The organism is Poseidonocella pacifica (assembly GCF_900111875.1).
GTDB classification, from domain to species: Bacteria; Pseudomonadota; Alphaproteobacteria; order Rhodobacterales; family Rhodobacteraceae; genus Poseidonocella; species Poseidonocella pacifica.
On the sequence record NZ_FOJU01000003.1, the window covers coordinates 455,772 to 512,681 of the forward strand.

Below are 56,910 nucleotides of genomic sequence, written 5' to 3' on the forward strand. Positions count from 1 at the left end.
ATTCACCCGCGCGTGGCGTTCCAGATAGGCGGAACTGACGAGTTCCCGTTCCCGCAGGTAGGTCAGCACCGGATCCTCTTCCCCCGGCCGAACCCGCAAGGCCACCCCTTCACAGGCCGCGCCCTCCGCCTCGTCCAGGGCGAGAACAAGGCCCGGGTTTTCCGGCGTTCCGCGATGATGGATCGACCGCATGCAGAAAGAGCGCGAATAGCCCGGCAGCGTCGCAAGCCGTCGTTCTGCGGGCTCGAATCCCGGGTTCCACAGGAGCGAGCCGTATCCAAAGACCCACATGGTCATGTCTGCTGGTCCTTCTTCACGGCCCCCTGTAAACACCAAGCGAAGCATGGAGGAAAGGGGCCGTCGATGCGTGCGCTTCTTATCATCGTTCTGGTCGCGGGATTGGGCTGGTGCGGCTACTGGTTCATCGGGGCATCTGCGCACAAACGGACGGTCGCAAATTGGTTCGAACTTCGGCAGGCCGAAGGATGGGACGCCGGGTATGAGCGCGTAGCCGTGCGCGGGTTCCCCAATCGGTTCGACACGACCCTGACCGAGCCGCGCCTTGCCGCGCCCCAAAGCGGTTGGGGCTATGAAGCGCCGTTCCTCCAGATGTTTTCCCTGTCGTACAAACCCCACCACCTGATTGCCGTGTGGCCTGTCGAGTGGCAGATCACCTCGCCGCAGGGTCCGTGGACCATTTCGCACGACGACGCCCGGGCGAGCATCGTCTTTGCCCCGCGCATGGGCTTTCCGCTGGAGCGCGCGACTTTCGTGGCAAGCGACATTCAGATCGATGGGCCCGATGCTCTCGATGTGGCCGAAATCCGGCTCGCGGTCGAGCGCCTGCCCGTGCGCGATGCTGGCTATCACCTCGGCCTCGCCGCATCTGATCTGCGCCCCGCAGAAGGGTTGCGCAAAACGCTCGATCCCGGCGCTGACCTTCCTGCCGTGATCGAGGCGATAGCCTTGGATGCCGAAATCGACTTTGACCGGGCTTGGGACAACGCCTCGTATGGGCTCGACCAGCCACAACCGACACGGATCAATCTCGACCGCGCCGAAGCCCGCTGGGGCGATCTGCGTCTGCGCGCGAGCGGGGCGTTGGATATCGGTGCCGATGGGCGCGCGGATGGAGAAATCACGCTGGATGCGCAGAACTGGCGCCTCCTGCTCGACCTGATACGCGGCGCGGAGCTTTTGTCCGGGGACTTGGTCGATCAGGCGGAAGGGGTTCTTGGCCTGCTTGCGCGGTTGTCCGGCGATGAGGACCGGCTGAAAATCCCGCTGACATTCACAGAGGGGCAGATGCGTGCAGGCCCCCTGCCCCTCGGCCCAGCTCCGCTTTTCCGTCTGCGTTAGCGGCAGTAAGGACCGCTTCGATACAGCGCGGTATCGAAGTGGAAATGATCCCCATGGTGACCGTCCGAGCCGGGGCCAAGGACCGTTCCAAATGGCCCGCAGGCGGATTTGTGCATTGCTCGCAACGCCGGGCCATTCCGCCCTGACCACCCGTCAAGCACGCTGATTTCGCGGCCATCCCGAAGAATAAACCCACCGATGTCGATGGCACGGCCGCGCCCATGCTCACTGATCTTGCCACCGGGTTTGTTGTTGCGCGTCCTGCAGGCGTAATGCGCATAGACACGAAGCCCGGCAAGCCCGCCGCCGGTCGAGCCGATGGTCGGCTCCGCGCCGCGCACGATCCATGTCTTGAGCGCCTTGGCGGTGCGGCAATCCATCACCGCCTCCGTGCTGAGCGAAACGCCCCGTACGCTGCGCACGCGAACCGCCTGATCGATCCCGCATCCGGCGATCCGTCCGGCCATCGGGCCAAGGGCGACCCCTTGGATCTCGGCGTCACCGCAGACCGACCCGCGTTTCGCCGCCTCACGTCGCGCCATGAACTTTTGCATGAGTTCGCGGGGTCGCAGTTGGGGCCAGAGCGAGACCCCAAGCGCAGTAGGCGCCGCCGGTCGCATTTCGGGTTTGACAGGTTCTGCATAGGCCAGCGCGGGCAACAGAACTGCCAGCGCCAGCGCGCGTATCATACCTGTGCTTTCCCGCGCCCAAAGTTCGGCGCATCAACATCTTGTCCGGCCTCGATGATACCCCGCCGGATCGCACGGGTGCGGCTGAAGTAGTCGTGCAGATGGTCGCCATCGCCCGTCCGGATCGCTCTTTGAAGGGCAAAGAGTTCCTCAGTGAAGCGGCCCAGAATTTCCAGCGTAGCTTCCTTGTTGGACAAAAAGACATCGCGCCACATGGTCGGGTCGGAGGCGGCAATGCGCGTGAAATCCCGGAAACCCGCGGCAGAGTACTTGATGACTTCGCTGTCGGTGACCCGGCCCAGATCGTCGGCCACGCCCACCATCGTATAGGCGATCAGGTGCGGCGTGTGCGATGTGACCGCAAGCACCAGATCATGATGCTCGGGATCCATCTCATCAACATTGGCCCCCATGCCTTCCCATAGCTTTCGCAGGTTGGCGACAGCTTCGATGTCGGTTCCCTCCGCCGGAACCAGAAGGCACCAGCGATTGTCGAACAACTCTGCAAAACCCGAACGCGGGCCGGAGTGCTCTGTTCCAGCGAGCGGATGCGCGGGGACGAAATGTACACCGTCCGGCAGATGCGGCGCGACGGCGTCGATCACTGCGCGCTTGACTGATCCGACATCCGTCACCGTGGCCCCGGGCTTGAGATGCGGTGCGATTTCGGCGGCCACCGAACCCATGGCGCCCACAGGCACGCAGAGCACCACGAGATCGGCCCCCTCAACAGCGCCTGCGACCGTGTCACAAACCCTGTCGCACAGGCCGATTTCCCGAGCGGTGGCCCGTGTTTCCGGCGTACGCGCGAAACCGGTCACCTCTTCCGCGAGACCGCCCCGTTTGATCGCCCAGAACATGGAGGACGCGATCAAACCCAAACCGATCAGCGCAACCCGTTGGTAGACCACGCTCATCCCTGCTCCCCCATGAAGTCCCGCAAAACGGCGGCCACGCGCCGGCATGCCGCTTCGTCGCCGATGGTGATCCGCAACGCCTGAGGAAGGCCGTAGCCCGCCACATTTCGCACGATCAGCCCGTGTGATTTGAGCGTAGCATCAGCCGCCTGTGCCTTCTCGGCATCGGCAAAGCGGGCCAGAATGAAATTCGCGTGGCTCTCGTCCGAGGGGATCCCCATGCCTTCAAGCTCAGCGGCCAGCCAATTGCGCAAGCGGCTGTTCTCGTTGCGGCACCAAACCGCGTATTGCCGATCCCGGATGGCCGCTTCGGCAGTGGCGAGTTGCGTCTCCGACAGGTTGAATGGCCCGCGAATGCGGTTGAGAACATCAATCACCGTCCTCGGCCCGTAGCCCCACCCGATACGAAGCCCACCGAGCCCGTAGAGCTTGGAGAAGGTGCGCGTCATCACCACGTTTTCGCGGGAATCGACCAGAGCCGCCCCCCCGTCGTGGCCATCGACGAATTCGACATAGGCCCCGTCGAGCACCAGCAGAACATGATCCGGAAGCCCCTCCGCCAGACGCGCGACCTCAGAGTCGGAGATCAATGTTCCGGTCGGATTATTGGGGTTGGCGATGAAAACAAGCCGGGTCCGCTCCGTCACCGCGTTCAGGATCGCATCGACATCCGTTTTCCGTTCGGCCTCCCGCACCTCGACGGGCGTACCACCCGCCGCCAGCGTGGATATCCGATACATCGCGAACCCGTGTTCGGTATGGATTACCTCATCCCCTGCCCCGACATAGGCCTGACACAGAAAGGCGATGATCTCATCGCTGCCGACGCCGCAGATGATCCGCTCCGCATCAAGCCCGTGCACTTCGGCGATCGAGAGCCGCAGGCCGGAGTGATCCGTAGGTGGATAGCGGTGGAGCGCGGAGGCGGAGGCGCGAAATGCGGCCTGCGCGTCGGGGCTGGGCCCGAAGGGGTTTTCGTTGGAGGACAGCTTTACCACATCCTCCACACCGTCAACTTTTGACGCGCCCCCTTGATAGAGGTCGATCTCCATGATGCCGGGCTGCGGTGCGATGCCTGCCATAAGGATCCTCCTTGCTTGGTTGGCGTTCTAACCATGCCGAAGGGAGGACGCCAGCAGCAAAAAGGCCGCGGCGGTTTCCCGTCGCGGCCCTGGCTTGAACTGTGGTCAGGCTCAGTTCTGAGCGTAGAATTCGATGACGAGGTTCGGTTCCATGTGCACCGGATAGGGCACATCGGACAGGCCGGGCGTCCGGGTGAAGGTCGCGACCATCTTGGAGTGATCGACTTCGATGTAGTCCGGCACGTCCCGCTCGGGAAGCTGTACGGCCTCCAGAAGAGCGGTCATCTGCTTGGATTTCTCGCGGACCTCGATGACGTCCCCTTCCTTTACGCGGTAGGAGGGGATGTTCACGCGGCGGCCGTTCACGAGCACATGGCCGTGGTTCACGAACTGGCGCGCGGCAAACACGGTTGCGACGAACTTGGCGCGATAGACGACCGCGTCGAGGCGGCGCTCCAGCAGACCGATAAGCAGCTCACCGGTATCGCCGCGCTGACGCTCGGCATCGGCAAAGATGCGGCGGAATTGCTTTTCGGTGATGTCGCCGTAGTAACCTTTCAGCTTCTGCTTGGCGCGAAGCTGCAGGCCGAAATCGGAAACCTTGCCCTTGCGGCGCTGGCCGTGCTGGCCGGGGCCGTATTCGCGGCGGTTAACCGGGGATTTCGGACGGCCCCAGATGTTCTCGCCCATGCGGCGGTCAATTTTGTACTTGGCAGACGTGCGTTTGGTCACGGCTGATCTCCTTCGAAGTGGCCGCCCGGAGGCGGCAGTGAAGGGCGTTGTCCTCTGGTTTACCCGGCAATTGCCAAGCACCTGACAGGGTTCCCCTTGCGGGGGCCACCAACACCAATGAAGCCGCGCTTATACGCCGCCAAGGCGGGGAGTCAAACGGAAATCCGAACCCGGCCTATTGGGGCGAACAAACGCGGAAACAAGCGGAGCAACGGGGGCTCTTGTGCCCCCGCCGATATTACTTCTTGCGCTTTTTGGGCGGCATCAGATCGGTGATCGTACCCTCGAACATCTCGGCGGCGAAATTAACCGTCTCCGACAGCGTTGGGTGGGGGTGGATCGTATGACCCAGATCAACCGCGTCCGCGCCCATTTCAATGGCCAAGGCCACCTCGGAGATGAGTTCCCCCGCGTTGGTCCCTACGATGGCCCCGCCAATCACGCGATCATCCTCCGGATCAAAGAGGAGCTTGGTCATCCCCTCGCTTCGACCGTTGGACAGCGCGCGCCCGGATGCGGCCCAGGGGAAGACGCCTTTCTCATAGGCGATACCCTTGGCCTTGGCCTCCGTCTCCGTGAGGCCGGCCCAAGCCACTTCGGGATCGGTATAGGCAACCGATGGGATCACTCGCGCATCAAAGGCCCGCTTTTCGCCCGACGCGACCTCTGCTGCGACCTTGCCCTCGTGCACGGCCTTGTGCGCCAGCATCGGCTGACCCACGACATCGCCGATCGCGAAGATATGGCTGACACCGGTGCGCTGTTGATGGTCCACGGCGATGAAACCGCGATCATCCACGGCGACCCCAGCCTTTTCCGCATCGATCAGCTTGCCGTTCGGACGCCGCCCGACGGCCACAAGCACCTTGTCGAAGGAAACCGTCGACGTCTCGCCCTTGTCATTTTCGAAGGTGACTTTCAGAGCGCTCTTTTCGGCCTTTACCTCGGTCACCTTGGTCTTGAGCAAGATGTCCGCATAGCGCGCCTTGATCCGGGCCATGAGTGGCTTGACGATATCCTTGTCAGCGCCGGGAATGATCTGGTCCATCAGTTCGACGACCGTCACATCACTGCCGAGCGCGTCATAAACCGTTGCCATTTCCAGCCCGATGATGCCGCCGCCAAGCACGAGCATCTTCTTGGGCACGTCCTTGAGTTCGAGCGCGCCGGTGGAATCGATGACCCGTTCATCATCATGGGGCACGAAGGGCAGTTTCACCGGTTCTGACCCGGCCGCGATGATGCACTGGTCAAAGGAAACGGTGGTCATGCCATCGTCACCCTGTACCTCGATCATGTTCGGACCGGTAAACCGTCCATAGCCCTGCACGATCTTGACCTTGCGCGCTTTGGACAGCCCGTCGAGCCCTCCAGTCAGTTGCTTGACCACGCCGTTCTTGAAATCGCGCAGACCATCGAGGTCGATCTTGGGCTTGCCAAAACTGACCCCGTGCGCGGCCATCTCTTCGGCTTCAGTGATGACCTTGGCGACATGCAGCATCGCCTTGGAGGGAATACAGCCCACGTTGAGGCACACCCCGCCGAGCGTCGGATAGCGCTCGATCATGACGACCTGCTTGCCGAGATCCGCCGCCCGAAACGCTGCGGAATACCCGCCCGGACCGGACCCCAGAACCACGACTTCGGCATGAACATCGCCCTTGCCGGATGCCGTGCCCGTGGCCTCAGTGGCTTTGGGCGCAGGTTTGGCGTCCTCTTTTGGGGAGGTCTCTTTTGGGGCTTCCTCTTTTGGCGAGTCGCCAGTTTCGGCCCCGTCGAACACCATGATCACCGTCCCTTGGGAGACCTTGTCGCCTTCGGAAACCTTGATCTCCTTGACGGTGCCCGCAGTAGGGCTCGGCACCTCCATCGTCGCTTTATCGCTTTCAATCTCGATCAGCGGGTCTTCTTCCGCGACCGTATCTCCGACACTCACCAAAACAGTGACAACCGGTACATCGGTGAAATCACCAATATCGGGAACCTTGATATCCATTTTTGTCTGGCTCCCTTACAGCATCAGCCGGCGAACATCGCCGAGCAGGTGTTTCAGCGTGGCACAGAAGCGGGCCGCAAGCGCGCCGTCGATCGCGCGGTGGTCATAGGACAGCGACATCGGCAGCATGTTGCGCGGCACGAACTCCTCCCCATTCCAGACCGGCGCCATCTTGGAGCGCGTAAGGCCCAGGATCGCCACCTCCGGCGCGTTCACGATGGGCGTAAAGGAGGTGCCCCCTATCCCGCCGAGCGAGGAGATGGTGAAGCTCGCACCCTGCATGTCAGCGGATTTGAGCGCCCCGTCGCGGGCAGCCTTGGAGAGATCGCCCAGTTCCTTGGAAATCTCGACGATCCCCTTGCGGTCGGCATCCTTGATAACCGGCACCACGAGGCCGTTCGGCGTGTCGGCGGCGAAGCCGATGTTGTAATAGCTCTTCTTGATGAGCTTGTCGCCGTCGGGATGGATCGACGAATTGACCTCCCAGTGCTGTTTGAGCGCCGAGACGCTGGCCTTGACGATGAAGGACAACAGCGTGACGCGGTAACCCTCCTCCTTGGCCATCGTATCAAGTTCCTTGCGGTACTTGTCGAGTTCGGTGATGTCGGCCTCTTCGTTGTGGGTCACATGCGGAATGTTGAGCCACGAACGATGCAGGGCGGGGCCAGAGATCTTCTTGATCCGGCTCATCGCCACATCCTCGACCGCCCCGAACTTGGAGAAGTCGACGGCGGGAATGGGCGGGATGCCCGTGCCGCCTTGTGGTGCCGCCGTACCGCCAGCAGGGGCCTGCGATTTGAGCGACTTCATCACGTCTTCTCGCAGGATACGCCCCTTGCGGCCCGACCCGTTGATCAGGTTGAGATCCACCTCGACCTGCCGCGCGAAGGCACGCACCGAAGGTGAGGCATGGACCCGGCCAAAACCGGCATCCGTCACCGGCGCGGGGGCGGCTTCCTTGGGGGCTTCCTGCTTGGGAGCGTCAGCCTTCGGCGCGTCTTTGGCCGGGGCCTCCTCCTTTTTCTCGGACGACCCTTCGGCGGCTTCGATCATCATGATGACGCTGCCTTGGGATACCTTGTCGCCTTCGCTCACCAGTATTTCGGTGATTTTGCCGGAGGCGGCGGAGGGCACTTCCATCGTCGCCTTGTCGCTCTCGAGCTCGATCAGCGGATCTTCCTCAGCGATGGTATCCCCAACGCTGACCAGAATGCTAACTACGGGGACATCGTTGAAATCGCCGATATCGGGCACTTTTACTTCGGTTGCCATGTCTCTCTGTCTCCTCTGGTCCGCTTACACGAGACGCGGATTGGGCTTGTCGCCATCGATGTCGTATTTCACGAGCGCCGCCTTGAGATCCTTGTCGGATACGGCCCCCTCGCGGTGAAGGTCCACCATCGCCGCCGCGGCGATATGGTTGGCGTCCACCTCAAAGAACCGGCGCAGGTTCACGCGGCTGTCGGAGCGGCCATAGCCGTCGGTGCCAAGCACCGTGTAGCGCCCCGGCACGCAGGAACGTACCTGTTCGGCGAAGTTCTTCATGTAGTCGGTCGCCGCGATGAACGGCCCCTTGGCCCCTTGCAACGTCTGATACAGATAAGAGGTGCGCGGTTCCGCCAAAGGATTAAGGCGGTTCCAGCGCGCGGTATCCTGACAGTCGCGGGCAAGTTCGTTGAAGGATGTGGCCGACCAGATGTCCGCCGTCACGCCGAAGTCTTCCTTCAGCATTTCGGCTGCCTTGATCGCCTGTACGAGGATCGTTCCCGACCCCATCAGGTTCACGTGCTTCTTGCCCGGGCGGGAGGTTTTCCGCATCCGGTAGAGCCCGCGGATGATCCCTTCTTCGGCACCCATCGGCATCTCTGGATGCTGATAGTTCTCGTTCATCAGGGTCAGGTAGAAATACACATCTTCCTGATCCTGATACATCCGCTTGAGGCCGTGCTGCACGATCACGGCGACCTCATAGGAGAAGGTCGGATCGTAGCTGATACAGTTGGGGATCGTGCTCGCGAGGATATGCGAATGGCCGTCCTCATGCTGTAGACCTTCGCCGTTCAGCGTAGTGCGCCCGGCGGTCCCGCCAAGCATGAAGCCCCGTGCGCGGCTGTCGCCTGCGGCCCATGCCAGATCGCCGATCCGCTGGAAGCCAAACATCGAGTAATAGATGAAGAACGGGATCATCGGCACGCCGTGCGTCGAGTAGGATGTCGCTGCGGCGATCCAGTCGGCCATGGCCCCGGCTTCGTTGATGCCTTCCTGAAGCACTTGGCCGCTTTCCGACTCCTTGTAGTACATCATCTGATCCTTGTCCTCGGGCGTGTATTTCTGCCCAAGGGGATTGTAGATGCCGACGGAGCGGAAAAGCCCCTCCATACCAAAGGTCCGGCTTTCGTCCGGAACGATCGGTACGACGTGTTTGCCGACTGCCTTGTCGCGCAGCAGCGTCGTCAGGATACGGACAAAAGCCATGGTGGTGGAAATCTCGCGATCCCCGGTGCTTTCCAGTTGCCCCTTGAACTTTTCGAGCGCGGGGATCTCAAGCTTGGGCGCATCGCGCCAATGCCGCTTGGGGAATTCGCCCCCCAACTCCTTGCGACGTTCGGCAAGATACGCCTTTTGTGCATTGTTGAGCGTGACGAACGGCGCTTTGGGCAGGTCTTCGTCCGAAACGGGGATCTGGAACCGGTCGCGCATGGCACGCAGTTGATCCTCGTGCATTTTTTTCTGCTGGTGAGTCGTATTCTGGCCCTCGCCAGCGGTGCCCATGCCGTAGCCCTTCACCGTCTTGACGAGCAGGCAGGTCGGTTGCCCCTTCGATTCCGAGGCGCGCTTGAAGGCGGTATAGACCTTGCGTGTATCATGCCCCCCGCGGCGCAGGTTCCAGATTTCCTCGTCGGACCAATCTTCGACAAGCGCAGCCGTCTCGGGATAGCGCCCAAAGAAATGCTCACGGATGAAACCACCATCCTTGGATTTATAGGTCTGATAGTCGCCGTCGACTGTTTCATCCATGAGTTTGCGCAGCATGCCGGAGGTGTCTTTTTCCAGCAGGTCGTCCCAGCCACGGCCCCAGAGAAGCTTGATCACATCCCAGCCTGCGCCGCGGAACTCGCCCTCCAGTTCCTGCACGATCTTGCCATTGCCGCGAACCGGACCGTCGAGACGCTGCAGGTTGCAGTTGATCACGAAAATCAGATTGTCGAGCTTTTCACGCGCCGCGAGGGAAATCGCACCGAGGCTTTCCGGCTCGTCCATCTCACCATCGCCAAGGAAGACCCAGACTTTGCGATCGGCCGCATCGATGAGCCCGCGGTTGTGCAGGTACTTCATGAAGCGCGCCTGATAGATCGCCATGAGCGGGCCCAGCCCCATGGAAACCGTCGGAAACTGCCAGTAGTCGGGCATCAGCCATGGATGGGGATAGGACGAGAGCCCCCCACCATCAACTTCGGAGCGGAACTTTTCCAGCGTCTCTTGGCTGATGCGGCCCTCCATGAAGGAACGGGCATAGATGCCGGGCACGACATGGCCCTGAAAAAATACAAGATCGCCACCGTGGATTGCCGATTTTGAGCGCCAGAAATGGTTCAGGCCAACATCATAGAGCGCGGCAGAGGATGCGAAGGACGCGATGTGCCCGCCATATTCACTGCTTTCCTTGTTGCGCCGCACCACGGTCGCCATGGCGTTCCAGCGCGTGATGGCGCGGATTCGCCCTTCCATTTCATAGTCGCCGGGGAAATCGAATTCGTCATCCGGTGGGATGGTGTTGAGGTAGGGAGTGGTCGCCGAAAAGGGCAGTGTCGCTCCGTTCGCGCGGGCCTGTTGCACGGCCTTGTCGAGGAGGAAATGCGCGCGGTTCGCCCCGTCGCGCTGAATGACATCCTCGATCGCATCCTGCCATTCCTGGCTTTCGATCGGATCGATGTCCTCTGGCGTATCTGTCATGAGATCCTCTTCCCTTATCTCGCCGGCGGGCCCGGCTTTTGTTCATGGTTCAGCTTAAGGCGAACCGGCCTTGAAGCGAGTCCCGCAGATTTGGCGTGATTTTGCAAGTCCGCCCTCAGAACCCTCGCTCCCCTGCTCTTTCGGTAGCATGCCAGATTGTGGCACCGCTATCCCGACCTGTGCATATCATCGAGACCTTGGCTGCATGGCTTTTGCGCAAGGGCCTGATTGCTTGTGCAAAGTTCCGCGCAGACCTAGCGTTAAGCAATTTTCAGTCGCCCCCGATCCGAGTGGCCTGAACCCACCAGCCTGGATGCGCTTGGGAGAGTTGCTGTGCGGCCGCCCTTGCCGAAGCTGGTGAGGGAAAAAGACCGAAACAAGTGGCCCCCGATCCCGACATCCGGGCGAGCGCGCAGTGGCGCGTGGCGGCAAGCGCCGCCAGCGTGTCTCCGATGGCGGGGGCGATCTGCCGGGCCGGGGTTTCGAGATCGTTGCGTTGATCACCGAGCCAATCCAGCAGCGCACCGGCCCCGTCAAACTGGGGTAGCACGCCTTGCATAGGCGCGCCGAACTGCCCCTCAAGCGCGGCAAAGACCGGCCCCGTAGGCACCGAAACACCGGGGTTCACCAGCACCGCATCCAACGGAGGAAGCGGCAGAGGCGTGACCGTCTCCCCGATCCCCTGCATCCGGGCAGTGCGCGAAGGAAGGCAAACTGGAATGTCCGCTCCGAGGCGCGCGCAATCAGATGGTATCGTCCGCCCCCAGAGCTTCGACAGAGCGCGCAGCGTGGCTGCGGCGTCGGCGGACCCGCCACCGATGCCCGCAGCCGCCGGGAGGTGCTTTTCCAAGGTGATACGCGCGCCCTCATCCACGCCGAACAACGCCGCCGCCTTCAGAACAAGGTTGTCAGGGCCGGTTGGAACCCCTAGCGCGCGTGGCCCGCCAACCTCCAATGAAAGCTCGAGAGCAGGTTCGACGCGGACCCGGTCGCCCACGTCGGCAAAAGCCACGAGCGAATCCAGCAGATGATACCCGTCTTGCCGTCGTCCCGTAACGTGCAGGGTCAGGTTGATCTTGGCCGGGGCGAATGCGTCAATCGGCGCCATTTGCCATGTCGACCAGCGGCGGCGAGCCTTCGTCGGCCAGCACCTGATCCAGCCCGACATCCAGCTTTTTACGAATACGCGCGGCTTCTTCTTCCTCAGGATCGAAGGACAGCGCCCGCAGCCATTGGAACCGCGCTTCGAGTTTGCGGCCAACCGCCCAGTACACGTCGCCAAGGTGATCATTCACGATCGGATCGACAGGGGTGAGTTCCGCCGCCCGCTCCATATGCTCTACGGCCTCATCGAAGCGTCCAAGCTTATAGAGCACCCAGCCGAGGCTATCGACGATGTAACCGTTCTCGGGCCGCTTGGAGACGGCGGTCTCGATCATGTTCAACGCTTCGTCGAGCTTCAACTGCTTTTCCACAAGGGAATAGCCGAGGTAGTTCAGCACCTGCGGATGTTCGGGGTTGAGTTCCAGCGCCTCACGGAAGTCGGCCTCTGCCTCTTCCCACCTGTCGAGACGCTCATAGGCGATGCCCCGCGCATAGAGCACGAACCACCGGCGTGGGCTTTGCGCGTCGATCTCATCAAGGCCGCGGGTATAGGCTTCTGCCGCTCCGGCATAGTCTTCCGTCTGGCGCAGAATGTCGCCGAGGCTCACCTGCACGTCCGCCATATCTGGCCGCACCCGCGCAAGACGGTCCAGCACTTCCACAGCCGCTTCGATGCGTTCATCGCGGCGCAGCGCATCCGCCCGCCCAAGTTCAGCCGCGAAATGCGCCGGGTGATCGGCAGGCACTTTCTTATAGGCCTGTACCGCCAGATCCAGATTACCCATCTCATCAAGCAGCGCAGCAGAGAGGAGAATCGCATCCGTATGCTCAGGCCGCAGGTATTCGGCGGCGCGCGTATAGAGAAGCGTATAGGCCTCGTTGGCATCGCGTTGCAGCACGAGCGCTACGGAATAGAAAACCTCCGCCACCCCGTCGCGCGGCGAAGTCGCCACCGTGAATGGAAGCGTCTCCCCCGATTCCAGCTTCTCCGACATGGTTTGCAGGGCGATATCGAGATCGGCATCAAAGCTTTCACGCAAGAGCGACAGCGCCTGATCGTTCCGTTCAAGCTGGCTTAGAATCTCGATATGGGCGATCACGGCGCGGCGTGTGGATTTGAGCGCGGCCTCTTCGGGGCCGGAAAATAACTCGTCCGCGCCTTCGAAATCCCCGACGGAGGCCAGCGCCAGTGCCTTGTGATAAAGTCCAAACGCCCGCATCCCTGAACGGTCGGCTACCGCGTCGAAAGAGGCCAGTGCCTCAGAGACATCGCCCGCCCCCAGATGGGCCCACGCGGATACCAGCCCGTCAACGAGGGGGCCGACGCCCTCACCTTCCGCGCGCTCTTCCGCCAGCTGCTCCCAGTTTTCTTCAGCGGCATGTCCCACCACCTCGGCCAACTGGGCGATTTGCGTGCCGATCCCTGCGCCCTCCATCTTGCGGGCAATTTCCACGGCGCGTTCGACGTGACCCAATGACATGGACGCGATGAGCGCCCCTTGCATCAGCGAAGGATTGCCGGGATCGCGCTGCATGGCCTGTCCGAAATACCGCGCGGCATCGGCGTAATCGCCCTGCACCTCGGCGGATCGCGCCGCGAGATAGGCACCGGCAAGGCCGATAGGTTGCGCCGTCGCAGTCATACCAGACAGCGCCCCGGCGGTGACCAGGGCAAGAAGGGAAAGTTTTCGGATCGGCACGGAGCAACTCCTGTTGCGAACAATCAACTTCTGATAAGCTAGCCTGCACGCGAGACGAAAACAATGCAGCCGCCCGGCACATGGTTTCCAAAGCCGGAAGCTGCTCGTTACCGCGGCAAATCCGCCTGTGGGGGGCATCGGGTTATGTAAGTTCCGTGACAGGGGCCGCGCCCTCCACTATGTGAGGAGCAAATCACAGCATGACTCGGGAATCACAATGACCGAAACGCCTCGGATGCCCGCCCATCCGTTCGACGGGGACAAGCTGCATGAGGAATGCGGCGTCTTTGGTGTGGTGGGTGTCACCGATGCCGCGAACTTCGTGGCTCTCGGCTTGCACGCACTACAACACCGAGGGCAGGAAGCTGGCGGGATCGTCTCCCACGACCATGAACTCGGTTTCAATTCCGCACGCCGCTTCGGCTATGTGCGGGACAACTTTACCAAGCAATCCTTGATGGAAACCCTACCGGGCCCGATCTCGATCGGCCATGTGCGGTATTCCACCTCGGGCGCCAAGGGACAGACGGCGATCCGTGATGTCCAACCCTTCTTTGGTGAATTTTCCATGGGCGGTGCTGCCATCGCCCACAACGGCAACATCACCAATGCCGATGCCCTGCGCCGGGAGTTGATCGAACGCGGTTCGATCTTCCAGTCTTCGTCCGACAGCGAGTGCATCATCCACCTGATGGCCCGTTCGCTACAGCGCAATATCCCCGAGCGGATGGAAGATGCGCTGCGCCGGGTCGAGGGGGCCTTTTCCGTCGTCGCCATGACGCGCACCAAATTGATCGGTGTCCGTGATCCCTTGGGAGTTCGTCCGCTGGTCCTTGGCCGTGTTGGCGATGGCTGGGCGCTCTCCTCGGAGACTTGTGCCCTCGATATTATCGGCGCTGAGTTCACGCGCGAGGTCGAACCCGGCGAGATGGTCGTTATTACGGCCGAAGGTGGGGTCGAAAGCCATTTCCCCTTCCGCCCGCAAAAGTCGCGCTTCTGTATCTTTGAGCATGTCTATTTCTCCCGGCCCGACAGCATCATCGGCGGGCGTTCCGTCTATGAGACCCGCCGGCAGATCGGCGTGGAACTCGCTCGGGAGGCCCCGGTGGAGGCTGACCTCGTCTGCCCCGTCCCCGACAGCGGCACGCCCGCCGCCATAGGCTTCGCCCACGAAAGCGGCATTCCCTATGGCATGGGCATCATCCGGAACCAGTACATGGGCCGGACCTTCATCGAGCCGACCGAACAGATCCGAAATATGGGCGTGCGGCTCAAGCTCAACGTCAACCGGGCACTGATCGAAGGCAAGCGCGTGGTGCTCGTGGACGACAGCGTGGTCCGAGGCACCACATCGCGCAAGATCAAGGAGATGATTCTTGATGCCGGCGCGAAGGAGGTGCACTTCCGCATTGCCTCCCCGCCGACTTCATGGCCCTGTTTCTATGGGGTGGATACGCCCGAACGCGACAAGCTGCTTGCCGCCACGATGTCCGAAGAGGAAATGCGCGTTCACCTCGGCGTGGATTCGCTTCGCTTCGTGACGCTTGATGGGCTCTATCGGGCCGCGGGCGAGGTATCGGGACGCAATCCCGATGCACCGCAATACTGCGATGCGTGTTTCTCCGGGGAATACCCCGTTGCACCCGCCGACATGATCGAAAAAGGGTTCATGCTCAAAGCCGCTGAGTAGACGCGCGCGGGCCTATCGCTCCAGGGGGATGAGTTCGCTGACGAGATCCGGCAGGTCAGCAAAATCATCCAGCAGCGCTTCTGGCTCCAGATCCGTCACCTTCCGCCCTTCGGGGCCGAAGGTGACGAGAATGCAAGGGATCCCCGCGGCGCGTGCTGTCTCACGATCTGTGGTGGTGTCGCCAATGAGGCAGGCCTTGCCGCCCTCTCCACCAGCGCGCCGCACGGCTTCTACAAATGGGGCTGCATCGGGTTTTCGCACCGGAAGGGTATCGGCTCCGATAAGCGCGGCGAATTGTCCCCGCACCCCCAAGCGATCCAGCAAGGTCTCCGCCAATCCTTCGGGTTTGTTGGTACAGATCCCGACGCGATAGCCAAGCGCCGAAAGCGCCTCCACGGCCTCGATCGCGCCCGGATAGAGCCGCGTATGCACATCAATCGCCGCGCCATAGGCCGCGAGCAGTTCGGGATAGTATCGCTCCACCATCTGCGCATCGTACTGCCCCAGACGGGTCAGCCCCTCAGTCAGCATGGCGCGGCCACCGCGAAAGGCGACGGAGCGGTCCCTCTGCATGCAGAGCACTTCGCCATGCCCCATCTGCTGAAAGCAGGAATTGGCGGCCGCGATCAGATCCCCGCTTGTGTCGGCCAAGGTCCCGTCCAGATCGAAAATCACAGTGCCCATCGTCGCTCCTGTCACATATCGCAAACTTGTTTGATGGGCCGCTCCCTTGCGTGCACCCCGCCATCGGGTATTACCCGCGCCAGAGCAGACAAGCAAAGAGGCATGCGATGGCAACGGCGCTGATCCTTCTGGCCGCAGGCCAAGGCACGCGGATGAACTCCGACCGGCCGAAAGTATTGCATGAGGTCGCTCACGCGCCCCTGCTGGTGCATGCCATGCGCGCCGGCGCGGCGCTTGACCCCGAAGTTACGGTCATCGTGGCAGGCCATGGGGCGGACGACGTCGCCAAAGCGGCCCGCGACTGGGACGAGACCGCCGCCGTCGTGCTTCAGGAAGAACAACTCGGCACCGGGCATGCCGTGCTGCAAGCACGCGCGGAGCTTGCCGGTTTCGACGGGGATGCCGTGGTGCTGTACGGTGACACGCCCTTCATCCGGGCCGAAACCCTTGAAGCGATGCAGTCAGCACGCGCCAGCCACGATGTCGTCGTGCTCGGGTTCGAAGCCGCAGACCCGGCCCGCTACGGTCGGCTGGTGCTGGAGGGGGAAACCCTGACCCGGATCGTGGAATACAAGGATGCCAGCGACGCGGAGCGCGCGATCACCCTGTGCAATTCCGGGGTCGTCGCCGCGAAGGCCGAGACGCTTTTTGCCCTGCTGGATGCCGTGGGAAATTCGAACGCCGCAGGGGAATACTACCTCACCGACATCGTCGAGATCGCGCGCGAACGGGGCCTTTCGGCGACCGCCGTGACCTGCGATGAGGCCGAGACACTCGGCGTGAACACCCGCGAACAACTCGCTGCGGCCGAGGCCGCCTTTCAGGCGCAGGCACGCGCCGAAATGCTTGATCTGGGCGTGACGCTCACCGCACCCGAAACCGTCTTCTTTGCCTTCGACACGGTGGTCGGGCGCGATGCCGCGATTGAGCCCAACGTGGTCTTTGGCCCGGGCGTCACGGTGGAAAGCGGCGCGAAAATCCGCGCCTTTTCTCATCTCGAGGGCTGTCACGTTTCCCGTGGTGCCGTCGTCGGCCCCTACGCCCGCCTGCGTCCCGGCGCGGAACTGGCGGAGAATACCCACATCGGCAACTTCGTGGAGATCAAGAACGCCCAGATCGATGAGGGCGCCAAAATCAACCATCTGTCCTATGTGGGTGATGCACATGTGGGCGCGCGGACGAATATCGGGGCGGGCACGATCACCTGCAATTATGACGGGGTCTTCAAACACCACACGGAAATCGGGGCGGATGCCTTCATCGGGTCAAACACCATGCTTGTGGCCCCTGTGCGCATCGGCGACGGTGTCCTCACGGCATCGGGATCGGTGATCACATCGGATGTCGAGGATCACGCCCTCGCCATTGCCCGCGCCAAGCAGGAGACCAAGCCGGGATACGGGCGCCGTCTCATGCAGATGCTGCGCGCGAAAAAAGCGAAGGGAACTCACTGATGTGCGGAATCGTCGGCATACTGGGCAAGCACGAGGTCGCGCCCATACTCGTTGAGGCGCTCCGACGACTGGAATATCGCGGGTATGATAGCGCCGGGATCGCCACGCTGAATGACGGTCATCTGGACCGGCGCCGCGCAGTGGGGAAGCTGGTCAACCTCTCCGACTTGCTGGTGCATGAACCGCTTGCCGGAAAATCTGGCATCGGCCATACCCGCTGGGCCACCCATGGCGCGCCCAGTGTGGTCAATGCGCATCCGCACCGGGCCGGGTCCGTGGCTGTCGTCCATAACGGGATCATCGAAAACTTTCGCGCATTGCGCGAAGAACTCGCCGCAGCGGGCGCGACGACGGAGAGCCAAACCGATACGGAAACCATTGCCCTTCTGTGCCAGCAATATCTCGCGGCGGGCGATACGCCCCGGGATGCCGCCGCACGAACCCTTGCGCGGCTGGAGGGGGCCTTTGCGCTGGCGTTTCTCTTCGATGGGCATGATGATCTGATCATCGCCGCCCGTCAGGGCAGCCCGCTCGCAATCGGCCACGGAGATGGCGAGATGTACGTCGGCTCCGATGCGATCGCGCTCGCCCCCATGACCAACCGCGTGACTTATCTCGAGGAAGGGGACCGCGCCGAAGTGACCCGTGCGGGTGTGCGCATCCTTGATGCCTCCGGCGCGCCGGTCGAGCGGGAAATGCGAGAAATACAGATGGATGCCGCCCGTGTCGACAAGGCCGGGCACAAGCACTTCATGGCCAAGGAGATCGCCGAACAACCCACGGTGATCGCGCAGACGGTCCAGAGGTATCTGGGGGCCGAAGACAACGCCATCACGCTCCCTGACGACAGCCTCGATTTCAACACCATATCCCGGCTGAGCCTTGTGGCATGCGGCACCGCTTATTTCGCCTGCCTCACGGCGAAGTACTGGTTTGAGCGCCTCGCGGGGATCCCCGTCGACGTCGATGTGGCCTCTGAATTCCGCTATCGAGAGCCGCCGATCCCGGCCGGCACGCTTGCCCTCTTCGTCAGCCAGTCGGGTGAAACAGCAGACACGCTTGCCGCCCTTCGGTATTGCAAGGGTCGCGCGGCGCGGATCGCCTCGGTGGTGAACGTCCCGGAAAGTTCCATCGCGCGGGAAAGCGACCTGTGTCTTCCGACCCTTGCCGGCACGGAGATCGGCGTCGCCTCCACCAAGGCCTTCACCTGCCAACTCACCGTGCTCCTGCTGCTCGCTCTGCGCGCGGCAAGCGATCGAGGGCGGCTGGACGAGGCTCGGAAGGTCGAGCTGCTCGACGGGTTGCGCGCCCTGCCCAACACGCTCAACCGCGCCCTCGATGTCTCATCCACGCTCGAGGATATTGCCCAGGATCTGGCCGAAGCGCAGGATATCCTCTTCCTTGGTCGCGGGCTGATGTATCCACTCGCCCTCGAAGGCGCGCTGAAGCTCAAGGAAATAAGCTATATCCACGCCGAGGCCTATGCGTCGGGGGAACTCAAGCACGGGCCCATCGCACTCATAGATACCCATATGCCCGTGGTCGTCTTTGCTCCGCACGATGCGCTGTTCGACAAGTCCGTCTCCAACATGCAGGAAGTCATGGCGCGCGGTGGCAAGGTGGTTTTCGTGACCGATCGCAAGGGCTGGGCCGCAGGTCAGGAGGGCGTCTGGCGCCATGCGATCATGCCGGATGTCGATCCCATACTGGCACCAATCCTCTATGCCATCCCCGCGCAGCTTCTGGCCTATCACACCGCCGTGGCGAAGGGCACGGATGTGGATCAGCCGCGCAACCTCGCCAAATCAGTGACGGTCGAATAGCCCCTTACATGTTGGGGTAATTCGGGCCATCGCCCCCCTGCGGCGTCTGCCAGTCGATGTTCTGGCTGGGGTCCTTGATGTCGCAGGTCTTGCAGTGCACGCAGTTCTGGAAATTGATCACGAACTGCGGCGCGCCGTCCTTCTCCACCACCTCATAAACCCCGGCAGGGCAATAGCGCTGTGCTGGCTCCGCATATTCCGGCAAGTTGACCGCAATCGGGATCGACGGATCCTTGAGCCGCAGGTGACAAGGCTGGCTCTCTTCATGGTTGGTCATCGAGAAGGAGACGTTGGTCAACCGATCAAAGCTGAGCTTGCCGTCGGGCCGGGGGTATTCGATGACAGGATGATCCGCCGCCTTCCCCGTCGCTTCGGCATCGGTTTTCCCATGCTTGACGGTGCCGAAGAGCGAAAACCCCAGCGTGTTGGTCCACATATCGAGCCCGCCCGCCATAAGGGAGGCCGTGAGCCCCCACTTTGACCACATCGGCTTTACGTTGCGGACCTTCTTAAGGTCGGTGCCGATTGCACCGTCGCGCACCTCTGTCTCATACGCGGTCAACTCATCGCGCGAACGCCCTGCCCGGATTGCCTCCACCGCAGCTTCGGCCGCCGCCATTCCTGAAAGCATCGCGTTGTGGTTGCCCTTGATGCGCGGCACGTTGACCATCCCCACCCCACATCCAAGAAGCGCGACTCCCGGCGCGACCATCTTCGGCATGGACTGATAACCGCCCTCGCTGATTGCCCGGGCTCCATAGGCCACGCGTTTGCCCCCTTCCAGCAGCTTGGCCACCATCGGGTGATGCTTGAAGCGCTGGAATTCCATGTAGGGGTAGAGATGCGGATTGACGTAATTCAGATGCACCACCAGACCGATATAGATCTGATTGTTTTCCAGGTGATAGATGAAGGAACCGCCACCTGCGTTCTTGCCCAGCGGCCAGCCCATCGTGTGGGTAACGGTGCCCTCGCGGTGCTTCTCCGGGTCGATTTCCCAGATCTCCTTCATCCCGAGCCCGAATTTCTGCGGCTCGTGCCCAGACGAGAGATCGAATTTCGCCATCACCTCTTTCGTCAAGCTGCCCCGCACACCTTCCCCGAGGAAGACATACTTGCCGCGCAACTCCATCCCCGGCTCATAGGCCGGTCCGGGCGTTCCATCCGGGTTCAGGCCAAACTCGCCCGCGACAACGCCGCACACCGCGCCGTCGTCGCCATAGATCACTTCGGAGCAGGACATGCCGGGGAACACCTCAACGCCAAGCGCTTCGGCCTGTTCGGCCATCCAGCGACAGACGTTGCCCATGGAGACGATGTAATTGCCGTGGTTGTTCATCAGGGGCGGCATTGGCCAGTTGGGCACCCGCACACCGCCTGCCTCGCCCAGAAGATAGAAGTTGTCTTCCTTCACGGGCACGTTCAGAGGCGCGCCCTTGTCCTTCCAGTCCGGGATGAGCGCGTTGAGGCCGCACGGATCAAGCACCGCGCCGGAGAGGATATGCGCACCCACTTCGGAGCCCTTCTCCAGCACCACGACCTCAAGGTCCGCGTCGAGCTGTTTAAGACGGATCGCGGCAGAAAGACCCGCAGGCCCCGCCCCAACGATCACCACGTCATAGTCCATCGCCTCTCGCTCGATCTCGGCCATGTCAGCCCTCCTTGCTGCACCTGCAAAATGTCAGGTTTCCCGATGCGTAGCGCGCAGTTGCCGCCAAGGTCAATTGTGACACGGCGTCGTGGACCGGCGGCCACGTGCCAAATCCCGCAGTGCCCCCTTGCATTCGCCTGCCGCTTTGGGTCAGGTATCCGCTCAAACAAGCGCGGGCATGCCTCATTGGGCCCCGCATACGCACTACGGAATGGCTCATGGAAAAAATACCGATGACCCGCGCGGGCCATACCGCGCTCGAAGGAGAATTGAAGCAGCTCAAATCCGTTGAGCGGCCTGCGATCATTCGCGCGATCTCCGAAGCACGCGAACATGGCGATCTCAGCGAAAATGCCGAATACCATTCCGCACGAGAGAAACAGTCCTTCATTGAGGGCCGGATCAAGGAACTGGAAAGCGTCATCTCGCTGGCCGATGTCATCGACCCCAAGCAATTGTCCGGGACGATCAAATTCGGGGCCACGGTCACAGTGATCGACGAGGACACCGAAGAAGAAAAACGGTGGCAGATCGTGGGCGAATACGAGGCCGACATCAACGCGGGCCTTCTGAACATCAGGTCGCCCATCGCGCGCGCCTTGATCGGCAAGGATGAAGGCGACAGCGTCGAGGTTCGGACGCCCGGCGGCGAGAAGGCCTACGAAGTCGTCAAGATCGAGTATATCTGAGATTTCCCGGAAAGGGGGCCGCATGGCCAGGGACCCGGAGCCACAAGTTGTCGAAAGCTCGCCCATGGGCACGAAAACGGCCTCGTCGCGCAATCTGACGCTGGCGGATCTTGGTGCGCTTGTCTTCAGCCTGCTCTGGCTTGCCGGAGCGGGGGCTTACCTGTTGCTGGCCGAGACGGCCACGTCGGGGCTTCTGGGGTTGCTGGTGCTGATCCTTCCGGTGGCCATGGCTTGGGTTGCTGCGGCATCGTTGCGCTCAGCTATGATGGTCCGGGAGGACCTTGCGCGACTTCAGGCATCTGTCGATCTGCTGCGGCGCGCGCAGATCGCGCAAGGCCAGACACATAGCGCGCAGGGCAACTCCGCACTCACGGACAAACTCAATGAGATGGCGCAAGCGCAGCGGCGGACTGAGGCATTGCTTGCTATGGTGACCGCCACGCGCGACCATTCCCCGGCGGACGGGCCGCTTGATGCCCAGCCAGAACCGGCCCGTGCACGGGAACCCGCGCCACAGACGCAACCGCAATCACCGGAGGCCCAAAGCAGCCTGCCGCTGGTTCAGCCGAAGCCCAACGATCCGCTCACCGTGCAGGATTACATCCGAGCGCTCAATTTTCCCGAAACCGCGCAGGACAAGATCGGTTTTGCCGCATTGCGCCGGGCGCTGCGCGACCGTCAGGCAGCGCTGTTGATCCAAGCCGCGCAGGATGTGCTGACCCTGCTCAGTCAGGATGGGATTTATATGGACGATTTTGCGCCGTCCCGACCCGATGCCAACCTCTGGCGACGGTTTGCGCGGGGCGAACGGGGCCCCAAGATTGATCCACTCGGGACGATCGATGCCCAAGCCGCGATGGACAAGACCGCGCAGCGGATGCGTCAGGATACGATCTTCCGCGACGCGGTACATCACTTCCTGCGCCGATTCGACCGAAGCCTCGTCGCTTTTGAGCCGCAGGCCAGCGAAGCTGAATTGACGGCCCTTGCGGATACTCGGACGGCAAGAGCCTTCATGCTGCTGGGGCGCGTGGCAGGCACCTTTCACTAGAGGCCAAAACTCCCGTAGGGAAGAAACCGAACGGGATCACCGGGATTGATATGACGGGCGCCATCGGCGATCTCCACCAAACCCTCGGCCCAACTCAGGCTGCTGATCCGGCCAGAGCCTTCGCTGGGAAAAACCTCGGCGCGTCCGTCGCGGATGCGAGCCCGAAGATACTCACGCCGACCGGGTTTCTTGCGCTTTTCAAACGCCGCGGGCACATCAAACCCCACGGGATCAAGCCAATTGCCACCGGCAAGCCGCTCCATCGCAGGCCGGGCGAAGACGAGGGTACAGACAAGCGCAGCAACCGGATTGCCCGGCAGTCCGAAGACCGGTGTTTCGTGCCACATGCCAAGCGCCAAAGGACGGCCCGGTTTGAGGGCGATGCGCCATTCCTGCATGGCCCCTCGTTCACGCAACAGGGCGGAGACGTGATCTTCGTCGCCCGCCGATGCCCCTCCGGAGGTCAGGATTACATCCGCCCCGGCCGCGCCACGGTCGAACGCCGCGGCTATGGCTGCGCGGTCATCCGGCATCCGGCCAAGATCCAGCGCCTCAAACCCGAAGCGTCGGACCATCGCCAAAAGCATCGGTCGGTTTGCGTCGAAAATCTGGCCCGATGCTGCGGGGCTGCCTGCCTCGACCAATTCATCGCCGGTGGAGATTACTGCAACGCGCAACCGCCTGAAGGCCGGTACCTCGGCTACACCGCCGGAGGCCAGATAAGCCAGATCAGCCGGGGTCAAACGCCGGCCAGCCGGCAACAACGTCGCGCTTTCCTGTACGTCTTCCCCCGCTTTCCGGGTATTGGCCCCGCGCTTCAACGGCCCGCGGAACGCCACCTGCCCCGCGCCCACCACCACGTCTTCATCAAGGACGACGGTATCGACCCCAACGGGCAGGCTTGCGCCAGTCAAAACCCGGATGGCGTGCTCTGGGGGGACTTCCCCCTCATAAGGCACACCGGCCGCTGATCGTCCCTCCATCAAGGGCAGGGAAACGGGCGCCTCGTCAGGCACACCGCCCGCGAAACCGTATCCGTCGACCGCGCTGTTTGCATGGGGAGGGTTGGCGCGAAGAGCCGTGACTGGCGCGGCCAACACCCGGCCCTCGGCCTCGGCAAGCGACAGGGCTTCGATCCCGGTGATCGGATGCAGGCGCTGTTTGAGAAGCGACAGAGCGTCGTCCACCGGGGTCCAATCCACGCCGGGAGGCAAGGCAAAACAATCATTCCGCAGGGGTGGCGGTTGGGGATGCTGCTGCGCAGCCGACCTCGATGCCTCTTCATTCGCTGAGGACAGTCCCACCTGCACGAGGATGAAATCTGCAACTGCTGCGGTATCGTTCAGGTCAAACACGGGCCGGTCAGCTTGGAGCGGCACGTCGGCGGCAATGGCCTTGATACTTGCATCGCTGGGGGCAATGAGAGGATTGCCGGTCTCCGCGCGGTGCGCCTCCACCTTGGGGTGGTCATCGCGCTTGTACCCTTCGACCAGCACCAGATCGGCGGGGCTGAGATTGGTCAACAATTCCGCAAGCGTCGGCTCCTGTTCATCGCGCAGTTCATGCATCAGCGCCCACCGGTTACGAGACGCGAGCAACACTTCGGTGGCACCTGCGATGCGGTGCCTGTGGCTGTCCTTGCCGGGATGGTCCACATCAAAGGTGTGGTGCGCATGTTTGACGGTGGAAACGGAAAAACCCCGCCCCGTGATTTCGGTCACGAGCCGCTCCATCAGACCGGTCTTGCCCGCGTTCTTCCACCCGACGACGCCGAAAATCCTCATGCCGCGCCCTTCGCCATGTCGCGGGCCTGCACCAGATCTTCGGGGGTGTTGACGTTGAAGAAGGGATCAATGGCCCCTGTTGCAAAGAGCGCCTCGCGGCCACCATGTTGCTCGGTCCAGATCACGACCTTGCGGGTTCCCCGTGCCAAGGCCTCCCGAAGATCATCACGCAACGCCACGGGCCAGATCCCGAAGGTGGGATGCCGGACGGTTCCGCGTCTGGGGTCCGGTGTCGTGGCGAGCGCGAGCGGATGCGCCATGCCTTCGGCGGCGAGAAGCAGGCGCGGCACAAGGTCTTCGGGAAAGAAGGGCGTATCGGCTGCGGCGGTCACGATGCTGTCCGCACCCCGGTCGGCGGCCCAGTCGAGACCGGCGAGAACCCCCGCAAGCGGACCGGGAAAGCCCGCCACGCTATCGGGCAGGATGGGCAGATCAAGATCAGTAAACCGCGCCGGATCACCGTTGGCATTGAGCGCGAGCGCCGCCACTTGCGGCTCCAGCCGATCGATGACGTGGCGCAGGATGGACTGACCATCAAGGCTCAGCAATCCCTTGTCACCTCCCCCCATACGCGTGGCCTGACCGCCTGCGAGGATCACTCCGAGTGGTTGCTTCATGACCCGTCTCCCTTGCGGCCCGCGCGCTTGGGCTCATCCCCCACCGACGCGATGTCGGCGTCGCGCACCAGTCGTTCCTCTCCTGCCAGGCAGACGAACCTCTGACCACGAAGCCGCCCGATGAGGGTCAACCCGACCTGCCGCGCGATCTCCACCCCCCAAGCGGTGAAGCCGGAGCGAGAGGCAAGAACGGGGATACCCATGAGCGCGGTCTTGATCACCATTTCGGACGTCAGGCGCCCGGTGGTGTAGAGGATCTTGTTTTCGGGGGAGACCCCTTCGGAGAACATCCAACCGGCGATCTTGTCCACCGCGTTGTGGCGGCCCACGTCCTCCATATAGACCAGCGGGCGATCACCCTCACACAGCACGGTGCCATGGATCGCGCCCGCCTCGAGATAGAGCGAGGGCGTACGGTTTATTTCATGCGAGAGGGCATAGAGCCAACTTGTGCGAAGCTCAGTCTGCGGCAGCTTGGTATCCTCAAGCCCTTCCATCATGTCGCCAAAAACCGTCCCAACGGCACAGCCGCTCGTCCGCGTCTTTTTCTGGAGCTTTTCCTCGTAGTTCGTCTCTCGCGCCGTGCGGACCACGACCGTTTCCAGATCCTCGTCGAAGTCGACCCCGGTTATCTCCTCATCGGCCTGCAACATGCCCTGGTTGCGCAGAAATCCAAGCGCAAGGTACTCGGGGTAATCGCCGATGGTCATGGCGGTGACGATCTCCCGAGAGTTCAGAAATATCGTCAATGGGCGCTCTTCAACCACATTGGTCGTGATCTCGGCACCGGTCTGATCATGGCCCGTCACCGTGCGCGTCAGGCGCGGCGCGGACGGGTCCGGTGCGATCAGGAAACTGTCATCGCTCTTCCGAGTGGCCAATTGCATCCCCCCCTCAATCCCTCTAAGCCCGAGGGCAGACAGACCGTAGAGACCCCCGATGCCAACGTCCACCATCAAATCCCGGTACTTGCAAGGGGTGCGCGACGGCGCGCCGTTCCTCTTTGTGATCGGCCCTTTTGGCCTTCTCTTTGGCGTGGTTGCCACAGAAGCCGGGCTGAACGTGCTCGAAGCCCTCGCCTTTTCAGTGATGGTGATCGCCGGGGCGTCGCAATTTACCGCGCTTCAACTGCTCGTGGAGGATGCGCCCACTTTCGTCGCGCTCGCGTCGGCCTTGGCGGTGAACTTGCGTATGGCGATGTATTCGGCCTCCATGACCCCCTATCTGGGAAAACTGCCGCTGTGGAAGCGGGCGATTGCCGCGTATTTCCTTGTTGATCAGACCTATGCAGTCAGTCTGATGAAATTCGAGCGGGACCCGGAAATGACCCCGGCGGGGCGCTTTGCCTATTTCATCGGGGCGGTGACCCCGCTTTGCCCGCTGTGGTACCTGTTCACCGCCATCGGGGCCATTCTCGGCAATGCGGTCCCCGACGCGCTCGCGCTTGATTTCGCGGTGCCAATCACCTTCCTCGCGATCGTTGCCCCGATGCTTCGGTCCCTGCCCCATGTGGCGGCGGCGGTGGTGGCAATCGTCCTCGCGCTCGTCTTTGCATGGTTGCCCTATAACCTCGGGCTCTTCGTGGCGGCCATCGCGGGAATGATGACAGGGGCGCAGGTCGAATTGATGACCCAAACCAAGGCGGCACAGGCCAAAGCGGAGGCAGAGACATGATCGACCGGTTGGACCTCTGGATCGTCATTGTCGGGCTTGGACTTGGCAGTTTTCTATTGCGTTTCGCGTTTTTGGGGCTTGTCGGCGGGCGGGAGTTGCCCGCGTGGCTGAGCCGGCACCTGCGCTATACGGCGGTGGCGGTGCTGCCCGCGCTGATCGCGCCGCTGATCCTTTGGCCCGGCGCGACGGATGGACAGATCGACCCGGCACGTCTCTCGGCATCGGCCGTCACGATTGGCGTTGGGCTTTGGACCAAAAACGTATTGCTATCAATCGCCTGCGGCGCAGTGACCCTGTATGGGATGCTCTATCTGCTGGGCTGAACCGCGGGCAGATCCGCGAGCGCCTCGACCGCCTCGATGGATTTCAGATCCGGGTCGTCATCTTCGATGAAGACACTGCGCACACCCGGAATCTGGGCGAAATCATCGGCCAGTTTGTTGGGATAAAAGCTCATCCGGACATGTTCGAATCCGGGCAATTCGCGCAGCAATTTCGCCAACGCGCGGGTGCAGTTCGCCTTGGGCACGGGACCCGCCCTCTGGGCCAGTCGGAAGGCCCGCTCGGCGGTTTCCCGAGACACGGTAAGTCTTTGGATTTGCACGTCATATGTGATGCGCGCATGGTAGTCCACAAAGGCCCGTTCGATGGCCGGACTGACACCGTAAATCAGGTCGTTTCGCTCAGGGATCGCGGGGTGTCCGAAGGTGCCGGCGGGGTCGAAGATCACGCGCTCTGAGGCGTTGATGAGCAGGGCGCTGTGCGCGCCATTGCCGGAGCCTGCGTTGAGCACGGTGATGAGGGTAAGCTCCGCAGGCCCGTCATCCACATAACGAACGCGGTCAAGCTCGGACTGGGGCGCCCACACTTCTTGCGCCCCGCACCCGGCGAGGAGGGTCGCGAGCGCGACGAGGAGACAGAGGATCCGCACGGGGGCGTTGTCCGGCCTGATCTCGTTAGCTGTTGAAAATAGCCAAGAAAACCACGGCGCCGATGCTTATCCCGGCGACCCAGGTGGACACCCGCACAAAACCTTCAAAGGTCTTTTCCTGATCGGTGATATCCATGCTGCCATGCTTGTGTTCGGCCATGTCGCAATCCTTCTGGCGTCGGTTTCGGGCAGGTTTAATCCATATTTCCGCCCGTGTCACGACATCCCGAAGCGGGGGCGACGAAATGCGCCAAGTGTCTGAAAAGCGGGTATGACTTTTGTATGACATACGTATGACTCGGCGTCATACAGGTGTCATACCTTGCCCGCGCCCCCCTTGATCCACGCCTTGGCCTCTTCGAACGCGGCGGCATCGAAATACCGTACCTCGGCATCCAGAAAATGCCGCCCCACGCCTTCGGCCAATCGCGTGAAGGTGTTGCGCCCCACGATGGCGACCCGCTCTGGCGCGCGCCGATGCTCCCGCACAAGGCTGAGATGCTCGGCAATGGCCCCCAGTCCCTGCCAGCCGTCGAACTCTCGCAGATCGAGAAGCAGGCGGATCCGGCCGTTGCGGGCGATGAAGGCATCCAGATCCCGCCCCTCTTCCTCATAGACCGCCGAATCCAGCTTGCCGAGAAGTTGCAGGTGCAGCGCCCCGTCGCCAAGATCGGTCTGGTGGATTGCGCCCAGTGATTCCGAGAGCCAGCGGCGCGCCTCGTCCTCCTCGGCGAGTGGGAAGATCATCACCGGACAGGGCATGATCACGGCAAAGGCGCGGATCGCCTTGGTGATCCAGTTCGGCTCTGCGACCACGGCGACCCGGTCGAAGCCCCGCCAGTGCTTCAGGCCCATGCGCGAATCCTCGAACAGGGCGCCGAGGGTGAAATCGGACACGTTGGAATCAAACCGCACCAGAAGGCGCACGCGCTTGTGCTCGGCGATGCGGGCCTCCAGCGCGGGAATCAGCACCTCGGTATAATCGCGTTCGGTGACGGTTCCAGAAATGCGCAACTCGAGGATATCGCCGTGTGCGCCGGTTTTCTCTTCGATCATGGGGGCCTCCCGACAGTTGGGGTTAACCATAAAGAGATGGGGAGCGGCGCGGCCGGTTCCAAGATGGAGAGGCATCGGAAAAGGGGCTTCGCCCGGCGGTCGATTGCCCATTTTGGCTACTTTCCGAGCCGTGGCAGCAATCGGGGGTGCCATATGCCCACGCCCCGTTGGGCTTTGGGAAAAACTGGAGGGGAGACCGGAACGGCGGTGATCTCAGAGGCGGCGAAAGACCCAAGCGCCGTCGTCGCGGCGCTCGCGGCTCGCCGCGCCCTGCCGGTGAAGATGGTTGAGGTGGCCGACGGCTTCCACAAGGGCGAGGCCATATTCCCCCGGCCCGATTCGGCGCTTGTAGAGCGGCGCGAAACACTCCCCCGCCGCGCGCGGCTCATCGAGGTACTCGAGCAGGCGTGCGAGGCTGCCGTGGTGGTTGGCGATGAGTTGGCGCAGGCGCAGCGGCAGACCGGTAAAGGGGCGCTTGTGGCCGGGCAGGACGAGGTGGCGCTCCTCGGCGATCTGGCTGAGCCGTTCGCAGCTTTCGAGCCAATCACCCACAGGGTCGGCCTCCGGCTCTGTGGCATAGACGCCAAGGTTGGAGCTGATCGAGGGGAGGACCTGATCGCCCGCCAGCACCAGATCGTCATCGCGGCTCCAGAGGGTGGCGTGTTCGGGGGCGTGACCGTTGCCGATGTGGATGTCCCACGTGCGGCCCCCGGCGGTCAGGGTGTCGCCTTGGGCGATGCGGGTAAACCCGAGGGGCAGCGGCGCGACCATGTCGGCAAAGTTGAGCGGGCGGGAGGTTTCGCGTTCGGCATAGATGTCGGGATTCATCCCCGCCCCGCGCCAGAAGGCCAGCGATTCGGGCGTGGGCACAGCCTGTTCATCGAGGGTGAGCATCCGGGCAAAGAGCCATGCCGTGCGCGTGGTGATCAGCGCCGCCCCGCGCGACTGGAACCACCCGGCGAGGCCGACGTGATCGGGGTGGTGATGGGTGACGAGCACGCGGGAGACAGGCTTGCCCGCAAGCGGCCCGGCAAGCAAGGTTTCCCAAAGCGCGCGGGTCAGGCCGGAATTGAGCCCGGTATCCACGATGGTCCAGCCATCACCGTCGTCGAGCGCATAGACATTGATCTGTTTGAGCGGTGAGGGCAGCGGGAGGCTGCACCAGAGCACGCCCTCGGCGATTTGCGTGGCCTCTCCTTCGGCGGGGAAGGCCTCCCACGGATAGCGGATGCCGCCCTGCCCGCCGGGCATCAGGCCACGAGGTCTTCGGCCGCGATCGCGTAGAGATCCTCCGCCCCGGTCACGGCTTGGGCGAGATACGCGGCATGTTCGGGCAGAAGGCGCGTGATATAGAACCGGGCGAGGCGCGCACGCGCCCCCGAAGGATCGGCCAGCGCGGATTTGAGGTGGAAATACCCCCCCAGCACGCGGGCAAAGCCCATGAGGAAGGGCACGGCCCCGGCGAAGCGATCGTTCAACTCCTGCGATGTCAGCCATTCGACCGTCTCGCGCAGGGTCTCGCAAGCCTCCCACACCGGTTCGGCAAGGTCGGGCATCGTCTGGCGCGCGGTCTCCAGCTCTTCTTCGATCTCATCGAGCAGAGCGGCGGCGGCTTCGCCCCCGTCCATCAACTTGCGCCCGACGAGGTCCATCGCCTGAATGCCGTTGGTGCCCTCATAGATCGAGGTGACGCGCACATCGCGGGAGAATTGCGCGACGCCGGTTTCCTCGATGAAGCCCATGCCGCCATGCACCTGTACCCCGATTTCGGCGACGCGCATCCCGGTTTCGGTGCCGAACGCCTTGGCGATGGGCGTCAGCAGGGCGGCGCGGGCCTTCCATTCGGGTTTGCCGGTGGCGCGGTCCATGTCGATCGCCGCGGCGCAGGCCAGCGCGATGGCACGGGCGGCGAAGGTTTCGGCGCGCATGGTGGCCAGCATCCGGCGCACGTCGGCATGGTCGATGATTGCCCCGGTGCCGTTTTCAATCGGGCTGCGGCCCTGCTTGCGGTCCTGAGCATAGGCCAGCGCGGCCTGCGAGGCGGCCTCGGCGATGCCGATCCCCTGCACGCCGACGCCGAGCCGGGCGTTGTTCATCATGGTGAACATGGCCGCCATGCCGCCATGCGGCTCCCCCACGAGCCAGCCGGTCGCGCCGTCGTATTCCATCACCGCGGTGGGCGAGCCATGCAGGCCCAGCTTGTGTTCAAGGCTGACCACGCGAAGAGTGTTGCGGGCGCCGGGATTGCCGGCCTCATCGGGGATGAACTTGGGCACCATGAAGAGGCTGATCCCCTTCGTGCCCGGCGCGCCGTCAGGCAGACGGGCGAGGACGAGGTGACAGATATTCTCGGAGAAGTCGTTGTCGCCCCAAGTGATGTAGATCTTTTGCCCGGTGACGGCATAGGAGCCATCGCCGTTGGGTTCGGCCTTGCTGCGCAGCGCGCCCACGTCGGAGCCGGCCTGCGGCTCGGTCAGGTTCATGGTGCCGGTCCATTCGCCGGAGATCAGCTTGGGCAGGTAGATCGCCTTGAGCTCGGCGCTGGCGTGATTCTCCAGCGCTTCGATCTGGCCCTGGCTCATCAGCGCGTTGAGTTGCAGCGCGAGACAGGCGGCGCTCATCATGTCGTTGACGGCGGTGGTGACGGCCATGGGCAGGCCCATGCCCCCTTCGGCGGGATCGGCGGCGATGGAAACCCAGCCGCCTTCGGCCAGCGCGCGGAACCCGTCGCCAAACCCCGGAGGGGTGCGCACGATGCCGTTGTCCAGCCGCGCGGGGTGCAGATCCCCGGCCCGGTTGAGCGGCGCGAGAACCTCTTCGCAGACGCGCCCCGCCTCGGTCAGGATTGCCTCTACCATATCGGGCGTGGCCTCGGCGAACCGGTCCGTGCCAGCGATGCGGGAGAAGTCGATCACATGGTCGAACAGGAAGCGGAAGTCGTCAGTTGTCGCGCGATAGGGCATACGAATTCCTCTTGAGTGTCGGGGCTTGGCAAGTGTGCTGCCCCCGGCTATCCCTCAAGTCCTACCGCAACCCCGCGCCCCTTCAACCTGAAACGCCACGTCACGGGAGAGCCTCACGTGTCTCTGCTCCCTTCGCATCAGACGGAACGGCTTGTTGCCGATACGGCGGGCATCGCGCGTGCCGCGCAACTCCTTGCCAACGGGGGGCTTGTCGCCCTGCCGACGGAGACGGTCTATGGGCTGGCAGCGGATGCGGGGGATGATCGCGCGGTGGCCCGGATCTTCGAGGCGAAGGGTCGGCCCCGGTTCAATCCGCTCATCGTGCACCTGACCGGGGCGGAGGCAGCGGCGCGTTATGTGCAGTGGACCGATGAGGCGGACCGGCTGGCCTCTGCCTTCTGGCCCGGTGCGCTGACTCTGGTGCTGCCGCTGCGGGCGGGGCACGGGCTGTCGCCGCTGGTGACGGCGGGGTTGGAGACGGTGGCGCTGCGGGTGCCGGCCCATCCGGTGGCGCGTCAGGTGCTGGCCGCGGCGGCGCGGCCCGTGGCGGCCCCTTCGGCCAATCCCTCCGGGCGGATCAGCCCGACGACCGCCGCGCATGTGCTGGCCGGGCTCGACGGGCGGATCGACGCGGTGCTCGACGGGGGGGCCTGTACCGTGGGGGTCGAATCCACGATTCTCGGGCTATGGGATGTGCCGCGCCTGCTGCGTCCCGGCGGGATTCCCGCCGAAGCCATCGAGGCGGCGCTTGGCATGCCACTGGCCGGGCCGGACGCCTCCCCCAGCGACGGCCCGAGCGCACCGGGCCAGCTTGCCTCCCACTACGCGCCGGGAGCGCCTGTGCGGCTGGAGGCGGACGGCCCGCGACCGGGGGAGCTTTTCCTTGGGTTCGGGCCGATGGACGCGGATCTCAACCTGTCGCCCGGCGGCGATATGCTGGAAGCTGCGGCGAACCTGTTTGGTCATTTGCACCGTCTTGATGCGCGGGGCGCGCCCATCGCGGTTGCGCCCATCCCCGAACGGGGCCTTGGGCTTGCGATCAATGACCGGCTGCGGCGCGCGGCGGCTCCGCGCGACTGATCAGGCGGGGACACGGGCAGTCGCGGGCGGTCAGGCGTGGCCAGCAGTTCCCGACAGGGCCAGCGCTTCGACACCTAGATGCTTGAGAGAGGCGCTCCATTTCTGCGTATCGGGCAGGTCAAAGACGATATCGCTCCGGGCGGCGCAGGTGAGCCAGCCATTCTGGGCGATCTCTCCTTCAAGCTGCCCCGGCCCCCAGCCGGCATAGCCGAGCGCCATGATCAACCGGTCCGGCCCGCGCCCCTGTGCGATGTCTTCGAGGATATCGAGCGTTGCCGTCATGCCGAAGCCCCCGGCCAGTTCCATCGTGGCGATGTTGGACCGGTACTCCGAGGAATGCAGCACGAAGCCCCGCGCGCTTTCGACAGGCCCGCCGAAGTGAACGCCAAGGTCGCGGCCCACGGTGCCATTGATTTCCAACTGGTCGAGCAGTTCGGCAAAGCGCACATCCGCGGGCTTGTTGATGATGAGCCCCATGGCGCCGTCCCGTGAGTGGGCGCAGAGAAACACCACCGCATGTTCGAACCGCGGATCGCCCATGCCCGGCATCGCAATCAGCAGATGCCCCGTCAGATTCATGTCGTCATGCTCATCTGTCATGGGGTCAGGATGCTCGCAGGGGGACGATCACGCAAGCCTTCGCTTTGAGCACGCGCGAAAGATCGCAAGGGTGCCCACGGAGCGGTCGCCGGAATGTGACTTGTCAAGGCAGGCGCGCTCAGTGATCAGGGGGGATGATCAAAAGACTGAACGCCTTGCTGCTCTCCGCCCTCATGCTGGCTGCTCCCGCCGTCGCCGAGCCGCTGCGCAGCGTCGTCTCCGTCGAATTGCTGCCCGGTTGGCGCAAGGCGGATGGCACGCATCAGGCCGGATTGGCGATCACCCTTGCGGAGGGGTGGAAGACCTATTGGCGCGCGCCGGGCGATGGGGGCATCCCCCCCGTGCTGATGATCGAAAGCGACGAGAGCGTGAAAATGGCGCAGGCGCTCTGGCCCACGCCGGTCATCTTTCACACCGGTGGGATGCGGTCGGTGGGTTATGATCGCAGCCTGATCGTGCCGCTTCTGGTCACCCCGAACGGCGCGAGCACGGATATTGACCTGCAGGGACAGATACAGATGGGCGTGTGCCACGACATCTGCATGCCTGTGGAGGTTGGTTTTTCCGGGCAGCTCGCCGCGTTCGATCGCCGGCCCGATGCCCGCATTGCCGCCGCACTGGCCGACCGGCCCCTGTCCGCGCGTGAAGCGAGGGTCGGCGCGGTCGATTGCACGCTGCGCCCGGAGAAGGACGGGGTTCACCTGACGGCGCGGATCGAGATGCCCACCGCCGGATCACCCGAAGAAAGCGTCGTCGAGGTTCCGGATCAGGAGATTTGGGTCATGGACCCGACCACGACGCGGCACGGCGGCATCCTGACCATCGAAACCCGGATGGAGTATTTCGGGGAAGGCCCGCTCATGCTGGAGCGATCCGCGTTGCGCTTCACGGTGCTGGGCGCGGCGCGGGCGGTCGATATCCGCGGCTGCGCCGGTTAGCGCGCCTCAGGCCCGCCGCGCCCGCAGCAGCGCCCCGAGCGCATAGGCCGCAACCGCCAGCAGGAACAGCCCCACGGCAAAGAGCGCCACGGCACCAGCCATGCCGGGAACGGGGATCGCGAAGGCCAGCGGCGAGGATTGCCCCCAGATTTCCGCCCCCACCGTCACGGCGAACCAGACCGCCCCAAGACCCGCCGCACCGCCGGTCAGAGCGGCGACAAGGCCCGCCCGCCGCCGCATCGCCCGGCGCAGGGCCGCCCGCTGGCGCCCGATATCGTGCTGTACCGCGATCAGGGCGGGCACGATCATCAGAACCAGCAGCATCCCGAAGCCAAGCCCATAGACGAGGGTGATCACCGTCGGCTTGAGAAATTGCGCCTGACTTGACCCCTCATAGAGCAGGGGTGCGAGGCCCAGAACGGTCGTCAACGTGGTCAACAGAACGGGCCGCAGACGATCCGCCGCGCCGTCGACAATGGCGGGCAGAACGCCCCGCTCTTCGGCATATTCGTCGATCGTCGTCACCAGAACGATGGAATCGTTGATGATGATCCCCGTCATGCCGAGCAGCCCGACAACCGAGAACATCGACAGCGGCACCTCCCAGAGCGCATGGCCATAGATCGCGCCGACCAGCCCGAAGGGGATGATCGACATCACGACGAGGGGCCGGGTCCATGAGGAAAACACCCATGCCAGCACGAGAAAGATCCCGGTCAGGCAGAGGATGAGACCGGTGCGCGCATCGCTCAGGAACTCCCCCTCCTGCTCGGCGAGGCCGGACAGGCGCCAGTCGATCTGATTTTCCGCCGCGATGCGGGGCAGGATGTCGTCCTGGAGGGCCTGCATGATCTCGGTCGCGCGGGCGGGGTCATCCTCGGAGATATCGCCGGTCACGGAAATGAGGCGCAGCCCGTTTTCACGCCGGACGGTGGAGAAGCCGGTACGGCTTTCGACGCGCACGATATCGGCAAGCGGCACATAGGATCCCGTCGCGGTCCGAAGCTGCATCCGGTCGAGGAAATCGGCGGTCAGCTCGGCCTCGGGCAGTTCCACCCGGATCGCGGCGCTGCGCGGCCCCACGGGGTATGTCGCGGCCTCGATCCCGCCCAGACGGTTGCGCAGAACCCGGCCAAGCTCATCGATGGTGAAGCCGAGCGCCTGCCCCTGCGGGGTCAACTCAAGGATCACCTCCTCCTTGTCATAGGCCAGATTGTCTTCGAGCGCGGACACCTCCGGATAGCGGGCAAGCTCCTCCTGCAGGGCGAGGCTGGCTGTTTTCAGCGTCTCGGCTGAGGCACCGTATAGCTGGACATCCAGCGCATCGCCGCCGGGGCCGGAGCGCCAGCCGCGAAAGCTGACCGTCTCGACCAGCGGGTGCGACTGAACCGCTTCCTGCAGATCGCCGACAAACTGGAACGAGGAATAGGGCCGCAGATCCGCTTCGATCAGTTCCACGGCGATGGAGCCAAGTTGATCAGCATCCTTGCTTTCCGATCCGGGCAGCGCACGGCCGGAATTGCCGCCGATCTCTGCGATGGCGTAATCCACCGGATCCAGCCCGTACCGCTCCTTGTATTCGGCCCCGAGGCGCGCGACGGCCTGCTGCATCTGGGCCATCATCTCCAGCGTATCGGCCCGTGTCGCGGAGGGGGCCATGGCGAAGTTTCCGGTCACCGACCCCTGTTCGGGCGCATTGAAAAAGCGCCACTGCACATCGCCCTTGATGAACAGCGCGACCTGACTTGCCAGCAGCAGGAGCGCGCCCGCAATCACCGGGTAGCGCAGCGCGATCACCCCCGCGATGAAGGGGCGGAACAGCCGCTCGCGCACCCGGCGGAACCCGGCGTTCACCGTGCGGGAGGGCCAGTCATACCAGTGCTGCTTGTTGGCATGGCGCAGCGCGTGGGCCATGTGGTTGGGCAGGATCAGGAAACATTCCACCAGCGACGCGATGAGCACGACGATCACGGTAAAGGGGATGTCCTTGATCAGATCGCCAAAGCGCCCGCCAATCGCCACGAGCCCGAAGAACGCGATGACCGTCGTGAGTGTGGCGGAAAAGACGGGCATGGCCATGCGGTTGGCGGCATTGGCAGCGGCATCCATCGCCCCTTCGTTCAGCCGCCGATAGCGCGCATCGGCGTGTTCGCCCACCACGATGGCATCATCGACAACAATGCCGAGCGTGATGATCAGCGCGAAGAGAGAGATCATGTTGATCGTCAACCCGGCGGCATACATCAGCGCGATTGCCGCCAGCATGGCCACCGGGATGCCCGCCGCGACCCAGAAGGCGATGCGCGCGTTGAGAAACAGGAACAAGAGCGCCAGCACGAGGCCAAGCCCCATGAGCCCGTTGTCGAGCAGAATGTTGAGCCGTGCGGTGATCGCCTCCGCGCGGGTCCGGATCAGGTCGATGGAGACACCCTCGGGCAATGTAGCTTCGACGGAGGCCGCGACTTCCTCCACCGCGCGTTGCATCGCGATGGCGTCGCCCTGCTCGTTGCGGTCCACGCGGACAGAGATGGCCGGATTGGCCCCTACGAAATAGGTGCGGTCCCGGTCGATCCCCTCGACGCGGATCGTCGCGACCTCCCCGACGGTGAGCTTGGAGCCATCGGTATCGGAGCGCAGGACGATATCCGCAATCTGGTCGGCGGAGCGTTTCTCGATCCCCGTGCGGACCCTCGCGCCGCTGCCGCCGACATCACCGGCGGGCGAGGCGCTGACCTCCGCTTCGATGGCGGCGGCGATTTCGGCCATGGTGACATCGTAGCGGATGAGATTGGCGCTTGGCACTTCGACGATCGTCTGGGGCGCGGCAAGGCCCCGGATCGTGGTGCGCGTGACCCCTTCGGCAAAGAGGCGATTGACGAATTCATCGGCGAACCGGGCAAGTTGATCCACGCCGACCGGTCCGGTGATCACCACATCGGTGACCCTGTCGCGCCAGCCTCCCCGGCTCACGCTCGGGTCATCCGCATCTTCTGGCAGGTTGGAGACGGCATCGACAGCCTGTTGCACATCATCGGCAGCGCGCGACATGTCCCAGCCGGGTTCAAATTCCAACTCGATGGAGGCGCGCCCTTCGCGCGATTGGCTTTCGGAGCTTTCGACCCCTTCGACGGCGAGCAGGGTCGGTTCAAGGATCTGTACGATGGCGCTGTCTACGTCCTCGGCGCCCGCGCCCTCCCAGCGAACGGAAACGTCGATATTGTCGACCACGACATCGGGAAAGAACTGCGCCCGCATACGCGGGGCAGAGAACAGCCCGGCGGCGATGAGCAGCACCAGCAGCAGGTTGGCCGCCGTGCGGTGCCGGGTGAAATAGGCGAGGATGCCGCCCGCGCGTCCGATCTCCCGCATGGTTTAGCCCCCCATCCGATCTTCGATACGGCTGACGACCTGCGCGGGAACGCGGGGCTCCCGTAGCTGGGCAAGCACGCGGGCCTTGGCATCTTCGGGCATCCGCGAATTGCTTTCGATGAAGGCCACGAGCCGCGCCCGGCGGTCCTCGCTCAACTCGAGAAGTTCGACGGCCTCTTCCTCGGGCGGCTCCGGCGCGCCGATGACGCGCACCTTGATGCCCGCCCCCAGCAGCGGCGTCCGTTCCGCCACGATCTGGGCCCCGCCAAGACCGCGCGCCCGGATCAGCACATCATCCCCCTGTCGGCGCAGCACCTCGACGTCGGCGACCTCCAACCGGTCTTCCGCGCCGATCACAAGCACGGTGCCCGCCGCATCCACCGCCCCGGAAGGCACCCGCGCCACACGGTCGAGCGGCGGCTCCTCCAGTCCGACGGAGACGAAATCGCCCGGTTTGAGGCCTCGCGGCTCATCGAGTTGCACATAGACGATGCGACCGCTCTCACCGCTGGTGACAGAGGCGCTGTCGCGGCTGACCGTCCCGGAGGAGGTCAGGCCCAGCCCGTAGACATCGAGCGTCACCGTCGCAGGCACCTGCCGCAGTCGCCCCTCTTGGTCCAGCAGCCGGGAATACTGTGCCGTGGAGAGCCGCACCGCAACCTCCAGCCGGTCGGGATCGACGAGGCGGGCGAGTTGTTCATTCGCGCTGACGATGCCGCCTTCGACGACGGTGACCTCGGTCAGGGTGCCGTCAAACTGGGCCCGGAGCGTGGTATCCTCTAGCCGTCTTTGGGCTTCATCGCGGGCAATTTGGGCGCGGGACAGCGCGGTCGCGCCCTGCTCGATACGCGCCTCGGCCTGATTTCGCGCCTCGCGGGCGGAGAGGACCGCCTGCCGGGCCGTGGAGACGGACAATTCCGCATCCTCGACCGCAGAGGCCGATCCGACCCCGCGATCCTGCAAATCGCGCTGCCGGGTCAGGGCCTTCTCGCGGAGCACGGCCTGTTCTTCCGCCGCGATGAGCTTGTCCTCAGCGAGGCTCAGCGCGCGGTCGGCATCGCGCACCTCCTGCGTGGCATCCTGTAGATCGGCCTCGGCCCGGGCCAGTTCATCCTCGGCGTCCTTGGGATCGACCCGCAGCAACAGATCGCCCGCGGATATCGCGCCGCCCTCCTCGAAGGATGCGCCAAGCTCCACGACCGTGCCGCCAACGGCGGGGCGCACATCAAGCGTCCGCCTGCTGCGCACCTCGCCATAGGTGGTGAGTTCGGGGGTGACCGTTCCCGGCTCCAGCACGACGGCGTTGACGGCAAAAACCCGTTCCTGCGAGCGCGGCGCGCGCGGCTCCTGCGCAAGCCGCTCTTCCACGGCCCCGCCGATCAGCATCCCGGCCCAAGCCAGAAGTGCGAGCGTTATGCCCAACAGAACAAGCCCCGTCAGGCTTTGCCGCAAGAATCGCATCAATCAGGTCTCCATCCCTCTGGGCGCTCACGTGCATCTACGCAGGAACGCCTCCGTCGGATCATATACGCAAGTCTGCGTCACTTCCGTCGCAGATGCTCGTCCAATCTCGGCATGATCTCGACAAAGTTACAGGGCCGGTGCCGATAGTCGAGTTGCAGGCGCAAAATTTCATCCCACGCATCGCGGCAGGCCCCGGGGCTGCCCGGCAGGGCAAAGAGGTAGGTGCCGCCCGCGACGCCGCCGGTGGCGCGCGATTGCACCGCGCTCGTGCCGATCTTGTTGAAGCTGACGAGGGTGAAGACGGTGCCAAAGGCATCAATCTCCTTTTCATAGACATCGCGATGTGCCTCGACGGTCACGTCGCGCCCGGTAAGCCCGGTGCCGCCGGTCGAGAGGATGACGTCAATCTCTGGATCCGCGCACCAAGCGCGCAGTTGATCGGCGATTTCCGTGCGTTCATCGGGCAGGATCATGCGCGCGGCCAGCGTATGGCCGGCCTCCTCGATGCGGGCTACCAGCGTGTCGCCGGAGCGGTCATCGTCGCGGCTGCGGGTATCCGAGACGGTCAGCACAGCGATGCGCACGGGAAGAAAGGGCCTGCTTTCGTCGATCTTGCTCATGGAGGGTCCTCTCAGAGACAGGGGTTCATGACAGGAAGGCGCGGGCGGCGAAGATCCTGCTCCAGCAGTCGAAGCGCGGCGGGCCGGGTCATATCACGGGCAATCATGAGGAAATCATGGTGCTTGCCGCCCTCTATCGGGCAGATTGCCGTGGCAAGCGGGGTCGCCTTGGCAACGATCAGCGCGCGAAGCCGGTCCCCCACCTCTGCCTGCGGAATTTCGGGGATCGCGTTGCGCGCCGCGAATACCCCCGTCATCCAGAGGGATTGCTCAAGGCGGTCAAGCTCCTCCGCTCCCAGCATATCGGGGCACAGCCCGGAAAACGCGGCAATCGTGAGCAATATGTCCAATCGGCAAAGGGCCGCAGTTCCCCCGCTTTGATCCACGGCGGTGACCTTGCCGCGCCGCTCGGTCACGATGACCGGCCCCGGCAATTCAAGGCGACGCTGACCGGGAATGACAGTCTCAACCCGCGCCGCGTTCCGGGAGAACACCTCCCCCCAATCCGAGACGAAGCCCTCCTGCGCAGTTGCCGGAAGGGCGAGCAGGAGCCAGAGGGCAAACGCTCTCACCGCGCACCCTTGCGCAGGCGCGCTTGTACCATGAGCAGATCCTGCCACGCCTCACGCTTGGAGGTGGGATTGCGCAGGAGATAAGCCGGATCGCACATCGGCATCGCATCGCGGCCAAAGGCCGTGGTCCAGGCCCCGCGCAGGCGCACGACCCCCTTGCGCCCCATCGCCGCAAGACAGGAGATATTTCCCATCAGGATGACCACCTCCGGCGCGATCAGTTCGACGTGGCGCTGCACGAAAGGCAGCATCATGGCGATCTCTTCGGGGCGGGGGTCACGGTTCTGTGGCGGTCGCCATGGCAGGACGGTGGTGAGATAGAGCGGCTCTCCTTCGGCGCGGCCAAGGCCGATTGCCTCAAACATCAGATCAAGAAGTTGCCCCTCGCGGCCCATGAAGGGGCGCCCTTCGCGATCCTCCTCCCGTCCGGGAGCGTCGCCGATGACCATGACCCGAGCTTGTGGGCGTCCATCGGAGAACACCAGATTGCGCGCGCCCTTCTTCAACTCGCAATGGTCATAGGCCGAGAGCGCGGCGCGCAGCCCGTCGATATCCTGCGCCGATTGCGCCATGCTGCGCGCTTCGGCAACCGGATCGACAGGCTCCACCGCCGGAACTGGCTGTGACGCCGCTGCCGGGGATGAGGCGGGCTTGGGCGCAGCCGCATCCAGCGCGAAGCGATCCACCGGCGTGTCACAGATGGCTTCGGACGCGCCCATTTCCAACTGCCACTCAAGCAGCGCCAGCGCGGTTTCCGGGTCAATCTGCGATTCCATGGCGGAAGCGTAGGCCCCTGCCCCGTTCGGGTCCAGCATCCGGTTACTTCTGACCGATGCGGGATTCAGTGCCCGAAATCAGGCGCGCGATGTTTTCCCTGTGCCGCCAATAAAGAAGTGCGATCGTCACGAGGGCGAGCGCTATGCCGTTCCCGGGGCCAAAGAGGCCGATAAAGATCACCGACGAGGCCGACGCGATGAGCGCGGCGAGCGACGATATCCGGAAAACCACCGCAGAGAGGAGCCAGATCGCGCAACAGGCCAGCCCCACCGGCCATGCGAGCGCGAGCCACAGTCCAAGGAACGTAGCGACACCCTTGCCGCCCCGAAACCGCAGCCAGACCGGGAAACAATGCCCCAGAAATGCCGCCAGTCCGGCAAGCTGCGCCGCATCGGGGCCAGCCATGGCGCGGGCGAGCATAACAGCGAGCGCCGCCTTGCCACCATCCAGAAGCAAGGTAGCTGCCGCTGCGCCCTTGCTTCCGGTGCGCAACACATTGGTCGCGCCGATGTTGCCGGAGCCGACCTTGCGCAGATCCCCAAGGTTCATGGCCCGAGTGATCAGCATTCCAAAGGGGATGGAGCCGAGCAGGTAGCCGACAACCAGCCAGAGCACCAAAACGCCCGGCGCAGTGACAAGATCAGGCATTCGCACCTCCATGCACCCGCGTGCCCCCGACCCACGTTCCGAGGACGCGGCCCTGCAGGCGGGCTCCGTCAAAGGGAGTGTTCTTGGATTTCGAACGCATGGTCCACCGATCAAGAATGAAGGGCGCATGGGGATCGAACAGGATCAGATCCGCAGGCGCGCCCTTGTCCAGACGGCCACACGGAAGGCCGAGACGCTTCGCCGGGTTGAGCGACATCGCCCGAAAGAGAACCGCGAGATCGAGCCCGTCGGAATGATGCAGGCGCATGGACGCAGGCAGCAGCGTTTCCAGCCCCACGGCGCCGCTCGCGGCCTCCTCGAAGGGCAGGCGCTTGCTTTCCTCGTCCTGCGGCGTGTGCATCGAGCAGACCACGTCGATCAACCCCTCGCGCACCGCTTCGACCACGGCGACACGGTCGTCCTCGGCGCGGAGCGGCGGCTTGAGCTTGAAGAAGGTGCGATAGTCGGCCACGTCGAATTCATTGAGCGTCAGATGATGGATCGAGGTGCCTGCGGTCAGGTCCACACCGTTTCGCTTGGCCCTGCGCAGCGCGGGGAGCGCGCGGGCGGTGGTGATCTGGTCGGCATGATAGCGCGCGCCCGTCATCTCCACGAGGGAGATATCGCGATCGAGCGCCATCCGCTCCGCCATGGCCGAGACGCCCGGCAGCCCCCGGAGCGACGCGAACTTGCCGGAGGTCGCCGCCGCGCCGCGCGACAGGCCGGGATCCTGCTGATGGCCAAGCACCAAGGCCCCGAGGCTGCGCGCATAGGTCAGCGCGCGCGAGAGCACCTTGGTATCGGTGACCACGCGGTCGCAATCGGTAAAGGCCACGGCCCCGGCATCCATCAAAAAGCCGATCTCGGTCATTTCACGGCCTTCGCGCCCCTTGGTCAGAGCAGCCATGCAGAGCACGTTGACAGGGGCCGCCTCATTGGCGCGGCGCGTGACGAATTCCAGCGTTTCAGGCGTGTCGATAGCAGGCAGCGTATCGGGCCGGGTGATCATCGTGGTGATCCCCCCCGCCGCTGCGGCCAGCCCGGCGGAGCGATAGCTTTCCTTGTGCCGCTCACCCGGCTCACACACCTTGACCCCAAGATCGACGATACCCGGCGCAAGGCATTTGCCGCCGCAATCGATCACCCCGGCGGTAGGCACGTCCGGTCCGGGCACATCAAAGCGATCAATAATCACCCCATCCTCAACCAGCACCGCGCCCGGCCTTTGCGTCAAGGCGACGGGATCGACCAACACGGCATTGGCGAAAAGTGTGCGCGCCATCAGCGGCCGCGCCCCAGAAGAATGAACCCCAGCACGATCAACAGCAGGATCACTATTCCGACGTAAACCGGAACGCGGCTGGCCCGGCGTGGCGCGTCGGTTGCGACCCCGCTTTGCGCTGCGGCACCGCCTGCGGGCAGGGATTCGAAATGCACAGGCGTGCCCGCTTCGGCATAGGTGCCGATCCACCGCAGCGGCGCGCGTGGCGCAAACGTCACTTCTCGGCCACCGAAGGCCCCCGACAGCAGCACGAGCACATGGCCCTGCAATCCATCAAGGCGCGCTTTCTCCCCGGCGAGCTGCTCCGCAGGCACCCCGAGCCCGTCGACCAGATACCCCGACAAACCAACGTCATCGAGGCTTTCTACCGGAAAGATTTCCACGTATTTCTCGTCAATCGGCCCCGCCCCGAGCGCATCGGTCAGCGGTCCCTCCCCACGATCCATCCGCCCGAACGCTTCGACATCGCCCTCCGGCAGATCCACGGAAAACAGCCGGACCAGCCCGCGCTCCTGTGCCTTCACCTCCATCATGCCCAGACCTCCTTGGGTGCCGCGCGCAGGTTCCGCGCCAAAAGATCCATCGCCGCCATGCGCACCGCGACGCCCATCTCGACCTGTTCCTGAATCACCGAGCGGTTGATGTCGTCCGCGATCTCGCCGTCGATCTCCACCCCGCGGTTCATCGGCCCCGGATGCATGACGATCGCATCGGGCTTGGCGGCGCGCAGCTTTTCGGCATCAAGTCCATAGCGGTGGTAGTATTCGCGCTCCGACGGGATGAACCCGCCATCCATCCGCTCTTTCTGAAGCCGAAGCATCATGACCACATCCACATCGCGCAGGCCCTCGGCCATGTCCTCATAGACCTCGACTCCGAACTCCGCGATGCCCGCAGGCATCAACGTTGGCGGCCCGACGAGGCGCACGCGGTTCTCCATCTTGCCCAGCAGCAGGATGTTGGACCGCGCGACGCGGGAATGGGCGATATCGCCGCAAATCGCGATGGAAAGCCGGTGGAGCCGCCCCTTTGCGCGGCGAATGGTCAGCGCGTCGAGCAGGGCTTGTGTCGGGTGTTCGTGGCGACCGTCGCCAGCGTTGAGCACGGCGCAATTGACCTTCTGCGCCAACAGATCGACCGCGCCGGAATGCGGATGACGGACAACCAGAAGATCGGGGTGCATCGCATTGAGTGTCAGGGCCGTATCGATCAACGTCTCGCCCTTCTTGAGCGAGGAGGCCTGCATCGCCATGTTCATCACGTCCGCGCCCAGCCGTTTGCCGGCCAACTCAAAGCTGGCCTGCGTGCGGGTGGACGCTTCGAAAAACATGTTAATCTGCGTGAGCCCAGAGAGGGCATCACCATGTTTGGACGCGCCGCGGTTGAGCGAAACATAGTGCTCGGCGAGGTCCAGAATTGTGCTGATCTCAACCGGATGCAGCGGTTCGATCCCCAGAAGATGCCTCTGTCCGAAGCTCATGACCCACTCCCTGCCACCATCGCCTGCCTTATAGAAGCGCCGGTGCCCCCCTTCAACCCGAGGCGTGCCGCGCGATACCGGACCATGCCGGTTAGTCGCGTGTCAGTAGGAATAGTCAGCGTAGATGCGGGTCAGATCGCCGTTCCAGTCGCCCTCATAGCGCTCCAGCAATTCATCCGCCGGGACGCGCCCGCTCTCGACGCTTTCCTTGAGCGCGTTGAGAAAGTGCGTCTCATCCGGGATCATGCCGCCCGAACCGGGACGTGCGCGCGCCTTGAGCCCTGCTTCGGAGATGGCCACGGCTTCCCGCGCCAGATCGTGCATTGAAATGCCCCCGACCTTGGCTTGCAATCCGTCGACCGAGGCCGCGACGCGCAGCGCCTCGCGCGTCTCCGCATCCCAACCTTTTGCGAGATCCCACGCGGCGTCGAGCGCGGCCTGATCGTACATCAGACCCACCCAGAAAGCCGGCAGGGCGCAGAGCCGCCGCCATGGGCCGCCGTCCGCACCACGCATCTCGATGAACTTCTTGACCCGCGCTTCGGGGAAAACAGTCGTCAAGTGGTCCGCCCAATCCGAGAGTGTCGGCGTTTCACCCGGCAGGGCGGGCAGTTCACCCTTCAGGAAATCCCGAAACGACTGACCCAGTGCATCGTGATAGACCCCGTCGCGATAGACGAAGTACATCGGCACATCGAGGGCATATTGTACCCATGCCTCAAAGCCGAACCCCTCATCAAAGACGAAGGGAAGCATTCCGGTCCGCGCATCGTCGAGGTGGCGCCAGACGCGCCCGCGCCATGATTTGTGCCCGTTGGGCTTGCCCTCAAAGAAGGGGGAGTTGGCAAAAAGCGCCGTTGCGATCGGCTGCAGGGCGAGCGCGACGCGCATCTTCTGCACCATATCCGCTTCGGTTTCGAAGTCGAGGTTGACCTGCACGGTGCAAGTGCGGCGCATCATGGTCGTGCCGGAGGTCCCGACCTTCTCCATGTAGCCATCCATGAGCTTGTAGCGGCCCTTGGGCATGAGAGGCATATCCTCGTGCCGCCAGATCGGAGCCGCGCCCAGCCCGATGAAGCCCACCCCGATCTCGTCGGCGATATCCTTCACATCGGCCAGATGCGCGTTCACCTCGTCGCAGGTTTCGTGGATTGTCTCCAGCGGCGCGCCGGAAAGTTCCAACTGGCCACCCGGCTCAAGCGAAATGTTCGCCCCGCCCTTGGTCAGGCCAATGAGCTTGCCGCCCTCTTCCACCGGTGCCCAATCGTGCCGGGTACGCAGGCCCTCAAGCACGGCGTGGATGGAACGCTCTCCCTCATAGGGGAGCGGCTTGAGGCTGTCCTTGCAATAGCCGAACTTCTCGTGCTCGGTGCCGATCCGCCAGTCTTCGCGCGGCTTGCACCCGTCCTCGAGATAGGCGGCGAGTTGGCTGTGGTGTTCGATGGGTCCGCCGCCGGATTGGGGAATGGACATGCTGTTTGCTCCGGTCTGAGGCGCGTTGGGGGTCAGGAGTGCGGCGAAACGCTGGCTGTGTCAATGTAGCCGGAGGTTGGTGTTCGACCAGACTGTCACCGGACGCCCCGGTCCGGCGCGCAGTTCAGCGAGCATGCGCTCCGTACGCAGGCCCGGAAGCTGTGAGAAGGCATCGAAAAGCGCATCGGCCCCATCGGCGTTGACGGGAATGTGAAGCGCGGGCTGGCCGGGTTGGTACAAAACCCAGTGCGCAGGATAGCCAGATGGGTCGAGATCGAGGCGCGTCAGATACTCTAGCGCGGCCGAGCCACCCTCCAGCGGGCCGTAGTAGGTCACCTGCCCCTCATCGACATCGACAATCCCCGGACCGCCTTTTCCTTGCAGGAACCGTGCGCGCTGTATCCCCGACAGGATGATGCCGATGCCAGCGGCCGCCATCGCCCAGCCCAGCCAACTGAGCAGGCCGATCCATCCCAGCGCGAGCCACAATCCAACCCCGCCAACCGCGCCGCCGATCAACACCTCCCGCCAGCGGCGAAGCGTTTCTGCTGCTTCGGGACGGATCATGCCGCGCCCTCGCGTTGGCGCCAGTCGCCCAAGGCGGCTTGCCAGAGGGTCATGGCGGCCACTGCTGCAGTATCGGCGCGCAAGATGCGCGGCCCAAGGCTGACCACATGCGTAAAGGGTGCAACCCGGAGGCGATCACGCTCTGCATCGGAAAACCCGCCCTCCGGCCCGATCAGGATGGCCCAAGGTCCGCGCGGAGCCGCATCCAGCCCCTGATGCGCACCCGCCTGCGTCTCATCACAGAACATGAGATTGCGGTCGTCCGGCCAAGTGTCGAGCAGGTGGGACAGCTTCTGAAGATCTGCGACCTCCGGCACGAAGGTGCCGCCGCATTGTTCGGCCGCCTCGATGGCATGCGCCTGCAGCCGGTCTTGGCGTAGCCGCTCGGAATTGGTGAAATCCGTGGTGACGGGCACGATCCGCCGCGCGCCCATTTCCGCCGCTTTTTCCACGATGAAATCGGTGCGCGCCTTTTTGATCGGCGCAAAGAGCAGCCAGAGATCCGGGGGCAGCCGCAGTTTGGCTGTCCGCTCCAGACAGGTGAGCACGCCGCCCCGCTTGCCCGCCTCTGTCACTTCCGCGCGCCATTCTCCGTCACGACCGTTGAAAATCGCCAGCCGATCGCCACTGCTGAGCCGCATCACCCCGAAAAGGTAATGCGCCTGTTCGCGTTCCAGCGGAACGGTTTGCCCCGCCCCCAGTTCCTGCGCTACGTACAGCCTGACCTTGCTCTCTTTCATAAGGCCCGTTTTATGCCCCCGATCAACGAAGCGCCAGAGCCCAGCGGACAAGTTGCCGACGCTGTGCGCGGCAACTGGGTAGATCATATCGCCCCCGAATGGTCGCGGCCTTACCTGCGCCTGTCCCGCGCGGACCGTCCGATTGGAACGTGGCTCTTGTTGCTCCCCTGTTGGTGGGGGCTTTTGCTGGCGATGCTGCATGACGGGCGCATGGGCCTGTTCGATGCGTGGATCGGGCTGGGGTGCGCGATCGGCGCGTTTCTGATGCGGGGCGCGGGCTGCACCTGGAACGACATCACCGACCGGCATATCGACGGCTCGGTCGCGCGGACACGGTCGCGGCCCATCCCCTCTGGGGCGGTCAGCGTACGCGGCGCACTTCTCTGGATGGCGGCGCAGGCCCTCGTCTCGCTCGTCATTCTGCTGACCTTCCCTCCGGCGGCGATCCTGCTGGGGGTGCTCTCTCTCGCGCCCGTGTGTATCTATCCGTTCGCGAAACGGTTTACGTGGTGGCCGCAGGTTTTTCTGGGGCTTGCGTTCAACTGGGGCGCGCTGCTCGCATGGACGGCGCACACGGGATCGCTTTCATGGCAGGCGGTGCTTCTCTATGTCACCGGCATCTGCTGGACGATCTTTTACGACACGATCTATGCCCATCAGGATGCGGAGGATGATGCGCTTATCGGCGTCAAATCGACCGCGCGTCTCTTCGGTGACAATTCCGCGAAATGGCTCAGAGGGTTCTTGGCGCTGACCCTCATCGGCTTTGCGATCTGCGTAAACGGTGCGACGGATGTTCCGGCCCGTATCGTGGCATTGCTGGGAGTGGTTGCGATGGGCGTTCATATGCTTTGGCAATTGCGCCAGTTCGATCCGGAGGATGACGCCATACTGCTACGGTTGTTCCGCTCCAATCGGAACGCGGGGCTGCTTCCTGTGCTGTTTTTCGCCTGTGCACTTTTGATGTGATTGATGCGCGGGCACGCCCGCCGTAAAACCGCCCGGCACATCAGATAACGGCAGGACCCATGCCCATTTCCAGCAAACTCATCCCCCTCGCTGCTTTCATTCTCGCAGCATTGGTCGCTGTGGTCGGCGCCTCGTTCGCCGCGAACGTTGTGGAGGATGCCTCCGAGATCAATGTGCGTCAGGAATTCGACGAGAACGGTTTCGAGTGGGCGGAGGTCGAGGCAAGCGGTCTTCAGGTCATTCTGACCGGAACGGCCGAAACCGAAGCTGCACGATTCTCTGCGCTCTCCGCCGCAGGCCGCGTGGTCGATGCGGCCCGCGTCATCGACCGGATGGATGTGCGCGCCACCGCTGACATAGCAGCCCCGAAATTCTCGGTGGAGATGCTGCGGAACGAGGCGGGTATCTCCCTTATCGGATTGATCCCCGCGCAGACGGACCGAGAGGCAGTGATCGCGGATCTATCGGGCAAGGAACCGGTCAGCGACTTTCTGGAAACCGCCGATTACGACCTGCCCCGAAACTGGGAACCTGCCTTCGACTTTGCACTAGATGCACTCGCACTCCTGCCCCGTTCGAAGATCTCGGTGCGGGCCGGAGAGGTCGAAGTTACCGCCATTTCCGATTCTGCGGACCAGAAGACGAGCTGGGAATCGGAGCTTACGCGCAAATTGCCACGGGGCGTGGATCTCGCATTGGATATCTCCGCTCCGCGTCCGGTGATCACCCCCTTTACCCTCCGCTTCGTCATCGATGATGCCGGCGCGCGATTCGACGCCTGCTCGGCCCATACCGAGACTGGGCGCGCGCGGATCCTCACGGCGGCTCGCAGCGCCGGCCTTCGGGACGGTGCGGACTGTACGCTCGGGCTTGGAGTTCCATCCCCGCAGTGGTCCGAGGCGGTCGCCACCGGGATCGCGGCATTGAACGAAATCGGAAGCGGGACGCTCACCTTCTCCGATGCCGATGTCTCCCTCATCGTTCCGGCCGGTACATCGCGGGCCCTCTTTGACCGGGTGGCGGGCGATCTCGAAGCGGACTTGCCGGAGGTGTTCAGCCTGACCGCCGTGCTGCCCCCCGCGGCCGAAGACGCACCCGAAGGGCCGCCAGAACTGACCGTCACACGCTCCCCCGAAGGTCAGGTGCAAATTCGTGGCCGACTGCGGGACGACATTGCCCGCAGTTCGACCGAGAGCATTGCCCGGTCCTACTTCGGAGCGGATGCCGTTTATATGGCCGCGCGGCTGGATCAAACCCTTCCCGAAGGTTGGTCCCTGCGGGTGCTCGCCGGACTTGAGGCGTTTTCCGTGGTTGCCAATGGTGTGCTGCGGGTCACCCCCGAAACCGTGGAAGTACGCGGCAACACTGGCAACGCGGATGCCTCTGCTCAAATCGCGCGCATCCTCTCGGCGCAACTGGGTGACGGGATCGAATACGACATTGATGTGACTTATGTCGAAGCGCTCGATCCCCTCGCTGCGCTGCCAACCCCGGAAGAGTGCATGGCCCGAATCAGCACGATCACGGCAGAATCAAAGATCACCTTCGAACCCGGTTCCGCGACGGTCGATGGCGCCTCTCGCCCCACGCTCGACTCCATTGCCCAGGTCCTGAGCAATTGCGGTGACATCCCGATAGAGATCAGTGGCCACACCGACAGCCAGGGCCGTGAGACCATGAACCAGCAACTCAGCCAGCAGCGCGCCGAATCCGTTCTGGCGGAATTGCGCGCGCGCCGCATTCCCACAACCGGCTTCACCGCCGTGGGCTATGGCGAGGAGCAACCCATCGCGGATAACGACACCGCAGAGGGCCGCGAAGAGAACCGTCGCATCGAGTTCCGCCTGATTGACGATCACGATGGTCATTCGGACCTTGATCATGAGGGCCATTCGGGGGAAACAGACGCCGCGCAGGAAGAGGCGCAAGAAACAGACGTCGAGGGACAACAGACGGATGAGCCGGACTGAACTGATCATGGCAACGGCAGTGGTGCTGTTCATCGCTTTTGCGCTTGGCTGGTTCGCCCACTGGATGATCCATCGGTTCACCCGCATTTCCAAGACGGACCTGAATGAACTGGAGCGGATGGCTCAGGAGCTTCACGAAGCAGAAGAAACCCGCGATCAGGCGATCACCTATCTTCAGCAGCGCGAAGCCGAGCTTACCAACCAGCTAAGTCAGACTGAGGCAGAGCTTGCCGCGACGATGGACGGGCTTCGCGAAGCGCGCCATGAGACCGAAGAGTTGCGCAAGCAACTGAACGGCCTCAACCATTACTGACGCTCAGTCAGGCTCGAACTGACGCAGAACTTCTTCCAGCAGCGCGTGGATTTCGGCATGGGCCGGTCCTTTGGGCGACTCGAGCACCCCGCGCCCCTGACCAAGGGTCTGGGCATAGACAACACGGTTGGCGATCGGCGTCTGTAGAACGTCCGCCTCCATCTCGCTTGCCTTTTGCGCCACTTCAGCGGCGAGTTTCGTGCCGGGCCGGGCGCGGGTCATGACCACACGGGCGGGCACCTTCTCTCGCTTCGCGAGGTCCAGCACGCCCTCGGTCGCCCAGAGATCGACATGGCTCGAGGCAACCGGCACCAGAACGAGATGCGCCGGGCGGAGCGCCGGGCGAAGATCACTATCGGCCTTGGGCGGCGTGTCTATCAGGACAACGTCATAATCCCGCGCGAGCTTGCCAGTCTCATACCCCACCCCCCAGGCGGATGCGGTGGAAAACTCCATCCCCGGCTCACCGTCGGTATTTTCCACCCGGGTCATGAACCATCGCCCGAGTGAGCCCTGCGGATCGGTGTCGATCAGCGCCACCCGCTTGCCAGCCTGCGAAAGGGCCACAGCGAGGTTGACGGCCAGCGTTGTCTTGCCGGCCCCGCCCTTTTGCTGCGCGATTGTGATGATGATACCGCTCATATGTGCCCCGCGCGCGTTTCTGCGACGCAGCGTAGCCGATTTACCCCATCCCTGCCAAGTGCTGCGATCATGGCCGCCAAGGCTTGCAACCGCGCCCCGTTTCAGGGACTTTGAACACCGGCAAGGGGCATTCATTTATGGCATTACCGGTCAGGGATCAGTTCAAGTACTGGGGCATCGCAACCGCGGTGGTCCTCGCGACGCTTTGGTTTTTGGGCGATGTGCTGCTGCCCTTCATCCTCGGCGGGGGGATCGCCTATTTCCTCGACCCGCTTGCCGACCGGCTTGAGCGGCTTGGTCTCTCACGGGTGGCGGCAACGGTGCTGATTTCCTTCGGCGCGCTCGTCATCTTCGTGCTCATGGCGCTTACGGTGGTTCCGCTGATGCGCGATCAGGCGGTGCAACTCATCGACACGGTCCCCACCCTCTTCGAAGGCGTGCCAACCTTCCTGACCGAACGCTTCCCGGACCTTGTCGAAGAGGACAGCATCCTGCGCCGCTCGCTGGACTCCATCGGTCAGACCATCCGCGAACGGGGCGGCGAGCTTTTCCAGACGGTCCTGAGTTCCGCAGCCTCCATCATCAACATCGCAATGCTGTTCGTCATCGTGCCCGTAGTTGCGTTTTACCTGTTGCTCGACTGGGATCGCATGGTGGCCAAGATCGACACCTTGCTGCCACGTGATCACGCGCCAACCATTCGCTATCTCGCCAAGCGGATCGACGAGACGATCGCGGGTTTCGTGCGTGGCATGGGGACAGTCTGTCTGATTCTCGGCACCTACTACGCGGTCTCCTTGATGCTCGTCGGCCTACAATTCGGGTTGGTGGTGGGCGTGATTGCAGGATTACTGACCTTCATCCCGTACGTCGGGGCGCTTGTCGGCGGGGTGCTGGCCATCGGCCTTGCGCTCTTCCAGTTCTGGGGCGACTGGGTCTGGGTCATCGCGGTCTGGCTCATCTTCCAATCCGGTCAGTTCATCGAAGGCAACATCCTCACCCCGAAACTCGTCGGGAATTCCGTGGGGCTGCACCCTGTCTGGCTCCTTCTGGCACTATCCGTTTTCGGGGCGATATTCGGTTTCGTCGGGCTTCTGGTCGCTGTGCCCGTTGCGGCGGCAATCGGTGTACTTGTCCGCTTCGCCGCTGATAAATATCGCCACAGCCTACTCTATCGTGGGTTGGAAAGGGACGATATCTGAATGGCCGAACAACTGCGCTTTGATCTCGAGGTCCGACCGGCCCTCGGGCGAGAAGACTTCTTTATCTCTCCTGCAAACGCCGTCGCTGTGGCGAGCGTTGAGGGGTGGCGCGACTGGCCGGGACGCAAGCTGCTCCTTATAGGTCCCGAAGGCGCGGGAAAGACCCATCTGGTTCACGTCTGGGCCGCGCAAACGGGCGCACGGATCGTCAGGGCAAAGGATCTGGAGGCAGAGCGTATCGACACGCTCGCCGCTGGTCCCGTCGCGGTCGAAGACGTTCCCGATATCGCTGGCCAGAGCGCCGCCGAAGACGCGCTTTTCCACCTGCACAATCTGGCGCTGGCCGAAGGGCACGCGCTTCTCCTGACCGCCAACCGCCCGGCGCAGGACTGGCGCCTTTCGCTTCCCGATCTGGCCAGCCGGATGCAAGCCACACCGGCTGCGATGCTTGCCCCTCCGGATGATGCACTTCTCGCGGCGATCCTCATGAAGCTGTTCGGCGACCGACAGATCAATCCCGCCGAGGGCACGATCCCCTTCCTCCTTCGACGGATCGAGCGCAGCTTTGCCGCCGCCGCGCATATCGTCGAGGCTCTGGACGAGGCCGCCCTCGCACAGCAACGACCCGTCGGCCGCGCGCTGGCGCGGGACTTGCTTCAGGACGGCGGACTGGACAGAGATCGACCAGATGGTTGATACTTCGGCGTCTGTCACACATCCGTCACAAGCCCCGCGCATAAGGCCCTCATGACAAACGCCGATTTCCTCAAAGCCCCGTTCCCAGAACCCATCGACATGCCCGAGGTCACCCCGGATGGGCCGGAGCGGTTCTGTAATCGCGAGCTGAGTTGGCTCGGCTTCAATTGGCGCGTTCTGGAGGAATCGGAAAACCCGCGGGTTCCATTGATGGAACGGGTTCGCTTCGTGTCGATCTCTGCTGCCAATCTCGATGAGTTCTTTACCGTCCGTGTCGCCGGTCTTCGGGAACTGGCCCACGCAGGCAATACGACGCCCTCGATTGATGGCCGCACCCCCGCGCAGCAGTTGGTTCTGATCAATGCAGAAGCGCGTCGCCTCATGCTGCGCCAACAAGAAATGCTTGATCGGCTCATCTCCGAGATGGCCGAAGCCAAGATACATATCCTGAAGCGCGAGGAATTGACGGATGCGGACAGGACGCATCTCAACGACGTGTTCCTCAATGGAGTGTTTCCGGTTCTCTCGCCGCTCGCAATCGACCCGGCGCATCCGTTCCCCTTCATTCCCAACACCGGCTTTGCCCTCGCGCTTCAGCTTGAGCGCCGCAAGGACAAGCGGTCGTTGCAGGCACTGCTGCCCATCCCGGCCCAGATCAACCGCTTCCTCAAGCTGCCCTCGGGGCCTGACGAGCGGCGGTATCTGCCGCTGGAGGAATTGCTGCTCGAACACATCACCAGCCTCTTTCCCGGCTACAAACTGCTCACTCATTGCGGTTTCCGGGTGTTGCGCGACAGCGATTTGGAAGTTGAAGAAGAAGCCGAAGATCTCGTGCGTGAATTCGAGACCGCCCTCAAGCGACGTCGTCGTGGCGAAGTGGTGCGCATGAAGATAAGCGCTGGCGCCCCGGAAAAGCTCAAGTCCGTCATTATGAACGAGTTGCACGTGGGTGACGACGAAGTGGTCGAGATGGACGGGATGATCGGGATCTCCGACATCTCGGAACTGGTGTCAGACGCACCCTCTGACCTTCTGTGGCCAAGCTTTACACCGCGCGTCCCCGAACGGGTGCAGGATCACGATGGCGACATGTTCGCCGCGATCAAGCAGAAGGACATGCTGCTGCACCACCCCTATGAGACCTTCGATATGGTGGTGCGGTTCCTCCAGCAAGCCGCGCATGATCCCAATGTGGTGGCGATCAAGCAGACGCTTTACCGGACCTCCAAGAACTCCCCGATCGTGGAGGCGCTTTGCGAGGCTGCGGAAGAGGGCAAATCCGTCACCGCGCTGATCGAGCTAAAGGCGCGTTTCGATGAGGCGGCCAACATTCGGCAGTCACGGCGGCTGGAACGGGCGGGCGCGCATGTGGTGTATGGGTTCGTCGATCTGAAGACCCACGCCAAGATCAGCACCGTCGTCCGGCGCGAGGGCGAAAAGCTCGTCACCTACACCCACTATGGCACCGGAAATTACCACCCGATCACGGCCAAGATCTATACCGACCTCAGCTTTTTCACCTGCGATGAAAAGCTCGGGAGGGATGCGACCAAGGTGTTCAACTATGTCTCGGGCTATGCGCAACCCGACAGTCTGGAAAACCTCGCGATTTCTCCCATTTCGCTCAAACCTCGACTGCTGGAGATGATTCAGCGGGAGATTGCCTTTGCCAAGGCCGGCAAACCTGCTGAAATCTGGGCCAAGATGAACTCCCTTATCGAACGCGAGGTCATGGACGCGCTCTATGAAGCAAGCCGTGCGGGGGTAAAGATCAGTATCGTGGTGCGCGGCATTTGTGGTTTGCGCCCCGGCGTGAAGGGATTGAGTGAAAACATTCGCGTCAAATCGATCATCGGCCGCTTCCTCGAGCATTCTCGCATCGTTTGTTTCGGCAATGGTCACGGGCTTCCATCCAAAAAGGCCCGCGTCTACATCAGTTCCGCCGACTGGATGGGGCGCAATCTTAACCGGCGGGTGGAAACATTGGTGGAGATTGAAAACCCCACGGTGAAGGCGCAAATCGTCAGCCAGATCATGGCCGCGAACCTCGCCGATGTGGCGCAGAGCTGGATCATGGCACCGGATGGGCATTTCGCCCGCGCCGAAGTGCCCGAAGGCAGCTTTGCCTTCAATTGCCACCGGTTCTTCATGGAAAACCCATCGCTCTCGGGGCGCGGCTCCGCCGGCGCGGCAGACGTCCCCAAGCTCACCCACGCCGACGATTGAGGCCTATCGGCACGAAGCGCCATTCGGAATTGGCTCCCCACCTTGTCGCCCGCGGTGCCGGTCGCTAAGCCTTGGGCATGACACGCGCTCGCTTTACCCCCCTCATTGCTTCCTTGCCCTCGACCGTTCCCTTCGTGGGCCCTGAAACGCTGCAACGTGATCGCGGTGCGGACTTCGTCGCTCGGCTCGGGGCCAACGAATCCGCTTTTGGCCCTTCTCCGCGCGCGGTTGAGGCCATGCGCGAGGCGGATGCGGAAATCTGGAAATACGGTGATTCCAGCAGTCACGACCTACGGCACGCCTTGGCGCAGAAGTACGGCTGTCCGGCGGATTGCGTGATTGTTGGGGAGGGGATCGACGGGTTGCTTGGCAATCTTGTCCGGCTCACGGTCGCCACGGGGGATGCGGTCGTGACCTCCGAGGGTGCCTATCCCACGTTCAACTATCACGTGGCCGGCTGCGGCGGCACGCTGCACAAGGTGCCATATCGGGACGATCACGAAGACCTCGCCGGGCTCCTCCGAATGGCTGCCGATTGCAATGCCAAGCTTGTCTACTTCGCCAATCCCGACAACCCGATGGGCAGTTGGCATTCAGGGGCATCAATCGCGGCTGCGTTAGAGGATCTGCCAGAGGGCGCGTTGCTCGTTCTTGATGAAGCCTATCTGGAATTCGCCCCGGCAGGAACCGAAGTGCCCCTTCCGCTGGACGATCCGCGCATCATCCGGCTGCGGACCTTTTCCAAGGCCTATGGCCTCGCCGGAGCGCGGGTTGGCTACGCCCTTGCCCACCCGGATCTGATCGCCGCGTTCGATAAGGTCCGAAATCACTTCGGCATGAATCGCTCAGCCCAGATCGCAGCGCTCGCCGCCCTGCGGGACGAGGAATGGCTTGCAAAGGTGCAAGGCAAGGTCAAAGCCGCGCGCAACCGCGTCGGTGAAATTGCGAGAGAGAACGGTCTCCTGCCCCTCCCGTCGGCGACAAACTTCGTCGCTGTCGATTGCCGCCGTGACGGAGAGTTTGCCCGCGCCCTTCTCTCCGCGCTGCTGGAGCAAGGCGTTTTCCTGCGTATGCCGGCCCCGCCCCCCCTTGATCGATGCATCCGCATTTCCTGCGGCCTGCCCGCAGAACTTGATGCGTTGGCCGGGGCCCTCCCGAAGGCTCTTCGACACGTCACGAGATGACAAACCTGAAATTCAGACTACACTTCTTGCCAAGCTGAAGTGGAGTCGCCCATGCAGGACCCTGTCCGACAGCCCGCCCCGGATTACACCAACGCGGCCCTGACGATGGCCTTCATCAATTTGCTGTGGTTTTTCGTCTTTCTCTGGTCATCCTTTGGCTTTGCATCGGTGCTACTCACAGCATTGCTTCTGCATCGCGGTATTTCCTGGCTCGACCTGCGCCGGAGACGTACCAGCCGCTGAGATGACCTGAACCGCCGCAGAGAGGCCGCCCGCGCCATGCGGAATCTGAAGCGCGCCAAGACCTGCTTCGATAGTCCCCAGCATTCCGAGGATCATGTGGGCGTTCACGTGCCCCATATGCCCGATACGAAAGAACCCGTGCCATTCGGGATCACCCGGCGGGGCCATGCCCAGACCGATTCCCAGCGTTACCCCTGCCTCACGCTCAACCCATTCTCGCAAAGCCGTGCCATAGGGCGCGCCGATCTTGAGCGC

The 56,910-nt window shown here is 63.4% G+C and carries 52 protein-coding genes (2 of these 52 running past the window's edge); 17 read left to right on the plus strand and 35 right to left on the minus strand.

What is annotated here, in order from left to right; genetic code table 11:
* A protein-coding gene (locus BM234_RS10790) for a gamma-glutamylcyclotransferase (protein WP_092064493.1) crosses the window boundary here: on the minus strand, positions 1-297 show its 5' portion. It extends 234 nt beyond the left edge of the window; 297 of the gene's 531 nt are visible here — the first part of the coding sequence; it begins with the start codon at positions 295-297; the stop codon falls past the left edge of the window.
* Between the two features lie 66 nt (positions 298-363).
* Here BM234_RS10790 and BM234_RS10795 point away from each other — a divergent pair, with 66 nt between their 5' ends.
* A complete protein-coding gene (locus tag BM234_RS10795; protein WP_092064496.1) occupies positions 364-1,359 on the plus strand; it encodes a DUF2125 domain-containing protein in 996 nt (331 codons plus the stop codon).
* Here the strand turns inward: BM234_RS10795 and BM234_RS10800 are convergent.
* The 9 genes from BM234_RS10800 to BM234_RS10840 form a co-directional block, all read right to left on the minus strand.
* A complete protein-coding gene (locus BM234_RS10800) occupies positions 1,356-2,048 on the minus strand; it encodes an extensin-like domain-containing protein (RefSeq protein ID WP_092064500.1) in 693 nt (230 codons plus the stop codon). The two genes, BM234_RS10795 and BM234_RS10800, sit on opposite strands and share 4 nt — an antisense overlap.
* Entirely contained in the window at positions 2,045-2,965 is a 921-nt protein-coding gene (locus tag BM234_RS10805; RefSeq protein WP_092064503.1) for a prephenate/arogenate dehydrogenase family protein, read from the minus strand. The genes BM234_RS10800 and BM234_RS10805 overlap by 4 nt, the downstream gene beginning before the upstream one ends.
* A complete protein-coding gene (gene hisC / locus BM234_RS10810) occupies positions 2,962-4,047 on the minus strand; it encodes a histidinol-phosphate transaminase (RefSeq protein WP_092064506.1) in 1,086 nt (361 codons plus the stop codon). The genes BM234_RS10805 and hisC overlap by 4 nt, the downstream gene beginning before the upstream one ends.
* A gap of 111 nt (positions 4,048-4,158) precedes the next feature.
* Entirely contained in the window at positions 4,159-4,779 is a 621-nt protein-coding gene (gene rpsD, locus BM234_RS10815) for a 30S ribosomal protein S4 (RefSeq protein ID WP_092064507.1), read from the minus strand.
* Positions 4,780-5,017: 238 nt separating this feature from the next.
* Entirely contained in the window at positions 5,018-6,775 is a 1,758-nt protein-coding gene (gene lpdA / locus BM234_RS10820) for a dihydrolipoyl dehydrogenase (protein ID WP_092064510.1), read from the minus strand.
* Positions 6,776-6,790: 15 nt separating this feature from the next.
* Positions 6,791-8,047 (minus strand): dihydrolipoyllysine-residue acetyltransferase, encoded by a 1,257-nt coding sequence (locus tag BM234_RS10825; protein ID WP_092064513.1) that lies wholly within the window; start codon positions 8,045-8,047, stop codon positions 6,791-6,793.
* Positions 8,048-8,071: 24 nt separating this feature from the next.
* Positions 8,072-10,729 carry a pyruvate dehydrogenase (acetyl-transferring), homodimeric type gene (gene aceE / locus BM234_RS10830; protein ID WP_092064516.1) on the minus strand — a complete coding sequence of 886 codons (2,658 nt, stop codon included), beginning with the start codon at positions 10,727-10,729 and terminating at the stop codon, positions 8,072-8,074.
* A 271-nt stretch (positions 10,730-11,000) separates the two neighbouring features.
* Positions 11,001-11,837 carry a 4-(cytidine 5'-diphospho)-2-C-methyl-D-erythritol kinase gene (locus tag BM234_RS10835; RefSeq protein ID WP_092064519.1) on the minus strand — a complete coding sequence of 279 codons (837 nt, stop codon included), beginning with the start codon at positions 11,835-11,837 and terminating at the stop codon, positions 11,001-11,003.
* Positions 11,824-13,533 (minus strand): tetratricopeptide repeat protein, encoded by a 1,710-nt coding sequence (locus tag BM234_RS10840; protein WP_245752588.1) that lies wholly within the window; start codon positions 13,531-13,533, stop codon positions 11,824-11,826. Before BM234_RS10840 ends, BM234_RS10835 begins: the two co-directional genes overlap by 14 nt.
* A 217-nt stretch (positions 13,534-13,750) precedes the next feature.
* On the opposite strand from BM234_RS10840, the gene purF reads away from it, so the two are divergent.
* Complete coding sequence (purF, locus tag BM234_RS10845; protein ID WP_092064522.1) at positions 13,751-15,223, plus strand: amidophosphoribosyltransferase; 1,473 nt, start codon at positions 13,751-13,753, stop codon at positions 15,221-15,223.
* A 12-nt stretch (positions 15,224-15,235) separates the two neighbouring features.
* On the opposite strand, the gene BM234_RS10850 is transcribed toward purF, so the two are convergent.
* A complete protein-coding gene (locus BM234_RS10850) occupies positions 15,236-15,907 on the minus strand; it encodes an HAD-IA family hydrolase (protein ID WP_092064525.1) in 672 nt (223 codons plus the stop codon).
* 107 nt (positions 15,908-16,014) lie between these two features.
* Here BM234_RS10850 and glmU point away from each other — a divergent pair, with 107 nt between their 5' ends.
* Positions 16,015-17,361 carry a bifunctional UDP-N-acetylglucosamine diphosphorylase/glucosamine-1-phosphate N-acetyltransferase GlmU gene (gene glmU / locus BM234_RS10855; RefSeq protein ID WP_092064528.1) on the plus strand — a complete coding sequence of 449 codons (1,347 nt, stop codon included), beginning with the start codon at positions 16,015-16,017 and terminating at the stop codon, positions 17,359-17,361.
* Positions 17,361-19,184 (plus strand): glutamine--fructose-6-phosphate transaminase (isomerizing), encoded by a 1,824-nt coding sequence (gene glmS, locus BM234_RS10860; protein ID WP_092064531.1) that lies wholly within the window; start codon positions 17,361-17,363, stop codon positions 19,182-19,184. Before glmU ends, glmS begins: the two co-directional genes overlap by 1 nt.
* A 4-nt stretch (positions 19,185-19,188) precedes the next feature.
* Here glmS and BM234_RS10865 read toward each other — a convergent pair whose 3' ends face one another.
* Complete coding sequence (locus BM234_RS10865) at positions 19,189-20,835, minus strand: electron transfer flavoprotein-ubiquinone oxidoreductase (RefSeq protein WP_092064534.1); 1,647 nt, start codon at positions 20,833-20,835, stop codon at positions 19,189-19,191.
* Positions 20,836-21,053: 218 nt separating this feature from the next.
* On the opposite strand from BM234_RS10865, the gene greA reads away from it, so the two are divergent.
* Both greA and BM234_RS10875 read left to right on the plus strand, forming a co-directional pair.
* Positions 21,054-21,524: a transcription elongation factor GreA gene (gene greA / locus BM234_RS10870; protein ID WP_092064536.1), complete on the plus strand. Its 471-nt coding sequence runs from the start codon at positions 21,054-21,056 to the stop codon at positions 21,522-21,524.
* Between the two features lie 22 nt (positions 21,525-21,546).
* The gene (locus tag BM234_RS10875; RefSeq protein ID WP_245752589.1) at positions 21,547-22,575 is read left to right on the plus strand and encodes a hypothetical protein; all 1,029 of its coding nucleotides are present in this window, start codon (positions 21,547-21,549) and stop codon (positions 22,573-22,575) included.
* On the opposite strand, the gene BM234_RS10880 is transcribed toward BM234_RS10875, so the two are convergent.
* From BM234_RS10880 to BM234_RS10890, 3 genes are read right to left on the minus strand one after another with little or no spacing between them, the layout of a single operon-like run.
* Positions 22,572-24,359 (minus strand): bifunctional molybdopterin-guanine dinucleotide biosynthesis adaptor protein MobB/molybdopterin molybdotransferase MoeA, encoded by a 1,788-nt coding sequence (locus tag BM234_RS10880; protein WP_092064539.1) that lies wholly within the window; start codon positions 24,357-24,359, stop codon positions 22,572-22,574. The genes BM234_RS10875 and BM234_RS10880 overlap by 4 nt on opposite strands.
* Complete coding sequence (gene mobA / locus BM234_RS10885) at positions 24,356-24,976, minus strand: molybdenum cofactor guanylyltransferase MobA (protein WP_092064542.1); 621 nt, start codon at positions 24,974-24,976, stop codon at positions 24,356-24,358. The genes BM234_RS10880 and mobA overlap by 4 nt, the downstream gene beginning before the upstream one ends.
* A complete protein-coding gene (locus tag BM234_RS10890) occupies positions 24,973-25,863 on the minus strand; it encodes a formate dehydrogenase accessory sulfurtransferase FdhD (protein ID WP_092064545.1) in 891 nt (296 codons plus the stop codon). The genes mobA and BM234_RS10890 overlap by 4 nt, the downstream gene beginning before the upstream one ends.
* A gap of 52 nt (positions 25,864-25,915) precedes the next feature.
* Here BM234_RS10890 and BM234_RS10895 point away from each other — a divergent pair, with 52 nt between their 5' ends.
* Together BM234_RS10895 and BM234_RS10900 are read left to right on the plus strand one after the other, a co-directional pair.
* Positions 25,916-26,650, plus strand: coding sequence for an AzlC family ABC transporter permease (locus BM234_RS10895; RefSeq protein ID WP_092064548.1), 735 nt, complete (start codon positions 25,916-25,918; stop codon positions 26,648-26,650).
* Positions 26,647-26,973 (plus strand): AzlD domain-containing protein, encoded by a 327-nt coding sequence (locus BM234_RS10900; RefSeq protein WP_092064551.1) that lies wholly within the window; start codon positions 26,647-26,649, stop codon positions 26,971-26,973. The genes BM234_RS10895 and BM234_RS10900 overlap by 4 nt, the downstream gene beginning before the upstream one ends.
* Here BM234_RS10900 and BM234_RS10905 read toward each other — a convergent pair.
* The 5 genes from BM234_RS10905 to BM234_RS10925 all read right to left on the minus strand — a co-directional run bounded on the left by BM234_RS10905 (position 26,958) and on the right by BM234_RS10925 (position 31,600).
* Entirely contained in the window at positions 26,958-27,581 is a 624-nt protein-coding gene (locus BM234_RS10905) for a hypothetical protein (protein WP_092064554.1), read from the minus strand. The genes BM234_RS10900 and BM234_RS10905 overlap by 16 nt on opposite strands.
* Before the next feature lie 25 nt (positions 27,582-27,606).
* The gene (locus tag BM234_RS10910; protein ID WP_092064557.1) at positions 27,607-27,741 is read right to left on the minus strand and encodes an aa3-type cytochrome c oxidase subunit IV; all 135 of its coding nucleotides are present in this window, start codon (positions 27,739-27,741) and stop codon (positions 27,607-27,609) included.
* A 155-nt stretch (positions 27,742-27,896) separates the two neighbouring features.
* Complete coding sequence (locus tag BM234_RS10915; RefSeq protein WP_175501255.1) at positions 27,897-28,637, minus strand: SpoIIAA family protein; 741 nt, start codon at positions 28,635-28,637, stop codon at positions 27,897-27,899.
* A 213-nt stretch (positions 28,638-28,850) separates the two neighbouring features.
* Complete coding sequence (locus tag BM234_RS10920; RefSeq protein ID WP_092064563.1) at positions 28,851-29,888, minus strand: MBL fold metallo-hydrolase; 1,038 nt, start codon at positions 29,886-29,888, stop codon at positions 28,851-28,853.
* A complete protein-coding gene (locus BM234_RS10925) occupies positions 29,888-31,600 on the minus strand; it encodes an acyl-CoA dehydrogenase family protein (RefSeq protein WP_092064566.1) in 1,713 nt (570 codons plus the stop codon). The genes BM234_RS10920 and BM234_RS10925 overlap by 1 nt, the downstream gene beginning before the upstream one ends.
* A gap of 123 nt (positions 31,601-31,723) precedes the next feature.
* Between BM234_RS10925 and BM234_RS10930 the strand changes: the two genes are divergently transcribed.
* Complete coding sequence (locus BM234_RS10930) at positions 31,724-32,680, plus strand: L-threonylcarbamoyladenylate synthase (RefSeq protein WP_092065214.1); 957 nt, start codon at positions 31,724-31,726, stop codon at positions 32,678-32,680.
* Between the two features lie 30 nt (positions 32,681-32,710).
* On the opposite strand, the gene BM234_RS10935 is transcribed toward BM234_RS10930, so the two are convergent.
* Complete coding sequence (locus BM234_RS10935) at positions 32,711-33,280, minus strand: YqgE/AlgH family protein (protein WP_245752591.1); 570 nt, start codon at positions 33,278-33,280, stop codon at positions 32,711-32,713.
* Between the two features lie 134 nt (positions 33,281-33,414).
* On the opposite strand from BM234_RS10935, the gene BM234_RS10940 reads away from it, so the two are divergent.
* Positions 33,415-34,218, plus strand: a complete 804-nt coding sequence (locus tag BM234_RS10940) for a protein-disulfide reductase DsbD domain-containing protein (RefSeq protein WP_092064569.1) — start codon at positions 33,415-33,417, stop codon at positions 34,216-34,218.
* A 6-nt stretch (positions 34,219-34,224) separates the two neighbouring features.
* On the opposite strand, the gene BM234_RS10945 is transcribed toward BM234_RS10940, so the two are convergent.
* The 12 genes from BM234_RS10945 to BM234_RS11000 all read right to left on the minus strand — a co-directional run bounded on the left by BM234_RS10945 (position 34,225) and on the right by BM234_RS11000 (position 47,210).
* On the minus strand, positions 34,225-37,587 hold the full coding sequence (locus tag BM234_RS10945) for an efflux RND transporter permease subunit (protein WP_092064573.1): 3,363 nt from the start codon (positions 37,585-37,587) through the stop codon (positions 34,225-34,227).
* Between the two features lie 3 nt (positions 37,588-37,590).
* Entirely contained in the window at positions 37,591-39,048 is a 1,458-nt protein-coding gene (locus tag BM234_RS10950) for an efflux RND transporter periplasmic adaptor subunit (RefSeq protein ID WP_092064576.1), read from the minus strand.
* 80 nt (positions 39,049-39,128) lie between these two features.
* On the minus strand, positions 39,129-39,671 hold the full coding sequence (moaB, locus tag BM234_RS10955) for a molybdenum cofactor biosynthesis protein B (RefSeq protein WP_092064579.1): 543 nt from the start codon (positions 39,669-39,671) through the stop codon (positions 39,129-39,131).
* Positions 39,672-39,682: 11 nt separating this feature from the next.
* Entirely contained in the window at positions 39,683-40,243 is a 561-nt protein-coding gene (locus BM234_RS10960) for a hypothetical protein (protein WP_092064582.1), read from the minus strand.
* Positions 40,240-41,019, minus strand: a complete 780-nt coding sequence (locus BM234_RS10965; protein WP_092065220.1) for a uracil-DNA glycosylase — start codon at positions 41,017-41,019, stop codon at positions 40,240-40,242. Before BM234_RS10965 ends, BM234_RS10960 begins: the two co-directional genes overlap by 4 nt.
* Positions 41,020-41,062: 43 nt before the next feature.
* Complete coding sequence (plsY, locus tag BM234_RS10970; RefSeq protein ID WP_092064585.1) at positions 41,063-41,668, minus strand: glycerol-3-phosphate 1-O-acyltransferase PlsY; 606 nt, start codon at positions 41,666-41,668, stop codon at positions 41,063-41,065.
* Positions 41,661-42,950, minus strand: coding sequence for a dihydroorotase (gene pyrC, locus BM234_RS10975; protein WP_092064588.1), 1,290 nt, complete (start codon positions 42,948-42,950; stop codon positions 41,661-41,663). The genes plsY and pyrC overlap by 8 nt, the downstream gene beginning before the upstream one ends.
* Entirely contained in the window at positions 42,950-43,483 is a 534-nt protein-coding gene (locus BM234_RS10980; RefSeq protein ID WP_092064591.1) for a hypothetical protein, read from the minus strand. Before BM234_RS10980 ends, pyrC begins: the two co-directional genes overlap by 1 nt.
* Positions 43,480-44,430, minus strand: coding sequence for an aspartate carbamoyltransferase catalytic subunit (locus tag BM234_RS10985; protein ID WP_092064594.1), 951 nt, complete (start codon positions 44,428-44,430; stop codon positions 43,480-43,482). Before BM234_RS10985 ends, BM234_RS10980 begins: the two co-directional genes overlap by 4 nt.
* A 102-nt stretch (positions 44,431-44,532) precedes the next feature.
* Positions 44,533-45,903, minus strand: coding sequence for a glutamate--cysteine ligase (locus BM234_RS10990; protein ID WP_092064597.1), 1,371 nt, complete (start codon positions 45,901-45,903; stop codon positions 44,533-44,535).
* Between the two features lie 60 nt (positions 45,904-45,963).
* On the minus strand, positions 45,964-46,470 hold the full coding sequence (locus BM234_RS10995) for a hypothetical protein (RefSeq protein WP_092064600.1): 507 nt from the start codon (positions 46,468-46,470) through the stop codon (positions 45,964-45,966).
* Complete coding sequence (locus tag BM234_RS11000) at positions 46,467-47,210, minus strand: 16S rRNA (uracil(1498)-N(3))-methyltransferase (protein ID WP_092064602.1); 744 nt, start codon at positions 47,208-47,210, stop codon at positions 46,467-46,469. The genes BM234_RS10995 and BM234_RS11000 overlap by 4 nt, the downstream gene beginning before the upstream one ends.
* 12 nt (positions 47,211-47,222) lie before the next feature.
* On the opposite strand from BM234_RS11000, the gene ubiA reads away from it, so the two are divergent.
* From ubiA to BM234_RS11015, 3 genes are read left to right on the plus strand one after another with little or no spacing between them, the layout of a single operon-like run.
* Positions 47,223-48,179 carry a 4-hydroxybenzoate octaprenyltransferase gene (ubiA, locus tag BM234_RS11005; protein ID WP_245752593.1) on the plus strand — a complete coding sequence of 319 codons (957 nt, stop codon included), beginning with the start codon at positions 47,223-47,225 and terminating at the stop codon, positions 48,177-48,179.
* 59 nt (positions 48,180-48,238) lie between these two features.
* Positions 48,239-50,149 (plus strand): OmpA family protein, encoded by a 1,911-nt coding sequence (locus BM234_RS11010; protein WP_092064608.1) that lies wholly within the window; start codon positions 48,239-48,241, stop codon positions 50,147-50,149.
* Entirely contained in the window at positions 50,136-50,462 is a 327-nt protein-coding gene (locus tag BM234_RS11015) for a hypothetical protein (RefSeq protein WP_092064611.1), read from the plus strand. The genes BM234_RS11010 and BM234_RS11015 overlap by 14 nt, the downstream gene beginning before the upstream one ends.
* Positions 50,463-50,465: 3 nt before the next feature.
* Here BM234_RS11015 and parA read toward each other — a convergent pair whose 3' ends face one another.
* Positions 50,466-51,104 carry a ParA family partition ATPase gene (gene parA, locus BM234_RS11020; protein ID WP_092064614.1) on the minus strand — a complete coding sequence of 213 codons (639 nt, stop codon included), beginning with the start codon at positions 51,102-51,104 and terminating at the stop codon, positions 50,466-50,468.
* A gap of 137 nt (positions 51,105-51,241) precedes the next feature.
* Here parA and BM234_RS11025 point away from each other — a divergent pair, with 137 nt between their 5' ends.
* From BM234_RS11025 to BM234_RS11040, 4 genes are all read left to right on the plus strand, one after another.
* On the plus strand, positions 51,242-52,306 hold the full coding sequence (locus BM234_RS11025) for an AI-2E family transporter (protein ID WP_092064617.1): 1,065 nt from the start codon (positions 51,242-51,244) through the stop codon (positions 52,304-52,306).
* Positions 52,307-53,002: a DnaA/Hda family protein gene (locus tag BM234_RS11030; protein ID WP_092064620.1), complete on the plus strand. Its 696-nt coding sequence runs from the start codon at positions 52,307-52,309 to the stop codon at positions 53,000-53,002. It abuts the gene before it with no gap.
* Between the two features lie 51 nt (positions 53,003-53,053).
* Complete coding sequence (locus tag BM234_RS11035; RefSeq protein WP_092064623.1) at positions 53,054-55,228, plus strand: RNA degradosome polyphosphate kinase; 2,175 nt, start codon at positions 53,054-53,056, stop codon at positions 55,226-55,228.
* Positions 55,229-55,305: 77 nt separating this feature from the next.
* Positions 55,306-56,412 (plus strand): pyridoxal phosphate-dependent aminotransferase, encoded by a 1,107-nt coding sequence (locus tag BM234_RS11040; protein WP_092064626.1) that lies wholly within the window; start codon positions 55,306-55,308, stop codon positions 56,410-56,412.
* A 171-nt stretch (positions 56,413-56,583) separates the two neighbouring features.
* Here BM234_RS11040 and BM234_RS11050 read toward each other — a convergent pair whose 3' ends face one another.
* Positions 56,584-56,910, minus strand: the 3' end of a protein-coding gene (locus tag BM234_RS11050) for a pyridoxal-phosphate-dependent aminotransferase family protein (protein WP_092064632.1). It continues 924 nt past the right edge of the window; the window shows 327 of its 1,251 coding nt (coding positions 925-1,251); its start codon lies off the right edge, out of view — the gene reads right to left on this strand; its stop codon occupies positions 56,584-56,586.

Excerpts from the sequence above, each read along its gene's own strand:
- BM234_RS10795 (WP_092064496.1), top strand. The coding sequence starts at position 364 with ATGCGTGCGCTTCTTATCATCGTTCTGGTCGCGGGATTGGGCTGGTGC.
- BM234_RS10800 (WP_092064500.1), bottom strand. The coding sequence starts at position 2,048 with ATGATACGCGCGCTGGCGCTGGCAGTTCTGTTGCCCGCGCTGGCCTAT.
- BM234_RS11030 (WP_092064620.1), top strand. The coding sequence starts at position 52,307 with ATGGCCGAACAACTGCGCTTTGATCTCGAGGTCCGACCGGCCCTCGGG.
- purF (WP_092064522.1), top strand. The coding sequence starts at position 13,751 with ATGACCGAAACGCCTCGGATGCCCGCCCATCCGTTCGACGGGGACAAG.
- BM234_RS10995 (WP_092064600.1), bottom strand. The coding sequence starts at position 46,470 with ATGATCCGTCCCGAAGCAGCAGAAACGCTTCGCCGCTGGCGGGAGGTG.
- BM234_RS11025 (WP_092064617.1), top strand. The coding sequence starts at position 51,242 with ATGGCATTACCGGTCAGGGATCAGTTCAAGTACTGGGGCATCGCAACC.
- BM234_RS11010 (WP_092064608.1), top strand. The coding sequence starts at position 48,239 with ATGCCCATTTCCAGCAAACTCATCCCCCTCGCTGCTTTCATTCTCGCA.
- BM234_RS10880 (WP_092064539.1), bottom strand. The coding sequence starts at position 24,359 with ATGAGGATTTTCGGCGTCGTCGGGTGGAAGAACGCGGGCAAGACCGGT.
- BM234_RS10915 (WP_175501255.1), bottom strand. The coding sequence starts at position 28,637 with ATGATCGAAGAGAAAACCGGCGCACACGGCGATATCCTCGAGTTGCGC.
- BM234_RS10900 (WP_092064551.1), top strand. The coding sequence starts at position 26,647 with ATGATCGACCGGTTGGACCTCTGGATCGTCATTGTCGGGCTTGGACTT.
- BM234_RS10850 (WP_092064525.1), bottom strand. The coding sequence starts at position 15,907 with ATGGGCACTGTGATTTTCGATCTGGACGGGACCTTGGCCGACACAAGC.
- glmU (WP_092064528.1), top strand. The coding sequence starts at position 16,015 with ATGGCAACGGCGCTGATCCTTCTGGCCGCAGGCCAAGGCACGCGGATG.
- parA (WP_092064614.1), bottom strand. The coding sequence starts at position 51,104 with ATGAGCGGTATCATCATCACAATCGCGCAGCAAAAGGGCGGGGCCGGC.
- BM234_RS10875 (WP_245752589.1), top strand. The coding sequence starts at position 21,547 with ATGGCCAGGGACCCGGAGCCACAAGTTGTCGAAAGCTCGCCCATGGGC.
- BM234_RS10940 (WP_092064569.1), top strand. The coding sequence starts at position 33,415 with ATGATCAAAAGACTGAACGCCTTGCTGCTCTCCGCCCTCATGCTGGCT.
- BM234_RS10950 (WP_092064576.1), bottom strand. The coding sequence starts at position 39,048 with ATGCGATTCTTGCGGCAAAGCCTGACGGGGCTTGTTCTGTTGGGCATA.
- BM234_RS10935 (WP_245752591.1), bottom strand. The coding sequence starts at position 33,280 with ATGACAGATGAGCATGACGACATGAATCTGACGGGGCATCTGCTGATT.
- hisC (WP_092064506.1), bottom strand. The coding sequence starts at position 4,047 with ATGGCAGGCATCGCACCGCAGCCCGGCATCATGGAGATCGACCTCTAT.
- plsY (WP_092064585.1), bottom strand. The coding sequence starts at position 41,668 with ATGCCTGATCTTGTCACTGCGCCGGGCGTTTTGGTGCTCTGGCTGGTT.
- BM234_RS11000 (WP_092064602.1), bottom strand. The coding sequence starts at position 47,210 with ATGAAAGAGAGCAAGGTCAGGCTGTACGTAGCGCAGGAACTGGGGGCG.
- mobA (WP_092064542.1), bottom strand. The coding sequence starts at position 24,976 with ATGAAGCAACCACTCGGAGTGATCCTCGCAGGCGGTCAGGCCACGCGT.
- BM234_RS10910 (WP_092064557.1), bottom strand. The coding sequence starts at position 27,741 with ATGGCCGAACACAAGCATGGCAGCATGGATATCACCGATCAGGAAAAG.
- BM234_RS10890 (WP_092064545.1), bottom strand. The coding sequence starts at position 25,863 with ATGCAATTGGCCACTCGGAAGAGCGATGACAGTTTCCTGATCGCACCG.
- BM234_RS10865 (WP_092064534.1), bottom strand. The coding sequence starts at position 20,835 with ATGGCCGAGATCGAGCGAGAGGCGATGGACTATGACGTGGTGATCGTT.
- BM234_RS10805 (WP_092064503.1), bottom strand. The coding sequence starts at position 2,965 with ATGAGCGTGGTCTACCAACGGGTTGCGCTGATCGGTTTGGGTTTGATC.
- glmS (WP_092064531.1), top strand. The coding sequence starts at position 17,361 with ATGTGCGGAATCGTCGGCATACTGGGCAAGCACGAGGTCGCGCCCATA.
- BM234_RS10945 (WP_092064573.1), bottom strand. The coding sequence starts at position 37,587 with ATGCGGGAGATCGGACGCGCGGGCGGCATCCTCGCCTATTTCACCCGG.
- moaB (WP_092064579.1), bottom strand. The coding sequence starts at position 39,671 with ATGAGCAAGATCGACGAAAGCAGGCCCTTTCTTCCCGTGCGCATCGCT.
- BM234_RS10925 (WP_092064566.1), bottom strand. The coding sequence starts at position 31,600 with ATGCCCTATCGCGCGACAACTGACGACTTCCGCTTCCTGTTCGACCAT.
- BM234_RS10985 (WP_092064594.1), bottom strand. The coding sequence starts at position 44,430 with ATGAGCTTCGGACAGAGGCATCTTCTGGGGATCGAACCGCTGCATCCG.
- BM234_RS10825 (WP_092064513.1), bottom strand. The coding sequence starts at position 8,047 with ATGGCAACCGAAGTAAAAGTGCCCGATATCGGCGATTTCAACGATGTC.
- BM234_RS11040 (WP_092064626.1), top strand. The coding sequence starts at position 55,306 with ATGACACGCGCTCGCTTTACCCCCCTCATTGCTTCCTTGCCCTCGACC.
- BM234_RS10920 (WP_092064563.1), bottom strand. The coding sequence starts at position 29,888 with ATGCCCGGCGGGCAGGGCGGCATCCGCTATCCGTGGGAGGCCTTCCCC.
- BM234_RS10990 (WP_092064597.1), bottom strand. The coding sequence starts at position 45,903 with ATGTCCATTCCCCAATCCGGCGGCGGACCCATCGAACACCACAGCCAA.
- pyrC (WP_092064588.1), bottom strand. The coding sequence starts at position 42,950 with ATGGCGCGCACACTTTTCGCCAATGCCGTGTTGGTCGATCCCGTCGCC.
- ubiA (WP_245752593.1), top strand. The coding sequence starts at position 47,223 with ATGCCCCCGATCAACGAAGCGCCAGAGCCCAGCGGACAAGTTGCCGAC.
- aceE (WP_092064516.1), bottom strand. The coding sequence starts at position 10,729 with ATGACAGATACGCCAGAGGACATCGATCCGATCGAAAGCCAGGAATGG.
- BM234_RS10965 (WP_092065220.1), bottom strand. The coding sequence starts at position 41,019 with ATGGAATCGCAGATTGACCCGGAAACCGCGCTGGCGCTGCTTGAGTGG.
- BM234_RS10895 (WP_092064548.1), top strand. The coding sequence starts at position 25,916 with ATGCCAACGTCCACCATCAAATCCCGGTACTTGCAAGGGGTGCGCGAC.
- BM234_RS10980 (WP_092064591.1), bottom strand. The coding sequence starts at position 43,483 with ATGATGGAGGTGAAGGCACAGGAGCGCGGGCTGGTCCGGCTGTTTTCC.
- lpdA (WP_092064510.1), bottom strand. The coding sequence starts at position 6,775 with ATGGATATCAAGGTTCCCGATATTGGTGATTTCACCGATGTACCGGTT.
- BM234_RS11035 (WP_092064623.1), top strand. The coding sequence starts at position 53,054 with ATGACAAACGCCGATTTCCTCAAAGCCCCGTTCCCAGAACCCATCGAC.
- greA (WP_092064536.1), top strand. The coding sequence starts at position 21,054 with ATGGAAAAAATACCGATGACCCGCGCGGGCCATACCGCGCTCGAAGGA.
- BM234_RS11015 (WP_092064611.1), top strand. The coding sequence starts at position 50,136 with ATGAGCCGGACTGAACTGATCATGGCAACGGCAGTGGTGCTGTTCATC.
- BM234_RS10835 (WP_092064519.1), bottom strand. The coding sequence starts at position 11,837 with ATGGCGCCGATTGACGCATTCGCCCCGGCCAAGATCAACCTGACCCTG.